We start from the raw sequence: 57,671 nt of genomic DNA on the forward strand, positions 1-57,671 counted from the left end.
GTTGGTACAGCTACAGGCAATGTGATGGAGGTTGGCGCTTTTGGAGTTGGAAAGTCAATTCGATTAGGTAGTCAAAAATTATCAACATTGAGGGGAAATGGTAATGCCTTTTATTGGCAAAATAATGGTGATAATGTTTCAAGTGCTGGAGACTATCCTGACAATAGTTCTCAGGCAATTATTAATTTAGATCTTAACGACTCAACTGATGCTTGTGCGCAATTAAGCATAACGCATAACTCCGATTTTTATGTCAGGTCTGTAAACTGGAATGTAAATACGTTTCAGCCGTGGCGTAAAATCTTGTCATCAAAAAATACAACTGTGGATGCAAATGGTTTCATTAAGTCAGCATCACCCGTTGTTAAATTGTTTGCAGATAAAATCGAACCTAACGATGAAGCAGCCGAACAACCACTTTCATTTGAGAAGTTGGGTATTGGTCATTATTTAGTTAAAGGTTCTTCTGGATTCGCTAAAGAAGGCTGGTGGATTGAAATTCCGACTGACACACATGGCAACAAGATTTGCGCTGTTGAATATCAAACTTTAGAGAATGGTGATCTTGAAATTAAAACTTTCAAGAAAAAGCTAAATGAAGATGGTGACATTGTTGCTAATCTTGATGCACCAATCGATATTCCAAACAATGCAAACGGTGAGCCGCGCTGGATCGATATCCGTTTAAACAGTATTAAAAAGACAATCGTCAGAAAAATTCCACGCACTGAAAAACAACCGCGTTTGGTCCAGCAAATCAAATATTCAATGCAGCCTACCTTCATGACCCGTTTAACTGAACTTATTGATGATGACGGTAAGGTTGTAATGGTGGATGGTAAACCATTCCAGAAAAAAGAAACTTATCTAGTCACCGACTCTTCAGGAATGGCAACTCTCACAAAACAGCCTGTAATTAATGAAAATGGTGAACCAGTATTCGAATGGGTGCAAGCAGTAGATAGCGAGGGAAATCCTGTTTTTGACGATGTTCAAGTTATGGACAAAGACGGAAATCCTATTTATGACGAGGTAATTCATGAGTCTGAATAGTGATTTCCAGAAGCTGTATGTAGATGGGTTAATCCATTTGTATGAACTAGATGCCAGCAGCTTAGGTGCTGGCATTTTACGTTTCCACGGGCATATAGCTTTTCAAGATTGGGAAAAAATCTACACATCAATAGGTTCCGAAGGGTTGATGGGTGCAGATTCAGGAAGCATTGGAAAGATTTTTGACACTGGTGATCAGAAAGTATGGAACCGAAATATTATCTGGCAAGGTCAAGTTTTTGAGCCAATGGCTTTGGAAGTTTCGGGACTTGAACTTAGTTCAACTGGTAAAGCTTCAGCGCCAACTTTAACAATGGCAAACAACATTAACGGCATTCAACATGCTGTTTCTGCTTATTGTCTGCAATTTAAAGATTTTGCAGGTGCAAAGCTGAAAGTTATTACTACTTTGGCTAAATATCTAGATGCTGAAAACTTCACTTCTGGTAACCCAACGGCATCGAACGAGTCTAAAGAACAAACTTGGTTTATAGAGCAAAAGACATCGGAAAATGCCCAGCAGGTTACTTTTGAGCTTTCAAACCCGATTGATTTTGAAGGTTTGAAAATTCCAGTCCGCCAAATTACTTCTTATTGTAGTTGGGAATATCGCGGGGAAGAGTGTGGTTACACCGGAGCTGCAATGTTTACTGAGAAAGATGAGCCAACCGACAACCCTGCTTTAGATCGTTGCTCGTACAGATTGTCTGGTTGTGAATGTCGATTTAGTAAAAACAAGCCTTTACCTTTTGGCGGATTCCCAGCTTCAAGCATGTTGTGAGGTCTTATGAAACTGACAGCAAAAATTAAAAAAGCAATCATGGCCCATGCTGATGCACGTTACCCGCATGAATGCTGTGGTGTGATTGTCGAAAAGCAATATATTCCTTGTCGTAATATCGCTGAACAATCTGATCAGTTTGAAATTCATCCCGAAGACTTGGCAAGTGCTGAAGATCAAGGCGAAATCTTAGCTTATGTGCACTCTCATCCAGATGGAACTACAAAAGCATCTGAGCTTGATTTGATACAAATTGAACTGCACAAAAAACCGTGGGTGATTTGTTCATATCCAGATCTTGATTTTCAAGTCTACGAGCCTTTCGGTTATCGCGCCCCTTTAGTGGGGCGTAATTATTTTCATGGCTGGCAAGATTGCTATGCGCTTGTACGTGATTTTTATAGTCGTGAATTAGGTATAGAGCTTATGGATTTTAAGCGGGAGGATGCATGGTGGGAAGATAAAGACCATCCATCACTTTACCTTGAGAATTATGAAAAAGCGGGCTTCTATGAAGTTGATACACCGCAGTATGGCGATATGCTTGTTTGTCGTGTTGGGCGTACCGAGCATCCTAATCATGCGGTTGTTTGGCTGGGTGATAATGGACAGTTTAAATCGGAGCAAACTGAGCAATGCATAGGTTCAAGCTTAATTCTGCATCATCCGTATAACAGAAAGTCAGTACGCGAAATTTATGGCCAACAGTGGAAAGATCGCACGGTAAAAATCTTGAGGCATAGAGATGTTAAAAACAATTAAGTTGTACGGCATCTTGGGCCAAAAGTTTGGTCGTGAATTTAAGCTCGATGTCGCAAATACGCGTGAAGCCATGCGTGCTTTATCAGTTCAAATCGCTGGCTTTGAACACTTCATGACACATGCCCATGAGCAAGGGTTGGCTTTTGCAATTTTTCTTAAAGGCAAAGGTTCAGGCAATAAGCGTGGCAAGAAGCGCCCAGCAATTTACGATCATGAAACAAAGCGCTTAATCACTGGTGACAATATCGGTGAAGAGCAGCTTGATATGTCTACTGAAGCCGACATTATTCACATTGTCCCGCGTGTAATGGGAGCTGGTGGTAATAGTGGAGTCTTACAATTAGTTCTTGGAGTAGTTCTGATTGTTGCAGGTGTGATGACTGGCGGTACGTCTTCAGCTTACGGTGTTGCATTAATTGGCGCTGGTGCAGGCATGGCTATGGGAGGTGTTGCATCAATGCTCATGCCGAAAGCCCAAACTAATCAAAATCAAAACCAAGACGGGAACCGGGCAAACTTTGGTTTTGGCAGTGCAGTTACTACTGCAGCTCAAGGTTATCCGGTACCCATTCTTTATGGCCGCCGCGAAGTTGGCGGATTTGTTTTAAGTGCTGGTCAATATCCAGAAGATCAGATGTAAATTTTATTAGATTTTAGGCGCTTTTAAGCGCCTTTTTTATTGCGTGGGATTTGATATGACAGCGATGGTAAAAGGCGCAAAAAAGGGAAGCCAGCAACCAAGACAACCAGTAGTTGCACCAGACTCCGCACAATCTAAAACTTATATAAAAGAGTTGATTGGTCTGGCTGAGGGCGAAGTTGAGGGATTAGCAAATGGCTACCAATCAATTTTGCTTGCAGATACTCCGTTGCAAGATGAAAACGGCAACAAAAACTTTGAAAACGTTATTGTTAATTTTAGATCCGGAACAAACGATCAAGAATATATTGAAGGCTTCCCGGCAGTTGAAAATGAAATCCCGATTGACGTGGAGCTTAAATCATCTACACCGTGGGTACGTTCTTTTAATAACCTTGATCTTGATGCGGTTAGATTACGATTACGTTGGGGGCCACTACGCAACCAAGACCCAACAACGGGTGATGTTACTGGCTATACAATTGAGTACGCTGTGGATTTGCAAACTGATGGCGGTGCATGGTCAGAAGTATTAAGAGCAAAAATTTCAGATAAAACATCTGATAACTATGAGCGTCCGCACCGTATTGACCTTCCAAAAGCTGATATTGGCTGGCTCGTTCGTGTTCGCCGAATTACGCCAAATTCAACTTCTGAATATATCAGCGACAAAATGTATGTTAAGGCTGTTACTGAAGTAATAGACGCGAAATTACGCTATCCAAATACAGCATTAGTTTCATTGCAATATGATGCAGAAACCTTTGGTGGGTCAGTCGCAAAACTAGCGGTTGATTTGAAAGGCGTAAAAATTAAGGTACCGACAAATTACAACCCCGAGACTCGCGAATATGTTGGCATGTGGGATGGTACTTTTAAACGAGCTTATTCGAATAACCCAGCTTGGATTTATTACGATCTTTGCACATCTAAGCGCTATGGAATTGGTGAGCGAATTACAGATGGAATGCTTGATAAATGGTCTTTATACCGTTTAGCCCAATATTGTGATGAGTTGGTACCAGACGGGTTGGGCGGTCAAGAACCACGTTTCACATGTAACATTTATCTTCAGAGCGCTGAAGATGCTTATAGCATTCTTACAAAATTAGCTGGTGTTTTTCGAGCTATTACTTATTGGGATGGGGATAGCATTGTTTGTGATGCTGATATTCCACAAGATACCTATTTCACTTATACGCGTGCCAATATTATCGGGGAGCCGGATCATAATGGTACACGCGCCCGTGATAGACATAATGCAGTAAAAGTAGCTTGGGATAACCCAGCCAATCACTATAAGACTGAATATGAATTTGTGCGTGATGAAAAAGCTATTTCTGAAATGAAACAGGTGCGCTTACTCGAGCTTGATGCTTGGGGCTGTACATCGCGTGGGCAAGCACAACGAGCAGGCCTGTGGGCTTTAAAGTCTGAACAACTTGAAACACGTACTGTGACTTTTAAAGTTGGATTAGACGGCCATATTCCTTTGCCAGGTAAAGTGATTGAATTTGCGGATCCTATTTTTGCTGGAAGAGCAAACGGTGGTCGCATTTCTGCAATTTCAGCAGACAGAAAAAGCATCACACTTGATCGTGATGATGTGGTCGCAGTAGCGGGTGATAGACTCATCATTAATGGAGAAAACGGGAAAGCTCAAACTCGTATTGTCCAAGCAATTACAGGCCGCGTCATAACTGTTTCTGTAGCTTTTGATGAAATTGCACCTCAAAACGTATGGGTTATTGATGCTCAAGATTTGGCAACGCTTAAATTTAGGGTTTTGTCAGTAGTTCAAAGTGATTCACATCAATTTACTATTACAGCGCTTGAATACAATCCGAAAAAGTTTGATGCAATCGATCATGGCGCTCATTACATCGATGTACCAATTTCAATTGTTAATCCCAATATTCAAGAACCAGTTTCAAATATTGTTATTACAAGCGAGGATCGGGTAGATCAAGGTATTAATGTTGCCACTATGGTTGTGTCTTGGACACAAGCCAAAGGTGCGGTTAAGTATCAGGTTGAATGGCGGAAAGATGATGGCAGCTGGATTAAGCTGCCAGCTACCGGCAATAATTCAATTGAGGTGCCGGGTATTTATGCTGGTAACTATCAAGCAAAAGTTACAGCGGTTAATGCTTCGGATATTTCATCTTTACCGACTTATTCAGTTGTCACTAAGCTTAATGGTAAGCAAGGATTACCACCTGCTTTAGCGTTCATCCAAGCAACAGGTATTTTGTTTGGTATGCGCTTAAATTGGGGCTTTCCTGCAACTGGTGCACTTGATACGGCTTATACCGAGATTCAAGTATCGCCAGATGGCACAAGTAACATTGCTCAATTGGGCTTATTCGCTTACCCAACGACAACACATACTTTGCAAGGTTTACAACCTAACTTAACTCAATTCTATCGTGGCCGTTTGATTGATAGAATCGGAAATATTGGGCCGTGGTCAAACTGGACTAGTGCAACAACATCGGCTGATGCCTCAGATATTTTAGACATTCTGGAAGGTAAAATTTCTGAAACAGAGTTAAGTCAGGATTTACAAACTAAGATCGATCATATTGAGACTATTGACGCTGAAATTGGCCCAATTAAGCAAGATATTCAAAATACGAAAGATCAAATAGCGCAGGAGGTCGTTGATCGCCAAAATGCAATTCAACAAGCCAAAGATGGTTTATCACAGCAAATTATTGATGGTGATGAAAGTGTTCTTGAGGTTGTAAATACGGTTAAACAGTCAAGCGAAGAGGGTATTGCAGCTGCTCAAGAAAGTATTCGGGTTGTTGCTAATGACCTTTCGCTTGTTGCTGAAAAAACGGACGGTGTGTATGCACAGCTTAACCCTCCGTTAATTGGCTCTGAGTCTGATTTAATCGGAAATGATCAGGGCTTTGCTGGTACATGGTCTGTTCAATCAGCGATGATCGAAGGTGATCTTGCACTAAGCAAACGTATTGATACAACGGCAGTTGAGTTAAATAACTTACAGGCTTATGCACAGCAAGAAGTTCAAGCACGAATTGAGGGTGATAAAGTAACTGTTCAAAAAATAGATAACTATATCGCAAGTAATGATAGCGCTCTTGCAACTGTACGCCAATCTGCACAGGTAGCAGTTGATCAGTCAGCTGCAAATGCTGAAGCAATTGATTTAATTAATCTTGAGCTTGACGATAAAGTTTCAACGGGACAATTGACGCAAGTTAAGGCGGATATTAAGGATGTTGATGACAAAGTTAATGCCCAAACGATCAGACTTGATGGTGTCTATGCTCAAATTAACCCGCCTTTAATCGGCTCGGAATCTGAGTTAATTGGTAATGAGGGAGGCTATGCGGGTGTCTGGTCTGAACAGTCAGCGCGTATTGAAAGTGATTTAGCACAAGCAATTCGTACAGATACAATTCAAACTGATTTGAATGGTAATAAAGCTGCTGTTCAAGAGGTCACTAAATCAGTCAATGGGCTATATGCACAAAAGTTCATTAAGCTTGATGTGAATGACAAAATTGCAGGCTGGGGTGGTGCCAATGATGGCGTAGAGTCACAGTTCATTTTTAACTTTGATTCTATTGCTATCGGTAATGGCAGTAATGGAGCCGTATCTTATCCATTTATTTTCCGTACCACATCATTTACCGATCCATTAACTGGAACGGTTTTTCCACCTGCTGCTTATCTGAAAGCTGCATTTATGGATTATCAATCCGTTGATACGTCTCATATTAAAGACTTGGCGGTGGAGCGCGGTAAGATTGCAGATTTAGCAGTTGGAAGTGCTCAAATTGATAATCTTGCAGTGACAAGAGGTAAAATTGCTGATCTTGCAGTTGATACTTTGAAGATTGCTGATAATGCCGTAACTGTTCCAGTTTCTGCATTTGCTGAAATTTCAGTGGGTGTTGATACTGAATATGTGACTATTCAGACGTTAAATGTACCGTCAGATATGGGGCATACAGTTTTAACTTTTGGCGCCGTCTTTAGTTTTACTGGCTACAGTCCGAAACAGCAAGTTTATTGTCGTGTTCTCAAAAATGATCAGGTTGTTTTTGAGGATCTGGAAGTTCACTTCATTGAACACACTTCAGTGGCATCTATTACCGATGCAAATGGCATGCACAATCATAATGGTTCTGCTGTTAGTGTTTCGGGTAATACCGGGCAAGATGGTTCGCATAGTCATAGCTACAATGTGAATGGTACGACTGGCTCGACAAATGCAGGAGGTACATTTCACAGTCACTCATTCAGCGCAAATGGAAACACAAACAGTGGTGGGTCACACAGCCATACTGTTAGTTTAAGTGGCAACGTGACTATGTCTGATGGTGGTGAACATAGACATAACATTTTAGTGACTGGTAACTCGCGTAGTGCTGGAACAATTAATATTTCAAGACACGATTCAACAGGAATAGCGGGGACATTCAAATTGCAATTGAGAGTTGTTGCTGGTGGTTCCATGAATGTGTCTCAACGCTATATTCATGCAATGACGATGAGGAAGTAATGGCATATTTTGCAGTTTATGAGGTTGAAACTGGTGAAATACAAAATTTAATTGAATGCCCTCAGTTTCTAGCTGAAACAATTCATCTTGAAGAGGGGCAACAGTTTTTAGAAGTGGATCATCAAGTATCAGCAAATAAGTATTTAGTTAAAAATGATGAGTTAGTTTTAAGAGATTAACTCATCCAATAGTTATGAAGCACCCTAAATTGGGTGCTTTTTTATTGCCGAAATTAGGGGGCTGCATGGCAGACAATCAGCAAATTATAGATACATCGACCGCTTTGGCGGCCAGTAAGGGTGCAACATACGGGGGAAGTGTGGCAGGAGCAGTTTCGGCGTGGATCGGGTCAATCGATTTAGCATTTTGGGTCAGTATCATCATTGGTTTAGCTGGTTTTTTAATGAACTGGTACTACGCCAGAAAGAAAAATAAGCGCGATGAAATTGCACTTAAAGCCTATTTAGAAAGCTTGGAAAATAAAGGTGACTGTAATGTCAAACAAGACTAAATATATTGCAGCAGTCTTAGCAGCTTCGGCTGCTTTTTTTGTGGGCGTAAAAAACGATGAAGGGTTTACATCAAAGCCAGTAATTCCCGTTAAAGGGGATCGGCCAACACAGGGCCATGGTTCTACATTTAAACCCGATGGCTCACCAGTAAAAATGACAGATCCACCAATTACACGCGCGACTGCAGATAAATGGTTGCGTAATGATGTCGCAAAACGTGAAGTAGCATTTAAAGATTCATTGAAGGGCGTGAAATTATCACAAACTGAATATGACCTTTACTTGGATTTTTCATATCAGTACGGGGTACCAACATTCGCAAAATCATCAATGCTTAAACACTTGAAAGCTGGTCAATATAAAGCGGCTTGCGACTCATTACTTAAATATAAGTACGTTGCAAAGCGCGATTGCTCTATTCGTAAAAATGGATGCTATGGCGTCTGGACTAGACAGCTTGAACGACACGCAAAATGTATAGGAGCGCAGTGATGTGGATTGTATTTGCTGCTAAATATTGGCGAGAAATCATTATTGTGTTTCTCGCTTTTTTATTGGCCATATCTTTGGCCGTACTCAATTACAAAACGGGTCAGCTAAAAGAAGCTGAACAAAAGTGTCAATCGCAGATCCAAGAGATTGAGCGCAAGAATTTGAAAGCTCTTGCCGAAAAGCAAAATCAGATCAATAAAGTGAGCGCAGACTATGAAAAAGTCAAAGCAGAGCAAAGCACTAAAGTCGAAACAGTTACACGTGAAGTGCAAAAGATCGTGGAGCGTCCTATTTATAAGTCTAGCTGTATTGACGATGCTGGGGTGCAGCAACTCAATGAACTCATTAAAGCCGGTAATACCAGCTAATCTCATCCAGCCGTGCCCTAATTTAAATGAAATTGAGGGTACAACTGGCAAAGATTTAATGATCTGGTCAATTGATACGGTTGCAAAATATAATGACTGCAAAGCAAGACACGGTGCGCTTGTGAAGACTCTTGAGTAATGACTTTTTAGTGTGCAATTATTTGCTCAATAATCTGGATAATTGCACATTTTGAGCAAAATTATTCTCAACTGTATTCTCTCGAGGTTTTTCATGCAGCAATTAATGATTATGGTCACAGAAGTTGGAAAGCTTGAGCATTCGTGTAATTTGCTTGCTGAGGTAAACAAAGGCGGTAAAGTTTTAAAGGTTTTCGACTACAACGGCAATCAATTACTAATAAACATTGATGGAACCGTGACATTTAATAGACGCCGTTGGGAGCTTCCTGTCAAGATTGACCTTTAAAACGGCAAAACCTGTCAAAAACCTGTCAAAAGAACAATTAAAAATATAAAGTTATTGATTTAATTATGGTTTCTATGTGCGCCCTGCGGGACTCGAACCCACGTCGGTCGCTTAGGAGGCAACTGCTCTATCCAGTTAAGCTAAGGGCGCATAATTTTATGATTATAAACAAAAAAGCTATTGCGAAGGCAATGGCTTTTTTACATTTTAAGTATTAAAACCTCTGCCATAGTGGCTAATAAAAATAAAGCTTTACGTTTCAACAGTTGCATACTCGGTTATGCTTTATAAAAAAATAGAGTTTATAAAGCTAAAAAATCACAAAAAATTCATGTTGATCTTTCTATGATCTGAAGTAAAACACGAAAAGATTCAAGGCAAGCAATTGAGTAGACGAAACTATTTCCGAAAAGTTGTTTGTTAAAAAACAGATTTAGCTACCTATAATTCAAAAGGGCAGAGCATGAAAAAAATTGATGAACAGGACTTATCTAGAATTATTGAAATGGCATGGGAAGATCGCACTCCATTTGAAGCGATTGAGCGAGAGTATGGCTTAAGCGAAAGCGAAGTTATTCGTTTAATGAGATACAACCTAAAAACCAATAGTTTTAAACTTTGGCGTAAACGTATGGCAGGGCGTAAAACTAAGCATCAGCAATTACGTTCACCAGAGGTTGAACGAGCTTACTGTTCTCGTCAGTATAAATATGCATAACTTCTAATTTTATTGTCGATGAAATTTTAATACTTACAACGCGTAATTTTCTAATGATGAATAAAAAAAGCCATTGTCTAGACAATGGCTTTTTAGATTTATTTATTCTTCAGGATTCTCAATGGAATCTAGTTTTTTAGGATTTAAATAGTCAAAAAGTACAAGCATTGCCGTAATCCAAATAGGGATCATCATTACTGACTCTTTGAAGCCTTGAGTCCACATAATATAGAGAACCACAGCAATAAAGGCTAAAACTAAGTAATTACTAAAAGGTGACCATAGTGCTGGAAAAGATGTCTTAATATTCGCGTGCTTAACAAAGCGTCTATACTTCAAATGTGTAATTGATATCATTGCCCAGTTTAGAACAAGTGCACCAACTACAACATACATGAGATGTCCAAGGGCATCTTCAGGTACAAAGTAATTTAAAAGAACGCAACCAAAGATTAATAAAGCAGAAAGCAGAACAGCGGGAATAGGAACACCCTGTTTATTGGTTTTTGCAAAAACTTTTGGTGCATTACCTTGTTGAGCGAGGCTGTATAGCATACGACTATTTGCAAACATCCCACTGTTATAAACAGATAAAGCAGCAGTTAAAATAATAAAGTTCAGTAAGTGTGCAGCCCAACCAATTCCCATTTGGCTAAAAATCATAACAAATGGACTTTTGTCGAGACCGCCAAGATCTAATTGGTTCCATGGCACTAATGAAAGTAAAATTGCCAATGAACCGATATAGAAAATCAAGATACGGAAAACGACTTGGTTAATTGCTTTTGGAATCGTTTTTTTCGGATCTTTTGCTTCTGCTGCGGCCATACCAATCAGTTCAATGCCACCAAAGGCGAACATCAAGAAAGCCAACATATAGAAGAGGCCGCTAAAGCCATTTGGAAAAAATCCACCATGAGACCAAAGGTTACTAAATGAAATATTTGAGCCTACATCTGCTGTAAATAGTAAATAAAGCCCAAAAACAATCATAGAGATGACCGCAGCAACTTTAATAATAGCGAGCCAGAATTCGGACTCACCATAAAATTTGACGTTTGTTAGGTTAATTGCCGTAATCACGACAAAGAAAAATAAGACAGACGTCCACGCTGGAATATGAGGCCACCAATAATTAATATATTTGGCCACTGCGGTGAGTTCGCTCATCGCAACCAGAACGTAGAGTATCCAATAATTCCATCCAGTTAAAAATCCGGGAAATTTCCCCCAGTATTTATACGCAAAATGGCTGAACGATCCTGCAACAGGTTCTTCAACAATCATTTCTCCCAGGTGGCGCATAATTAAAAAAGCAATTAAGCCACCAATGGCATATCCTAAAATAATGGATGGTCCCGCAGATTGAATCACTTGTGCCGAGCCTAAAAATAATCCGGTACCAATTGCTCCACCCATAGCAATTAATTGGATATGTCGATTTTTTAGTCCTCGTTGAAGTGTAGAAGATTCGTTGGTCAAAGGTCTTCACTCACTATGAATAAGTAAATTATTCTAATAGATGGAGTTATTTTAGCCTAGACTACAAATTAATAAGCAGTGACTGAAAAGTAATTATAAAAACTATTTAAAATCATAATCTTGCTTTTAATATTTCTATTTCGAGTGAAAAGTACTCTAAAAAATATAATTTCAGATAGACTTTTTTTCTTAGATTTTGCTTAGATTAAGTCATTGCAAGAGCATTGTTAAATTCACAAAATATGCTCGCGTCAATACGATTGATGTATAAAGCAGATCGCTATCTCTTGGCCTTAAAACAATTTAAGATGCAGAGAAGGGTAAACAAGAATGCTTGTTTTGATATAGAAGAACATAATAGTAAGGATAACAGTTGATATGAGCTCAGTACCGCAAATTAAAATTCCAGCAACTTATATGCGTGGTGGAACGAGTAAAGGTGTCTTTTTTAAACTTGATGATTTGCCGGAAAGAGCTCAAGTTGCAGGTCAAGCAAGAGATCAGCTGTTACTACGTGTAATTGGTAGTCCAGATCCTTATGGAAAACAAATTGATGGGATGGGCGGAGCTACTTCGAGTACCAGCAAAACAGTTATTCTCGCTAAAAGTACGCAACCAGATCATGATGTTGATTATTTGTTTGGTCAGGTTTCAATTGATCAAGCTTTTGTAGATTGGAGTGGTAACTGCGGTAATTTGACTGCTGCTGTTGGTTCTTTTGCGATTTCAAACGGTTTGGTTGATGCAGATCGTATTCCAGAAAATGGCCTATGCACGGTTCGAATCTGGCAAAAAAATATTCAAAAAACGATTATTGCGCATGTGCCTATTACTAATGGACAGGTTCAAGAAACTGGAGACTTTGAACTGGATGGGGTGACGTTTCCTGCCGCTGAAGTTCAAATTGAGTTCTTAGACCCAGCCGATGATGGAGAAGAAGGCGGTGATATGTTCCCGACAGGAAATATCGTTGATGAGTTAGATGTTCCTGATATTGGTCGTTTCCAAGCGACTTTTATTAATGCCGGAATTCCAACCATTTTCTTAAATGCAGAAGATTTGGGTTACCAAGGTACAGAATTACAAGATCATATTAATAGTGATGCAACTGCACTAGCACGTTTTGAAAAAATTCGTGCCTATGGTGCGGTACAAATGGGTTTGATTAAAGATATTTCAGAAGCGGCTGCGCGTCAGCACACACCAAAAATTGCTTTTGTCTCTAAACCAAAAAATTACACAGCTTCAAGCGGTAAAAACGTTTCAGAGAACGATGTCGACTTACTCGTTCGAGCTTTGTCGATGGGCAAACTTCACCATGCAATGATGGGAACAGCAGCGGTGGCGATTGGCACGGCTGCTGCCATTCCGGGCACATTGGTAAATTTAGCAGCTGGCGGTGGTGAGCGTGAAGCAGTACGCTTTGGTCATCCATCTGGGACATTACGTGTTGGTGCTCAAGCAGAACTTACTAATGGCCAGTGGGTTGTTAAAAAGGCGATTATGAGTCGTAGTGCGCGTGTGTTAATGGAAGGTTGGGTACGCGTTCCGGGTGACAGTTTCTAAAAGTCACTTAAGAATGTAAAAGCCTCTCCATTTTGTAGAGGCTTTTTACATAGGCCTTCGAAAACTCATCACGCACTTTTCACAGTGAATCGTGTATGATGTAGCGCATGAATGCTTCAAGACATTCAATAAAATTTCTCTACTGATTTTATCGAGGCGACTGTGTCATCACTCTCTCAAGTTAATGCGGATGTTTTAAAACAAGCTCAACAACGTATTCAACAAGATTTATTGACGACACTGGCCGCATTTTCAATTCCAGAACCTTTAAAAAGTGCAGTACACCATGCAGTCATGCTTGGTGGAAAACGTGTGCGTCCAGCTTTATGTTATGCCACTGCCTCTTTACAGCCAAATCCGAATTTTGCTGCGGCTCGTCGTGCGGCGGTTGCTGTAGAGTTAATTCATTGCTACTCACTAGCGCACGATGACTTGCCCTGTATGGACAATGATTTACTGCGTCGTGGTCAGCCGACTTGTCATGTTGCGTTTGGTGAAGATACTGCTTTGCTTGCTGGTGACATTTTACAATCAATGGCTTTTGAGGTTTTAGGTAGCCGTTTGTTTGATGAACAAGGGCAGGGTACTGATGCTGCGATTGTATTAAAACAAATGCAGATTTTAGCAACTGCTAGCTCCAAAATGGTTTCTGGACAGGTTTTAGATTTGCAAGCTGAAGGCAAGCAAATTACTCAAGACGAACTTGAAAATATCCATCGTAATAAAACGGGTGCGCTCATTCAGGCAGCCATTATGATGGGTGCAGTGACAATCTTCTCTGGAACAGATCAAGCAATTCCAAAGTTACGTCAATATGGACAAACAATTGGACTAGCTTTTCAAGTGTTAGATGATATTCTCGATATTACTTCGAGTACCGAAACCTTGGGTAAAACCGCAGGTAAGGATGAACAAGTACAAAAATCGACATATCCAGCCTTAATGGGGCTCGAACAAGCAAAGGTCTATGCTAAAGAATTGCATGATCAAGCTTTTGAAGCCTTAGCGCATTTTGGTGACGATGCGAAAGAATTAGTAGATATTTCACAATTCCTTTTAGCACGTACCAATTAATAATATTAAATCAATATTCATAACTTCTATTCATATTTAATGAATAAGGGAGAAAAGAATGAATGGTGAACAACTCCATCAAAAAGCAATTGAAATCGCGCGTAATCTTCCCTTTAGTCAACAGACCCATCCATTTGGGCCAGACTATGAAGTTTTTAAAATTTTAGAGAAAATGTTCATGTTGACCGCAGAAGTAGCTGGCGTCAAAATGGTTAATGTTAAATGTGATCCCTATAAAAGTCAGGAATATCAGGAGCTCTATTCATTTATTATTCCTGGATATCACATGAATAAAAAGCACTGGATTTCGATTACACCGCATAAGAACTTAACAAGAGATTTACTTCAAGATTTAATTCGCGACTCTTATGATTTGGTTGTAAAAAAACTCCCTTTGAAAGATCAGAAAAGATTAAAAAATCAATAATATAAAACATAAAAAACGGCGACATAGTAGTCGCCGTTTTGATTTCAATTACGTATTTAAAGTAACTAAATTAATTATGTTTTCCCATAATTCCGCGAATTGTATTTAAAACATCGGCTGGTAAAACCACAGTTTTAGCATTGCTTGATTTCGCCATATCTTGCATTGCTTTGACATACTGTTCACCTAATAGGTAGGCAACTGGCGTTTCTTTATCACCCACTGCACTTGTCACCATCTCAATGGCTTTTTGCGAAGCTTCAGCCAAAACAACTTGTGCTTCTGCATCACGGCGAGATGCTTCTAAGCGACCATCAGCTTCTAAAATTGCAGCTTGTTTTTCACCATCAGCTCTCGTTACTGTAGCACGGCGTTGACGTTCTGCCGCAGCTTGAGCTTCCATGGCAGCTTGCATGGTAGAAGAGGGTTGAATATCTTGAATTTCAACAGTTTTTAAAGTGATCCCCCAATCTGAAATATCATCGGAAATCGCAGCTTTGAGCTTCGCTTTAATATGATCTCGTGAAGACAAAGCATCATCTAGATCCATTTCACCGACAATAGAACGTAACGAAGTTTGTACAAGGTTTTGAATAGCCCATGTATAGTTTTCAATACCATAAACCGCTTTTTCTGGTGTGGTTAAATTAATATATGCCACAGCATTCATGAGTAATACAGCATTGTCACGCGTAATCACTTCTTGAGATGGGATATCTAACACAATATCTTTAGTGGTAACTTTATAAGCCACTTCATCAACATAGGGAATCACGAAATTAAGCCCGGGATTAAGGGTAGAATGATATTTCCCTAAACGTTGAACAATCCACTTATAACCCTGAGGAACAATACGAACCCCTTTAAAAATGGTGACAGCCACAAAAGCCAAAAAGGCTAAAACAATAATAGTACCGACTGGCATGAAAATACCCTCTCTTTATCTTTAATGTTTATGAAGTACCATGGGACTGGACAATTAAGTCATTACCCGAAATATCAATAACTCTCACACGATCACCGACTTTGACTGGTGTGGTGCTTCGGCAGTTCCACTCATCCGCCCCTAAAATGGGCATTGGAAAACGAACGATAATTTGGTCATGGTCAAGACCAGTTTGAATCACCATACCAATTTGACCAATAGTCGCTTCACGGGGTAATCCCGCTTTAGTTTTATCAATTGATAATGGTTTAATAAATTTGAACCAAAGAATGGTGCATAGCACTGACAGAACTATCCACAATACAATTTGCGTTGTGAGGCTAATATCTGGAAATAACCAGTAGAGAAAGCACACCATAATGGCGGCAATACCAAACCAAAGCGCGGCAAAGGCGGGTAGAATCAGTTCAGAAAGAATAAGTAAGATACCCAATACAAACCAGTGCCAAGGTTGTATAACAAACTCCATAGATCTGCTCTTTTATATATCTTTATGATGGGTAAAAGTGACTCAATATCACTTTTACCACTGTAGCAGATGATAGGGAGTGTGGATAGAAAAAAACCACCTCAATTAGAATTTAGGGCGTGGTGCAGGCTTAAACGCAGCTGGAGATTTTTTGAAGTTTGCAATTGCAGTTTCAACTTGGCGTATTTGCGCTTGAGCTGCTTTTTCGCCTTCCAAAATTGCTTGATTACTTGATTTGAGATCAAGAGTACCTAGATGACCAACTTTAGGTTGAATGACAACATTGGCCTGCTTGAGCTCTTCATTAATACTTTGTTGACCCATGATATTAATGGTTTGATCCAGTAGTCCCCACATATTGGCTGGGCGATTTCCTGCTGGACGCGCGGAAATATCAACAGCAATCACAATATCTGCACCCATGTCACGAGCTGTTTTAACAGGAATTGGGCTAACCAATCCACCATCGACATATTTCTGCTTGCCAATTGTCGCTGGTACAAACACATTTGGAATACTACAAGATGCACGTACTGCTTGGCCTGCATTACCTTTAATGAAGTCAGCTTTTTGACCATTATCAAGGCGTGTTGCCACGGCAGCAAAACGGATTGGAAACTTCTCAATCGGTTTATTGCCTACATTACGGTTAACGTAGTCCTGTAACTTTTGTCCAAGAATAATACCCTGACGATTAAGTGTTAAATCGCGGATATCTGACTCTTGTAACTTTAGAGCCAGACTTTGCAATTGATAAGGCGTTTGTCCACTTGCGTAGATACTTCCAACAAAGCTACCGGCACTGGTACCCGTGACAATTTTAGGTTTAATTCCGTGAGACTCTAAAACCTTAATTACACCAATATGTGAAAATCCTTTTGCTCCACCGCCACCTAAAGCAAGTGCAATCACAGGTTCACGGGCTTTCATTGAGGTTGTCGGTGTTGGTGTTTTGCTAAATTTATCACAGCCAAATAGTGCTAGAGAGATAAATCCAATACTGGCAAATTGAGCAATTTTCATCTTTAAAAATAATCTACGTCGAGATAAATTAAGAGGGCTCATGAGACCAGATTTGCTCAATTTTTGCTAGGTTTTTTTCACTAGATTTTGTAAAGGTTCAGCAAGCCAATTACGATTTTTAGGTGATATTTTTCCTTCATAACGCTCAAAAATCTTGGTGAGATCTTCATCGTAGTTGCCACTTGGATTTAGGTGACCTAAGCAGTGAATAGCCTTATGATCATAATCAAAAGAAAACATGACAATGGGAATATGAGCTTTTGCAGCGATATGGTAAAAACCACTTTTCATTTTTTTTGCTTTTTTACGGGTGCCTTCGGGCGCCATACCAATCCAGATCTTGTCATATTTTTGAATGGTTGCAACGACTTGCTCAGTAAGTCCATTGGCTGTATCACGTTTAACTGGAATAACTCCAGCCCAATCTAAAGCTCGTTTAAATGGTGGTTTAAAAAGAGCATCTTTACCTAACACCGTAATTTGGATACCTAATCCGAAAATCGCAAGAAATCCATACCATCCATCAATATTGGAAGTATGGGGGGAAATAATCGCCACTGCTTTTGGCAAATTAGGAACTTCACCTTCAATTGTCCAACCTTGCGCTAAAAAAAGTTTTTTAAATAGCGCTCGGCTTAAAGCAGTACCGCGTTGAGGTACTAAATCAGGTAAATTAGGGAAATGTTGAACCATATTTTTTAAATTTTAACTTGTCCTAGTTTTATCTTAATCTTTTGAAATATATGCTTCATTGGCAAAATGTAAGAACAACATGACATTTGATGTTATTCCTCATTAAACAAATAAAAAGTAGGTTTCTATGTTGCGGCAGCAAAATCTTTATCTTCTGCTATTTTCTCTATATTGGGCACAAGGACTGCCTGTTGGGTTTATGACCCACGCTTTACCCGTGATTTTAAGAGCAGAAGGAGTTTCACTCGCCCATATTGGTGGCTTTGGCTTATTAATGTTACCGTGGTCAATCAAGATTTTTTGGGCGCCATGGGTCGACCGACACGCACTTTCCCGTTTAGGACATTATCGTAGTTGGATTCTACCTACTCAGTTTTTGACTGTGGGTGTACTGTGTATTTTGTCTTTTTTCCCTGTTCAAGCTTTAGATCAACCTATTTATTTATTCGCATTTTTTATTTCCCTTCTTTTTATGAACTTAACTGGAGCAACACAAGACATTGCTACCGATGCTTTAGCAGTCAACTTGTTAAAACATGATCAGCAGCATTGGGGCAATACATTTCAGGTCATTGGTTCGCGGTTAGGTTTTATTGTTGGGGGAGGCGCCGTACTTTGGTGCTTAGACTGGTTAACATGGCAACCCACTTTTTTGCTATTAGCGACCATAGTATTTTTAAACACTCTACCAGTTTGGTTATTTAAAGAGCCTCAACATTCTTCTCATGCGAGTCGCGAACTCAAACTTGATCAGCAAAATTTAGTCCTAAAAATTAAAGCTTACCTAAGATATTTCTCTCAAAATAAAGAGCTCCGCTCTTGGTTAATGGTACTGATCACTTTTAAAGTAGCAGACGGCTTAGCAGGGCCATTACTTAAACCTTTAATGGTGGATATAGGATTAAGTTTTACTCAAATTGGTGTTTACATCACGATGCTCGGTGCAGTAGCAGCACTTGCTGGGGCGGCAATAGCAGGAGGAGTGCTTAAATACTTTTCAAGACCAACAGCATTAATTGGCTTTTCAGTTTTTAAAATTATGAGTCTAGGAGCCTATGCTTATTTAGCCTATGCCTATGAACAAAAAATTCAGCTGAATGTCTGGGTTATATATACAGTCAATGCTTTAGAAGATGCATTCTCGGCAATGCTATTGGTGGTTATGTTGACTCTAGTCATGCATTACAGTCGAAAAGAATATGCGGGGACAGATTTTACCTTTCAGGTTTCAGTCATGGCGACTGTTAGCGGTCTTCTTTATAGTTTTAGCGGTGTGATTGGAGATGTACTCGGTTATTTCCATTATTTGATAGCTATTGTCATTATTGCAGTGATCAGTTTACTGCCTATTTTCCTCTGGAAACATGAGAAACTACAGGAAAAATAATGTTAACTAAATGAAATAAAGAACTTTAATATTGCTCAAGCAGTGATCTAAGCTTTATCTAATACCTTTGTCTATGTTTTTAAAAATGTATATTTTTAGCTATTTAAATGCTCAATTAATTGTGCCATCTTGTGTGGGTAGCAAATGGAAGCTAACTGGAGAAAAAATGGATTTGGATAACAAGAAAAATCATGTGAATCAATCAAAATGGACAGAAAAATGTTCAATTAGATTGGTTATTAGCCTAAAGTCTAAAAAAGAATAATGAAATAACGATTTAATCATTCTATAAGATAAGAGAGTTGTGTAGGATTCGTTACAACATGAAGTTAAGGTAAAAATCTGTAAATCAAAGTATGTTTTTTATGTCTTTGTTTATAGGTTTTAGTCTTGCACAACGTTGAAATTGGTTTTGGTTGCGGTAATAAAATTAATGTAACCAATGTGGAGGAGAGTTGATTTTTTAGCCCCTAATTTAATGGCGTAAATCAACTTGGCATGGATAGGCAACATAAAATATATTTTTAGGAGTTTTTGATGGATCTATTCCTTAATCGTAAATCTTTCGTTATTAAAAGTTTAGCTCTTACAGTTACAGCTTTAATGATGAGTGGGGCACATGCTGCGACTTTCGACAAAGCGGAAATTCAACAGCTTCGTAAAGAAGTTGAAGCGTTAAAAGCTTTAATTCAAGAACAACGTCAAGTTCAGCAACAACAACAGCAAGTACAGCAACAACAGCAAGTGCAGTTAGCAGAAGTTAAGGCACAACCCCAAGCTGCTGCGCCAGTTTCACCTTTAGCATCATTAAAATCTAAAACTGGTGCTGATGTGAATCTATATGGTTTTGTTCGTGGCGATGCTAACTATATTATCGAAGGTGCGGATGGTGACTTCGCTGATGTAAGTAAGTCTAATGGTGAAGCAAAAGATAAATTGCGTGCTACTGCTAAAACGACTCGTCTAGGTTTAGATTTTACTGCTCCTGTAAGCAATGCCAAAGTTGGTGGTAAAATTGAGTTGGACTTTGCAAGTGGTGACAATAACAAATCTGAAAACGTACGTATTCGTCATGCTTATTTAACTTATAACAACTGGCTATTTGGTCAAACAACGTCTAACTTCTTGGCGAGCCACGCACCAGAAATGATCGACTTTTCGACGAACATTGGTGGTGGTACAACACGTATTCCACAAGTACGTTATAACTATAAATTAGCTCCTGCGACTCAATTATTTGTTTCAGCTGAGGAAGGTAATAGTTCAGCAACAGGTGACTCAGTTAAATATAGATTACCTGTATTAACAGCTAAAATTACTCAAGGTTATGCTGGTGGTAATGGTAATGCTTCTGCTCGAGCTTTTGTTGAAAACTACAAATCAGGAAAGGGCGATGACCAGACTGGGTGGGGCGTTGCTGCAGGTACTGACTTTAAAGTAGCAGATCCTTTAAAACTCTTTGCTGATGCTTCTTATGTTGTAGGTAACAGTAACTACTTATATGGTAGTAATTCTGCTTATACTTTAGTTAATGATAATATTGAGCAAAATGAATTTGTAGCTGTACAAGTGGGTGGAACTTATAAGATTTTACCTAACCTACGTGCTACTTTAGCATACGGTGCTCAATTCGCTGATGATGGCACAGACTATGCTAAAGCATATACTGCGGGTAATGAAAAAGTTCAGCAAGCATGGCTCAACGTCATTTATACACCAGTTAAACCAATTGACTTAGGTATTGAATATGTTAATGGTAAACGCGAAACCTTTGCTGGTGATGATTACAAAGACAACCGTGTTGGTTTAATGGCTAAATATAGTTTCTAAAAACAATATTTAGTTAAAAGCTCAAAAGACGAGGTTAAATCTAATCTCGTCTTTTTTTATATAAATTAAAAGAATTAGATTGCTTTAAAGCTTCAGAATTAGATCATTTTTTATTTAAGTCATTTTTAAGTTTCAATTTCTACATTAGAGCATCATAAAAAGATTGTAGTCACCCAAGATGCTGAATTTTTTTTCTACTTTAAAACATAAACAGATTTCACTGTTTATGTTTAATTTGATTATAGCCATTTGGTTAGGGGCAATTCTAAATATTGGTTTTTATCACCAAGTCCATATTTTAACTCCATATTTTGGAATAAAGGCTATTCTATTTTTAGCTGCTACTGTAGTTATTGTGGTTGCTGCTTATTATGCGATTTTACAGATTTTAAACTGGAAATGGACTGCTAAAATTTTTGCAATTTTACTGATCGTAATTGGTGGTTTTAGCTCTTATTTCGTCAATACATTAGGTGTAATTATCTCACCTGATCAGATTCAAAATATGATACAAACTGATGTATCTGAAGTTTCTGATTTAATTTCATTACGTTTCGGGCTTTGGACAGTTTTCTTTGTTGTTTTGCCGATTATTTTAATTACTCAGGTAAAGCTTAAAAAAGAAAAAGTATCTTATTTGTTGATGAAAAAGCTTGGTTCGATTGTAGCCTCATGTGCAATCGTGGGTATTTTACTATTTGTTTACTATGTTGATTTTGCATCTATTTTTCGTGAGCATCGTGATTTAAAAGGTATGATCTCACCACAAAATAGCATTTCATCTTTAATGTCTTATTACGACAAAATGGCGCCTAAGAAGAACTTGCCACTTATACATTATGGAGAAGATGCTCATCAAGTTCAGCAAGTACAAAGCAACTTGCCTAAATTAATGGTTCTCGTTGTTGGTGAGACTGCCCGTGCAGAAAGTTTTGCATTAAATGGTTATTCGAAAAATACGAATCCGGAACTTTCTAAACAAGATATTTTGAATTTTTCCCAAGTCAGCTCATGTGGTACAGCAACTGCTGTGTCGGTTCCATGTATGTTCTCTGGAATGCCTCGCGTTGACTACGATGAACAACTAGCAAGTCACCGTGAAGGTCTATTGGACATTGCTAAACGTGCGGGTTACCAAGTAACTTGGATTGATAATAACTCTGGCTGCAAGGGCACTTGTGATCGTGTTGAACAGTACAAAATACCAGAAAAGTTAAAGCAAAAATGGTGTAAAGATGGCGAATGCTATGACGATATTTTAATCGATAGCTTAAATGAGTATTTAGCGACTATTCCTAAAGAAGACACTCGTCCGCGACTCATTGTTTTACACCAAGTCGGAAGTCATGGTCCAGCCTATTACAAGCGTGCACCTGCCCAATATCAACCGTTTAAACCGACTTGTGATACTAATGCGATACAGGGTTGTTCTCAAACAGAGTTATTAAATAGTTATGATGACACAATTGTATATACAGACCATGTGTTAAGTCAGATCATTAATAACCTAAAAGAATTATCGAAATATCAAACAGGTTTATGGTATTTATCTGATCATGGTGAATCGACGGGTGAACATGGTTTATATTTACATGGTTCACCGTATGCAATTGCACCGACCCAACAAACGCATGTACCAATGATGATGTGGTTTTCTGATAGCTGGAAACAACACAACCTTGCACAAGTGAGTTGTTTAGGCCAACAAACTAAAGAAAAGTTAAGTCAGGATAATTTATTCCCAAGCTTACTGAGTTTGTTAGGTGTAAAAACTCAGGTCATCAACCCTCAACTGGATATGCTGCACTCTTGTGCCCATGTGAATTAAAGCGAGCCTAGAACATGACAAAAATCTTGATGATTGAAGATGATTTTATGATTGCAGAGTCAACAATAACGTTGCTGCAATATCATCAATTTGAAGTGGAGTGGGTCAATAATGGCTTAGACGGTCTGGCTCAGTTGGCTAAAAATAAATTCGATTTAATTCTTTTGGACTTAGGGCTACCTATGATGGATGGCATGCAGGTCTTAAAGCAAATTCGCCAAAGAGCAGCAACTCCCGTCTTAATTATTTCAGCGCGAGATCAGTTACAAAACCGTGTTGATGGTTTAAACCATGGTGCAGATGATTACTTGATCAAACCATACGAGTTTGATGAATTACTTGCCCGTATTCATGCGCTATTGCGCCGTAGTGGCGTAGAGGCTCAGCTTGCGAATCATGAGCAACTATTACAAAGTGGTGATCTGGTTTTAAATGTTGAGCAACATATTGCAACGTTTAAAGGACAGCGTATTGATTTGTCTAATCGTGAATGGGCAATTCTGATTCCTTTAATGAGTCACCCAAATAAAATCTTTTCTAAAGCAAATCTTGAAGATAAGTTATATGATTTCGATAGTGATGTGACCAGTAATACGATTGAAGTATATGTACATCACCTGAGAGCTAAACTCGGGAAAGACTTTATCCGAACGATTCGAGGATTGGGTTACCGTTTAGGGCAATCGTAACTTAATTTTGGAACTTCATAACAGTGCATTATTCATTAAAAAAACGACTGATTTGGGGCACCTCAATTTTCAGTGTCATCTTAGGTTGTATATTAATTTTTAGTGCGTATAAAGTTGCACTGCAAGAAGTTGATGAAATTTTAGATACCCAAATGCGTTATTTAGCTGAGCGAACAGCTGAATATCCATTAAAAACGGTAAGCAGTGAATTTGATTTTCATAGAACTTATCATGAAGAAGATCTATTTGTAGATATTTGGGCTTATAAAGATCAAGCCCATTTATCACACCATCTCCATTTATTGGTTCCACCTGTTGCACAAGCTGGCTTTTACTCACATAAAACCAGTAACGGCTTAATCCGTACCTATGTTTTACCGTTAAAGGATTACCAGATTCAGATTAGCCAGCAAGAAAAGGTTCGTGAGGCTTTTGCTTGGGAACTTGCAGGTAGCATGTTCATTCCATATTTGATTATCTTACCATTTGCGATTTTTGCTTTAGCTGCAATTATTCGTCGTGGGTTGAAGCCGATTGATGACTTTAAAAATGAACTGACTCATCGTGATTCAGAAGAACTGACACCTATTGAAGTTGTAGATTATCCTCAAGAATTGTTACCCACAATTGATGAAATGAACCGTCTTTTTGAGCGCATTTCTAAGGCACAAAACGAGCAAAAACAGTTTATTGCAGATGCAGCCCATGAACTCAGAACCCCTGTGACTGCTCTGAATTTACAAACTAAAATTTTAATCAGTCAGTTTCCTGAACAGGAATCGCTGCAAAATTTGAGTAAAGGATTAGCGCGTATTCAGCACTTGGTGACACAGCTTTTAGCGCTGGCTAAGCAGGATGTATCTTTAAGTGTGATTGAACCGACGAGGGCTTTTCAGCTTAATGATGTCGCTTTGAATTGTGTTGAACAGCTTGTTAATCTCGCTATGCAAAAAGAAATCGACTTGGGATTTGTTCGTAACGAACCAATCGAAATGCATAGTGTTGAGCCAACTGTTCATTCAATTATTTTTAACTTAATTGATAACGCGATCAAATATACGCCCCATGAAGGGATGATTAATATTTCTGTTTTCACTGCTACAGATGGCGATGCGTGTATACAAATTGAAGATAGCGGCGCGGGGATCGACCCAGAACATTATGATAAAGTTCTAAAACGTTTTTACCGTGTACATCACCATCTTGAAGTAGGGAGTGGTTTAGGTCTATCCATTGTTGACCGAGCAACTCAACGTTTAGGTGGGACTTTGACACTAGACAGAAGTTTAGAGCTTGGTGGACTTTCAGTTTTGGTTAAACTTCCAAAGATTTTACATGTTCACGAAACAAGGACTTGAGTTAGACAAGTTCTTGTTTGATTCGTTTTTCAAACTCAAAGCGGCGAATACAAACGGCATAAAATAAGATATTTACTGCCCAAATGACCCAACCTGTCCATAAATTATGACTCAAGAAATGTGCTCCACGCATCATTTGTGCCCATCCCATCATAAAGCCTAATAAAATGCCTGAAATGAGATAAAAATAGGCACGTTTGGGTTGTTCGAGACGATAAACAAAATAACCTGTCATTAAAATAAAACCGGCGCTTGCATGTCCACCCGGAAAGCAATGCCCATGTTTCGCAGTAAAGTCCCAAATATAGCCACCTAAGCTGTTAGGGTGAATCATATTCCAAGGACAGGCATGAGCAGATTGTGATTTTAAGAGACCAACCAGTGTGCTACCAATCATGCTCACAAAAAACATATAACCATATTGCCAGCGATAAAGCTTTAATTTCTCGACTTTAAATGACGCAAGCCATAGACCGAAAAAGATGACATAAATGCCAGTAATGATCTGTTTTACAATTTCATGACTAAGTCTTTCCAGATACCAATTGTCTCGATTGAAAAAATGACCCGTTGAATCGATCCAAGGCTGGATGAGGTACATATCAATTTTCCCACCCACTGGAAAAACGATTAAAAGCAGAAAAAAACTGAAAAACAGAAGAATGATATTAATCTGGAAAAATTGTTTTTGTTGATTCATGCCATGCAACATCAATTAGATTGTGGGTAAAGGCATTACATAAAATAAAACTTAAATTGCTCTTAAACTATACTGAAGAAAGAAGTTCAATTTTCCTTAAAAATAAAAAAGCGACGAGAAGTATCGTCGCCCTGAGCACTTTAGAAAGTATTAAAACATACCCTCTTCAGAGTTTGCTGAAATTTTATGAATAGACAAATCTGCACCACGAAACTCATCTTCTTGAGATAAGCGAACGCCAATGGTCGCTTTAAGTAAACCGTAAACAATAAAGCCGCCAGCAAGCGCAATAGCGATCGCGAGCGCTGTCCCGATGAGTTGAGAGATGAATGAGACACCTCCTAAGCCACCAAGCCATTGTTGACCAAATAAACCTACTGCAATACCACCAAATGCGCCACATACGCCGTGTAAAGGCCATACACCTAACACATCGTCAACTTTAAGTTTGTTTTGAGTATAAGTGAATAGATACACAAACATAGCCCCAGCTGCACCACCAATCACAAGTGCACTGATTGGATGAACAATGTCAGAGCCTGCACAGATTGCGACTAAACCAGCAAGTGGGCCGTTGTGTAAGAAACCAGGGTCATTTTTCCCAATCGCATTTGCTGTAATCGTACCGCCAACCATTGCCATAAGTGAGTTAATGGCAACTAAGCCAGAAATAGCATCAACACGCTGAGCACTCATCACGTTAAAGCCAAACCAGCCGACAATTAAAATCCATGAGCCAAGTGCCAAAAATGGAATAGAAGAAGGTGGATGAGCACTTACACGACCATCTTTCTTATAACGACCAGAACGTGCACCCAATAGAATGACAGCAGCAAGTGCAATCCAACCGCCCATGGCATGAACTACGACTGAACCCGCAAAGTCGTGAAAAGCTGCGCCAAAGGTTGTTTCTAACCACTTTTGCAGACCGTAGTTGCCATTCCAGACTATACCTTCGAAAAATGGATATACCAGCGCAACTAAAGCGAGTGTTGCAATTGCTTGTGAACGCATTTTTGCACGTTCAGCAATACCACCCGAAATAATGGCAGGAATTGCCGCAGCAAAAGTAAGTAAAAAGAAGCAACGCATGAGGTTGTAGCCATGATCACTTGATAAAACCGTACCATCATGGAAGAAGTGCTGGCCATAAGAGATGTAGTAGCCAACAAAGAAATATGCGATTGCGGAAAGGGCAAAGTCAGTCAGAATTTTACTAAGTGCGTTCACCTGATTTTTATGGCGAACCGTACCAAGTTCCAAGAATGCAAAACCTGCGTGCATGGCAAGAACCAAAACTGCACCAAGTAATAAGAAAAATAGATCTACATTTTGCATAGCATGCTCGAAAAAAGTGCTAAATTCCATTTTGGAACAAATCTGGGTTTGTAAATTGCACCAAAATAGATTTAAGGAATCTAAAAACCTAAGTTTGTCGAAACAAACTCAATTGCATAAAAGTGAATATGCAATAAGCGCACCAATTTGGATTAAATAAGTGGTTTTTGGCGATAAATGGTGCGTTGATTTGGTTAAAGAGGGGTAGTTTTGGCGCTTTTTATGTTACAAGTCATCTAATGCGCTTATAAAATGACCTGAAAGAGTTCGTTATCAAATTCTTAAAAATTATCTGTAATCATTTAATGATCTGACCAAACCGATTGTGCGACTTCAATAAAAGCTTTTGCAGCGGGACTCATGTGCTTTTTATTCTTGACTGCGAGACCAATAGAACGTTTAAGGTTTGGTTTAAAAGGGCGTTTAACTACATTTGGATAGAGTGACAGTAACTCTTTGGTGAGCACCATATCAGAGACAATCGAAATCCCTAACTGGTTGTGGACCATACTGACGATACTTAGAATTTGGGAAACATAAAATTTAATGTCTGGCTTCACATTAAAGTTTTTTAAAATTAATTCGACCTGATGTCGACTACCCGCCATTGTCATAATAAAAGGGCAGTTTTCTAGCTGTACTGGATCAATATAGAGTTGCTGTGCAAGCGAGTAACCATTCGGAATTAGGGCAACAAAACGGTCTTCAATTAAAGGGAATGTATCAAAACGCTCATCTGGCATAATTAGAAAACTAACCTCTATGCGCCGTTCCAATAACCACTGAGCAACTTCTTTATCTTCGCCTTCATCGATATAAATTTCGATTTTGGGGTAACGCTGCCGAAAGGTTTCTAAAATTTCAGGCAGTAAATAAATAGAGGATGACGCCCCAAACGAACCAATACGTAATGTGCCTTCATTTAAACCGTGGATAGCAGCCACTTCTTTTTCTAATGTATCGGAAATACTCAATAGCTCTTTTACATGAGTCAATAACTGCTGACCTGTCGTAGTCAGCTCAATATCGCTTTGAGTTCGTGAAATGAGGTTAATGCCCCATTGTTGTTCTAATGATTTAAGCGCATGAGAAACTGCTGACTGAGAAATTCCCAATTTTTCTGCGGTAGCTGTAAAGCTTTTCAGTTCGGCAATGAGTGCGAAAATTTCAAGTTGGGTAAAGGTCATGTTGTATTTATTATGAGTAAAAACTCATTTTATCATGAGTTTTCATTATCTTTAATATATGACTAAACCAAGCTAATTGCCAAAACAGCAAGCCCTAATAAAACTCGAGTAAAGAAATGAATAGCATTGTTTTATCTCTATTTCCCTTAGTTGCATTAATTGCATCGGGATACTTATTTAAAAAATATCGTTTTTTTAGCGATGAGTTTTGGGCTGGGGCAGAGAAGCTAAATTACTATATTTTATTTCCAGCTTTGCTTTTTAGTACGCTATCGACCACAAAAATTGACTTACAAAGCTTAAGTACAGCCATTATTGCGATGTTGATTGTGGTTTTAACAGTGACCGCCTTTTTATACATACTTCGAATGTTTTGGCACATACCGCCTGCACGTTTCGGTGTGCACGTACAAAGTATGGTTCGCTTTAATACCTATATTGGTTTGGCTCTAGTCACTTCACTTTTTAAAACTGAAGGAATGGCAATTCTGGCAATTTTATTGGCGCTTTGCATTCCGCTTGTAAATGTTATTTCGGTGCTTGCTCTAACCTCTAAAGAACACATGGCAATTAAACCTGTTTTGATTGCACTCATTAAAAACCCGTTGATTGCATCATGTGTGGTCGGAGCCGCAGTCAATGCACTTCACATTCCTATTTGGGAAGGCTTTACTCAGTTTATTAAGCTTTTTTCAGTGTCGAGTTTGCCACTAGGGTTGTTATGTGTTGGCGCAGCTTTACAGTTTATGCAAATTAAAAAAGACATTGTGGTATTGGTAGCAGACACGTTTGCACGACTTTTAGCAGTGCCTGCATTGGCTTACGCGGTCTGTACGTGGTTTGGTTTACCAAGTTTGCAAACACAGATTTTAGTCATTTTCTTTGCGCTACCGACTGCTTCTGCTTCATACATTTTAACCAAAGTTTTAGGCGGAGATAGTCAGCTTATGGCGGCGGTAATTAGCTTTCAAACTCTATGTGCTGCCGTGACTTTGCCACTGGTCATTTGGTGGATTTCTTAAGATATAAATTTTAGGCTTTTTAACACTTAAAGAATGCTTGGCTACCTTCCTCATCTGATTATTGCTACACTTTTTTCTTTTTCAGGTGGATGAGTATGTCCTTTGATCTTAAAGTGAGCTTGCAGCAAAGGTCTGAGCCATCTGCACAGCAGAAAAAACTGAATCACCTGATTGATAAAATAGAGCAGCAAAAAGTTAGCCTGAGCACATGGCAAAATGCACAAGCTGAGATTCAACAGCACATTCGGCAAAAACTGTTGCCTGTGTATGGCGATTTGCATGAAGTGTTATTCCAACAGTTAAAGCAACTTTGGAATATGTTGCATAGTCATGAGTTTTCCAAAGCAGACATGCAACAACTAGATGAAAAAAATGCCCAGCTTGCACAAATGTTGAAGCACTCCAAAACGCTATCTGCTGAACAGTTGGAGTTGGTGAAGCAAATCGATACCTTTTATCAGCAACATGCACAAGAGTCGGTAAAAAAGAATAAAAAAGCTCATTCAATAAAATCTGAATACAAAGAAAGCGTTGATGAAAGTCCAGAACTTGAAGAAGACTTTGAACAGTATGCTGCCGAGCAGCAACACGCACGTGAACAAGCCAAACAGCAAAGACAGCAACAGAAACGTGAACACGCCGAGCAAATGGCAGCGCAGTCGCTCAAAACAGTTTATTTAAAAATTGCCGCGATGATTCACCCAGACCGTGAGCAAGATGAAACTAAAAAAGAAGAAAAAACTGAGTTGTTTCAACAAGCAAGTCAGGCCTACGAAAAGCAGGATTTGTTTTATTTACTCAAACTCCAGTTACAGCTTGAACAGAATAAAGGGCTAGGCGCTAAAGAGTTATCTGCTGAGCAGTTGCGGTTTTATAAACTGGCATTGGATACACAAAGTCAGCAGCTTGAAAGTCAAATAGCTGAGATTTTAGATTCTTTTCAGTTAGCCAAGAATGTTAAAGCAGAGCATGTACATATTAGTGACGTTTATAAAGCTATAGATGCTGATTGTGCTGAGTTAAAGGAGCAGGTGAAATGGGAAAAGGAACGTTTAAAGCACATGAAAAAGGTGAGTGGGCTAAAGATGTTGTTGGGGCACGGGGTTTTATAAACCTTGATCTGATCTTCACTTAAAAGAAGAGAAAATATTCAAATCATATGAGGAAGTAGTTAAATATTTTTTCCTATTATGATAAAAATGAAGAGTTAAAGTTAAATTTCTAAAAAGTAATTTTTATAAGAGAATTATTTAAAAGAGTTTGGATAAATAGATTATGGGATTATTATGAATTCAAAAGTCGATGTTAAAAATAAAGAAGATCATGGGCTTTGGTATGATAATAATATTGATCCTTACAAAGGATTAGCAGAAATTATTGCGGTAACACTTAAAAATTCTTTAGTTTCTCAAAAAATCAGTTTTGTCGATGTACCTTATAGACACAAAACTAAGAAAAGTTTTCTAAAAAAGATTAATGATAAACTTGCCGAAAAAGATTACAGCCCAGAATTAATGACTGATTTAGCTGGTATTCGTGTAATTACTTTAATTGAAGCTGATGTGCAAAAAGTTTGCGAACTAATTCAGACTATGTTTAATGTTCATCCTGCTGATAGTGTAAATAAATCTGAAAAATTAGGTGAAGAAAAGGTTGGTTATCGCTCTGTTCATTTTGTATGTGATGTGGGGAAAGTAAGAGGTAATTTACCAGAGTTTACTGCTTACAAAGGATTATGTTTTGAAATTCAAGTTAGAACGGCTTTAGAACATGCATGGGCGGAAATTGAGCATGATCGTGGATATAAATTAGGAGGGAAATTACCTTCACATTTGAACCGTCGTTTTAAATTACTTTCAGGTTTATTAGAGTCTGCTGATTTAGAGTTTAATCGTTTAACAGTAGAAATTGAAGATTACGCGAATCAGCTTAAGAAAAATTTAGATAAGCAAGAATATGAGTTAAGTACAATTGGCATAAAAACTCTTATTTATGAAAAATACCCTGAATACACAAAGAAAATAAATGATTTGGATAAGGAAGTTAATTTAAAAGTTTTAAAAGAGTTGAATTTGTTTGGTATAAAAAATTTAGGTGAACTTGATAAAATTATTAAATCAATAAAAGAACAATATGAATTTCCATATTCAAAAACCACTTTAGGCTTTGTGCGTGAATTAATGATGCTTACAGATATTGATCATTATTTTAATGAAGTTTATTCAAAATATGATAAGGATGATAGATGGTCCCATGTTGGTAAGGGAGGTATGGATTTTCTTATGCAGAAATATAAAAAAGATGAAATCGAGTCTATATTTGCAAAGTTTAATATTTTTCTTAAATAAAAAATCCCCTCAAGCGAGGGAATTTTTGAACTCAACTACTGTGTTACAGCATAGCAATTTGTTCCATATCTGCTTTAACTTTCTTTAACTGAGCAGCAAATTCAACAAGCTCGCTTTTTCACTTTTGCAAGTTGGCCCGTGATTTAGTCGGTAGCTTCTAAAAATAAGAAATCATTGTGGTTATATTCTTTATAAAATATAGTGTGAAAATTATAAAAATTAAAAGATCGGTTTTATGAATGAAAAATTTATTCAATTATCAAGAGAACTTAAACATAGACCTATTTTAGAAAAGGCTTTAGGTTATTTTCCTAACTTGCCTTTAGTTGCTATCGATTGTGGCTGTGGCGCTGGCAATGAATCTGCTTATCTACTCTCAAAGGGATTTAATGTTCATGCTTTTGATATTTCAATTGATGCACAAAAAGTCTGTGCTGAGCGATTCAAAGATGACTCTAAATTTACTTTCTATCATGAATCTTTTGAAGACTTTAATTTCCCATCTGCAAGCTTAATTATTGCTTCATCAAGTCTGTTCTTTTGTAACCCAAGTTATTTTTATAGCGTAATTAAACGAATGATAAATGCTCTTTCTGAAGGTGGAATTCTTGTAGTTGATTTATTGGGAATTTATGATGAGTGGGTTATTAGAGAACCTACAAAATTTATAGGATTTACTTATCAAGATATAGCTGATTTATTCTTATGTGATTTTAATCTGCTGTTTCATAAAGAAATTAATGAAAATTTACCTTTATTGGAAGGTTATATAAAAACATGGCATCTTCATATGCTGATTCTACAGAAAAGTGATTTTTAAATATAGAAAACCCAGAACCTGCTTGCACAGATTCTGGGTTTATTCGACTAAAAAGCTTAAAGCGCAGCAATTTGCTCCATATTCGCTTTCACTTTCTCTAACTGGGCAGCAAATTCAGCAAGCTTCGCTTTTTCACCTTCAACAACAGCCGCTGGTGCCTTAGATACAAAGCCTTCATTTGCAAGTTTGCCCGCGATTTGGTCGTGTTGCTTTTGGATTTTATCCAAATCTTTTTGCAAACGAGCAAGCTCAGCTTTAGGGTCGATTAAGCCTTTCATTGGTACAAATACCGATGCATGGCTTACAACGCTAGAGCAAGATAATGGCAGTTCTTGATCTTTATTCAAAAATTCAATGCTTTCAACTTTAGCCAAGGCTTTGAACAATGCTTCAATACGAATAATTTGTTCACGTTCAGCGTCAGAAGTGTTTTGAAGTAATACTGGCAACAAGCGTGCATTACCTAAGCCCAACTCACCACGAATGTTACGTACTGCACCAATCAAACCTTGAAGCCATTGCATGTCTGCTTCAGCTTGTTCATTGATTTTTGCTTGCTCAGGAATAGGGTATTGAGCAGTCATAATCGTTGGGCCGCCTTGACCAAGCATTGGTGCAAGCGTCTGCCAGATTTCTTCTGTCAAATACGGCATTAATGGATGAGCCAAACGTAATGATGCTTCCATGACTGCAAGCAATACACGACGTACTTCAGCTTTACGCTCTTCTGAAACTTCTGCATCGTTAAGAACTGGTTTCGTTAACTCAACGTACCAGTCACAGTATTCATTCCAAATAAAGTCGTAAATCGCTTGAGCAGCAAGGTCTAAACGATACGTTGCAAACGCTTGATGTACAGCGGCTTCTGCTTTTTGCAGACGGCTGATAATCCATTGTTCTGGAAGTTCCCATAGATCAGGGCGAGCGTCAGTACCAACAGTTTGACCTTCAACATTCATCAGAACGAAACGAGTCGCGTTCCAGATTTTGTTACAGAAGTTACGGTAGCCTTCAACACGTTTTAAGTCGAACTTGATGTCACGACCAGTGTTTGCAAGTGCACAGAACGTGAAACGAACTGCGTCAGTACCATAAGCATTAATACCTTCTGGGAACTCTTTGCGCGTTGATTTTTCAATCTTCGCAGCATCTTTCGGGTTCATGAGGCCAGTTGTACGTTTTGCAACTAAGCTTTCTAAATCAATACCGTCAATCAAGTCTAATGGGTCAAGTACGTTACCTTTAGACTTCGACATTTTTTGACCTTCACCATCACGCACCAAGCCGTGAACGTAAACAGTCTTAAATGGAACTTGAGATGAACCATCTTCATTTTTCATGAAGTGCAGGGTCATCATGATCATGCGGGCAACCCAGAAGAAAATGATGTCAAAACCAGTCACCAACACATCTGTAGGGTGGAAAGTTTTTAAGAAATCATTTGCTGCATCTTTTTGTGCGTCGCCAGTCCAACCTAAAGTTGAGAATGTCCAAAGTGCAGATGAGAACCATGTATCAAGAACGTCTTCGTCTTGTTTAAGTTCAACGTCAGCCGCGATGTTGTTTTTCGCGCGTACTTCTTCTTCGTTACGGCCAACATAGATGTTGCCATTTGCATCGTACCAAGCTGGAATACGGTGACCCCACCAAAGCTGACGTGAAATACACCAGTCTTGAATATCACGCATCCACGCCATGTACATGTTGCTGTACTGTTCTGGAACAAACTTAATACGGCCATCTTGAACTGCTTCAATTGCAGGTTCAGCAAGCGGAGCAATTTTTACGTACCATTGGTCAGTTAATAATGGCTCAATGATCACACCTGAACGGTCGCCACGTGGCGCTTTTAAGTCATACGGTTGGATTTGATCTAACCAGCCTTCAGCTTCAGCTTGAGCAACTAATTTTTTACGTGCTTCAAAACGCTCTAAACCAGCATAGTCCGCAGGTGCAGTAATCGTTTTAGAAATTTGTTCGCCAGCTTTTGCAATATATTCAAATTCACCTAAAACTTCGGCGTTTTTGTTGAAGATATTAATGATAGGCAAGCTATTGCGTTTACCTAGGTCATAGTCATTGAAGTCATGAGCAGGCGTGATTTTTACACAGCCAGTACCGAAGTCTTTTTCAACGTAGTCATCTGCAACGATCGGAATTAAACGACCAGTAATTGGTAATACAATATTTTTACCAACAAGGTGTGCATAACGCTCATCTTCAGGATGAACAGCAACCGCAGTATCACCGAGTAAAGTTTCAGGACGAGTTGTTGCAACAACTAAATAGTCTTTGCCGTCTTGAGTTTTGACTGATTTGTCTTCAAAGAAATATTTAAAGTGCCAAAGTGAGCCTTTTTCTTCTTTGCTTTCTACTTCAAGGTCAGAAAGTGCTGTTTGAAGTTTAGGGTCCCAGTTTACTAGGCGCTTACCGCGGTAAATTAAACCGTCTTCGTGCAAACGAACGAATACTTCTTTAACTGCGTTTGATAAACCTTCGTCCATCGTGAAGCGTTCACGTGACCAGTCTACCGAAGAACCTAAACGACGGATTTGTTTCGTAATTGTGCCGCCAGATTGTTCTTTCCATTCCCAAACTTTTTCGATGAACTTATCACGACCCAAGTCATGACGAGTTACACCTTGTAAGCCAAGTTGACGCTCAACAACCATTTGAGTTGCAATACCAGCATGGTCTGTACCTGGTTGCCACAAAGTGTTTTTACCCATCATGCGGTTATAACGGGTGAGGGCATCCATAATGGCATTGTTAAAACCATGGCCCATGTGCAAACTACCAGTGACGTTTGGTGGCGGAATCATGATACAGAATGATTCACCGTGACCAGAAGGTTTAAAGTAACCTTGTTCTTCCCACGTTTTGTACCACTTCTTTTCGATCTCGGTTGGATCGTATGTGGTTGCAATATTTTGAGCGGTTTGAGCGTCAGTCATAGTAGCTTAGATCGAATATGCATAAAAAATTGCATCTATTGTAGCAAAAAAATGCCTCGAAATTAATGTGCTGAAAACAGATAAACGGTTTTGTATTTTTTTCAAAAAACGGTAGATTTATGAAAGATGGATCACAATTTAATCGTGTGGCGACACGGCACAAAAATTACAAAAGAATTGAAAAAGGATGCTGCTGATGAGTTATGAAGTTTTTTTGAAAATTTCCGATTCGACTTATACCCAATTCGAGGCCATTCGGCAAAAACTACATGATGGAGTAAGTCAAAGTCAGGCAAAAGTTTTAGGGGATGTATTGTCTGATCTTTCTTGTGAAATTATTGAGCAGGTCTTTTCAGTGCTTTTACAGTCAGGAAATGCAAGCATGTCTCCAAAACAACAAGCTGAGTCTGAAAAAGTTATTCAGCAAGTTTTAGAGACTTTTCGAAAATACATGCCTTGGTCGGTTTCATTCTTTGGAAATGAACGTCTTTTACCCTTAGTTGACTACATGACATCACTCATGAAAGAGCAAGGGCAGCAAGTTTATATTACCTATCCAGTTACACTTCAACTGGTGCAACAAGCTGAAACCCTTACACAGCAAATTCGTGACGGTAATATGCAAAGTATTACGGCTGCATTTGAAACGCTCATACAAATTGTGGATTTAGGCGTAACAAGCCTAGTACGTGAGCCTAAAAAGCGTTTAAAATTTAATTTGGTTGTCGATAAAACTCTTAACGGAGTCATCAACATGACGACGCATTTGGGCTATAAACGTTTGGAAAAGTTAGGGACACAGGTCGATCAGACCACAGCAACTCATTATATCAACCACTTTTTGGCCTTCATGCATCAAGCAGCATAATTTAAAAAGATAATAGGAACATCACATGGCCAAACTTGATACTTTGCAAAATAAAGTGGTATGGATTACGGGCGCATCTTCTGGTTTGGGTAAGGCTTTAGCAGGAGAGTTGGCTTTACAAGGGGCAAAGTTGATTTTGACCTCACGTCGTTTTGAAGAATTAGAAGAAGTTCGGGTTGGTTTATTAAATCCCGATCATCATTTGTCTGTCGTTGCAGATATTACTGATGAAAAGCAGGTTCAAGAGGCTTACAAGCAGATTTTAAAGGCGAAAGGCCGTATTGACTGGCTCATCAATAATGCAGGTTTAAGCCAACGCGCTTTAATTAAAGATACGACAATGGCAACCGAACGCGCCATTATGGAAGTCGATTATTTTTCACAAGTCGCGTTAACTAAAACAGTATTACCGACCATGCTAAAACAAAAGTCTGGCCGAGTTGTATTTGTGTCGAGTGTAGCGGGTTTATTAGGAACACAGTACCGTGCAAGCTACTCGGCTGCTAAAGCGGCAATTCATATGTGGGCAAATAGTTTACGTGCTGAGGTCTCAGATCAAGGTGTCGAAGTTTCAGTTATTTTCCCGGGTTTTGTAAAAACTAATGTTTCTTTTAATGCACTCAATGGTGCAGGGGAACCTCAAGGCCATCAAGACGAAGCAATTGAAAATGGTTTAGAGGCAGATGTTTTTGCAGAGCAGGCTGTAAAAGCTTTAGTACAGGGTCAAGAATATATTGTTGTGGGTGGGGCTAAAGAAAAACTAGGTGTAATGGTTTCTCGGATGTCACCAAAACTTCTTTATAAAATGATTCGGAAAACAAAAGTAAAATAAAAAAGTGATTTTGCCGTGCTAAATTGGTGAAAAACCCGCATAGAAGGTTCACCATGGATCAGGATTATCACCGTATATTAGAAGTCGTCACGCGTTTTCAATTGGTCTTTGACCAGAAAAATTGGGACGCTTTTGATGAGTTATTGGCAGATCAACTTGAGGTGGACTATTTCCAATTTAGAGGAGAACCTTTATGTGTCGTGTCTTGTCATGAATATAAAGGCTCTCGGCAGCAAGCCTTGTCCCATTTACGACTACAACACAATTTGAGCAATCCTCTAATTCGGATTGAACAAGATCAAGCATGGCTAGAATGTAATTATCAAATTTATCGTTTTTCAGAAAATGATTATTTTCATTCTTTTGGTCGTTATTATTTTACTTTGGCGAAACAACAAGACCGTTGGAAAATTACCCGAATTTGCCAACATTTAACTAAAAATATTGGCAATCCACGTATTCATTTTTCTGAGGTTGGGCAGTATTAATCTTTAACTGCTGTTCCATAAGCAAAAACTTCGACCATTCCGCCTTGCATTCCGAGTTCGGTTGTACTCAGCCGAACTCCCATAATATGAGTAGCTCCTGCGGTATGGGCTTGTTGTTTTAAACGTACAATTGCCTCTCGGCGAGCACGTTCAACAATACTTTCATAACTGGTCAGTCTTCCGCCCAAAACATTTTTTATAGATGCCAATACATATTTAAAGTAATCATGAGAAATCACAACATTACTGCTAATAAAGTGGCCTAGCTGATCGCTTGTTGCAAAGCGATTGGTATCAATTCTGATATGGGCAAATTGTTGCTCTTTTTCTAGAAGTTCATTCAAATGTTTTCGTTCAATATGGCGGCCAAAAGCCCAACCAATGCTGAAAAGAATGAGAAAAATAACAAGCTGAAAAATAAGATTGTCCATTTTCTACCTATGCATTAAATGGATCGGGTAGATGAGGTGCTTGAGGCTGCACAACCACTGCTGTGCCATACACAAATAACTCAGAAGCACCTTGGGCAATATTTGAAGTTGAAAAACGAATACCCACAATTGCATTCGCACCAAGTTGCTGAGCTTTTACAATCATACGCTGCATGGCTTCTTGGCGAGATTCTTCTAATAATTCGGTATAACCCGTAAGTTCACCACCCACGATATTTTTTAAGCTTGCCATCAAGTCACGGCCAACATGTTTACTACGAACGGTACTTCCGTAAACAACATCCAGCTGCTTTAAAATTTGGTGGCCTGGAACACTTTCTAAATTACTCAATAACATTGTTTTTTATCAATCTAAATTCTTAAGGTTTCAAGATAAAAAATATTCAGATGAGTTGCAATAAAAAAGCCCACCGAAGTGAGCTTTTGTGAATAAGTTATTTAAAACTTATTGCTTTTTAAGTTCAGCACTAGATGGTTGATTAACCACTGTATCTGAAGTATTTGCTTTTAAACCACCACCTAGAGTTTTGTATAACTCGATTTGGTTGTTTAAGTTTGCTTGTTGAAGCAATAACAAACCTTGTTCTGCTGAATAAGATGAACGCTGTGCATCAAGAACTGTCAAGTAACTATCAATACCAGCACGGAAGCGGGCATTTGAAAGTGTGTAGTTGCGGTTAGTTGCTTCTACTAGACGTTGTTGAGCTGTTAAACGCTCACCAATGTTGGCACGAGTTGCAAGCGCGTCATTAACTTCGCGGAACGCAGACTGAACTGATTTTTCATAATCAGACAATGCAATTTTCTGATCAGTTTCAGAAATTTTCACATTGGCACGACGAGTGCCCCAGTCAAAGATTGGTAAGTCTAAGCTTGGACCAATTGACCATACAAAACCACCAGACTTAAATAGATCACTTAAGTCAGTTGATGCATAACCTGCAGAACCCGTTAAGCTAATGGTTGGGAATAAACGTGCTTTTGCAGCACCGATATTCGCACCAGCAGCGCTTAAGTTATATTCAGCAGCTTTTACATCTGGACGGTTGTTAAGTAAGTCGCTTGGTAAACCCGCTGTAAATACATTTTGTTGCGTAATGCGTTTTACAGGTTGGGTTGGTAACAAGTTTTGTGGAACTGATTGGCCAACTAACAAGTTCAACAAGTTTTGCGCTTGAGCAATCTGTGTTTTGTAGTTCGCTACATCATTACGTGCAGTTTCTACAGAAATCTGTGCCTGACGTAGTGGAACTTCACTATCGATGCCCACATCAAAACGTTTTTTGTTGAGATTGTAAGAATCTTGCTGTGCTTTAAGCGTTTGCTCTGCAAGTCGTAAGTTGGCAGTTGCAAAAGAATAGTTCAACCACGCTTGAGCCACTTGACTGATTAGACTGATTTGAGTCGAATCACGTGCGCTTTGCGTTGAAAGATAACTATCTAACGCAGCATCTTTTAAGCTACGTACGCGGCCCCAAAAATCAAGCTCATAGGCAGTTACACCCAGACCTACTTGATAAGTAGAGTAGGGGTTATTCGGATCACGGCTTTGAGAAACCTGACGAATTGCACTACCACTTGCTCCGATTGTTGGAAGCTGATTGTTCTGTGTAATTCGATATTGCTGTTGAGCACGTTCGATATTGAGCGTTGCTGTACGTAAGTCGCGGTTGTTGGCAAGTGCCAAATCAATCACTCCGAGCAAACGAGGGTCAGCAAAGAACTGTTTGTAACCCTGTTCAGCAATAGACGTACCAGAAGCGCTATATGCATAGCTTTGTGGAATATCGGTTTTCACGACTGGTTCTGGGCCGCGCATGCTTTGACAAGCTGCCAAAGCAAGCGCAAGTGCAGATACCGCAATGCTACGACCTGAAATAGACCATACGTTTTGCATCACGATTTATGCTCCTGAGTGTTTATGGTTTTTGGTTTGTACTTAAAGATACTACGAATCCACACATAGAATACAGGGATAAAGAAGATACCTAAGAACGTTGCACTGAGTACGCCACCGAGTACACCGTAACCAACAGAGTGCTGACTTCCTGCACCTGCGCCTGTTGAAAGGGCAAGCGGAAGTACACCGAAACCGAAGGCAAGGGTAGTCATGATGATTGGACGTAAACGCATTTTTGCAGCATGTAAAGTTGCTTCAATCAGGTCTTCACCTTTTTCCTGCAGCTCTTTTGCGAACTCAACAATCAAGATCGCATTTTTTGCAGAAAGACCGATTACCGCGATCATCGCTACCTGGAAGTAAATGTTATTTGAGAGATTTGGATCTCCTTTAATAATCATACCCAAGTAAGTTAATACGATTGCACCAATAATACCGAGTGGTACTACAAGTAAAACCGAGAACGGAATAGACCAGCTTTCATACAATGCAGCCAAGCAAAGGAAAACGATTAACAATGAAAGCGCATATAAGAATGGAGCTTGAGCACCAGACTCACGTTCTTCAAGTGATAAACCTGTCCATTCATAGTCGAAACCTTGTAAGCCCATAGATGGTAACTTAGCAATAATTTCTTCCATCGCTTTCATTGAGTCACCAGAGCTCACGCCAGGTGCAGGTGTACCTTGAATGTTAACCGATGACACGCCGTTATAACGTTCAAGACGTGGAGAACCATATGTCCATTCGCCAGTAGCAAATGCAGAGAACGGTACCATTTCGCCTTTGTTATTACGTACATACCACTTGTTTAAGTCTTCAGGCATCATACGACTACCCGCATCACCTTGAACATAAACTTTTTTCACACGGCCACGGTCAACGAAGTCGTTAATGTATGAGCCACCCCATGCAATACGCATTGTATTGTTAATTTCGGCAATACTCACACCCATCGCTCCAGCTTGAGCTTGGTCTACATTAATTTGATACTGAGGTGTATCTTCTTGACCATTAGGGCGAACACCCACAAGACGTTTATCTTGTGCAGCCAAACCTAAGATCGTATTACGTGCAGCAATAAGTTTCTCATGACCTTGACCACTTGAATCTTTAAGTTGCAAGTTGAATCCGGCTGTTACACCGAGTTCAGGCATTGCTGGAAGCTGTAAAGGCATGATGTAAGATGCGTCTTTAACGATCATGTTCAATGCCATACCACGCTGAATCAATGCACCAATTTGAGTTTCTGGTGAAGTACGTTCACTCCAGTCTTTCAATTTAACGAAGCCGATACCAGCATTTTGACCCACACCTGTGAATGAGAAGCCCGAAACGGTGAAAATAGATTCCACAGTATCTTTTTCATTCATGAAGAAGTTTGTCATGGTGTCAATCACTTTACCTGTACGGTCAAGCGTTGCATTTGGCGGTAATTGAACAAGTGTCATTACCACACCCTGATCTTCTTCTGGTAAGAATGAAGATGGGAGTTTTTGGAACAAGAACACTAATAAAGCAATAACTACAGCGTAAAGCACGCCAGAGAAGATTTTGCCCTTAAGCATGCGGTTAACACCATTTTGGTAGCTATGCGACATGCGGTCAAAACCATTGTTAAAGCCTCTAAAGAAACGAGCAAAAATATTATTGCTTGGTGCTTTGTTAGGATCATGCTGTTTTAAAATGGTTGCACAAAGTGCCGGTGTAAATGTTAACGCTACAATTAACGATAGAACCATTGCTGTTACAAGGGTAATCGAGAACTGACGGTAAATTACACCAGTTGTACCACCAAAGAATGCCATTGGTACGAATACGGCTGTTAATACGCTTGTAATACCAATTAACGCGCCAGAAATCTGTTGCATTGATCGTGACGTCGCCGTGACCGGATCGGTATGCTCTTCACTCATAACACGTTCGACGTTTTCGACCACAACGATGGCGTCATCGACCAGAAGACCAATTGCCAATACCATGGCGAACATGGTTAAGGTGTTAATTGAGAAGCCAAAGATATTAATAACAGCAAATGTACCTAACACAACAACAGGTACAGCAAGTGTTGGAATAATCGTTGCGCGCCAGTTCTGTAAGAACAAGAACATCACAATGAATACTAAAACTACCGCTTCAATTAATGTGTGTACAACACTTTCAATTGAAAGACGAATAAATGGAGTCGTGTCATAAGCTAGTTTATCTGCAAGACCTGTTGGATAGTTCTTACGTAATTCAGATAAACGATGTTCGACAGCTTCTGCGGTATCAAGTGCGTTGGCACCAGTTGCAATTTTAATTGCAAGACCACCAGCAGGTTTACCGTTAAACTTCGAGTCAAACTGATAGTTATCAGAACCTAACTCTACACGCGCAACATCTTTTAAACGAACCTCAGCACCAGATGCTGTGTTCTTTAAGAAGATATTTTTAAACTGTTCAGGTGTTTGCAGCAAACTTTGTGCATTCACTGTTGCATTAAGCACTTGACCTTGTACAGCTGGTGCACCACCTAATTGACCTACTGCTACTTGTGAGTTTTGCGCTTGTAAAGCTGTCGCAATATCACTAGGAGTAAGTTGATAACTGGTTAACTTAGCTGGATCAAGCCAGATACGCATTGCGTATGAACCACCAAAGACCTGTACCTCACCCACACCAGCAACACGGCTAAGTGGTTCTTTAATTGATGAGTTTACGTAGTCTTTAATGTCCGAGTCAGAAAGGCTGTTATCTGGTGAGTAGAATGCAATAACTTGCAAGAAGCTTGCACCAGATTTAGTTACTGTTACACCTTGACGCTGTACATCTTCAGGTAAAAGCGCAGTTGCAGATTGCAATTTGTTTTGAACCTGAACCTGTGCAATATCTGGATCAATACCTTGTTCAAAGTTTAATTGAATAGAGGCCTGACCGTTACCAGCACTGTTAGATGAAATGTAGCGTAAACCATCTAGACCATTCATTTGTTGTTCAATGATCTGGGTTACGGTGTTTTCAACAGTCTCAGCAGATGCACCAGGATAAGTTGCAGCAATTGTAACTGTCGGTGGTGCAATCGTCGGATACTGTGCAATAGGCATTTTTGTTAGCGTGAGAATACCCGCCAACATAATGACTAATGCAATCACCCACGCAAAAATGGGGCGATGAATAAAAAATTGTGCCATTCAATCTACCCCTTATGCATTAGATGCTTTCTGTTCTGCTTGAGGTTTACCTGATTGAGCCGGTTTTGTCGCATTTGGAGCTGCACCTTGTGGATTCGCTGGTTGAGCTTGGTAAGGTTTTGCTGAAACTTCTTGCCCTTCTTTAACTTTGGCAACACCGTCAACAATCACTTTATCACCAGCTTTAAGACCGTTAGTCACAATCCAGTTTTGTCCTTGAACACCAGAGGTTTCAACAGGACGACTCTCAACAGCACCTTTGGCATTAACAAGCATTGCTACAGCTTGACCTGTAGGTAAACGTGTAATTGCAGCTTGAGGAATCAGGTAAGCATTAGGAACTACACCTTGAACAATCTGTGCAGTGGTATACATGCCTGGAAGTAACAGATGATTCGGGTTTGAGAATACGGCACGTAAAGTAATCGTTCCTGTATCCTGATTTACAGAAGCATCAGAGAAAGCAAGTTGTCCTTCGATTGGGTAAGTTGAACCATCTTCGAGCTTCAATTTCACTTTCGTGTTGTTACTATTGTTTAAACTGCCTTTGCTAAGTTGTTGACGTAAACGTAATAACTCGGCACTAGACTGGTTAATGTCAACATAGATCGGATCTAACTGTTGAATCGTCACTAAAGGTTCAGTTTGGTTGGCAGTGACTAAAGCACCTGCTGTTACAGAAGAACGTCCAGACTGACCAGAAATTGGTGAGCGAATTGTAGAGTAGCCAAGATCAACGTTTGCATTCGTTACTTGAGCTTTTGCAGCAGAAACTTGTGCTTCGGCAACATTAACCTGACCAAGTAAGTCGTCATACTCTTGTTTAGATACAGCGTTACTTGAAACAAGTTGCTTATAACGGTTTAACTTAGTACGTAGTGAAGCTAGATTTGCCTGTTGTTGTAAAAGGGTAGCCTTTGCATTTTCAAGCGTTGCACGGTTAGTCCGAGAATCCAGTTCATATAGAGCCTGTCCTTCACGAACGTAACTTCCTTCAGCAAACAAGCGTTTTAAAATCACACCACTTGTTTGAGGGCGAACTTCAGAAATTTGATATGCTGAAGTACGGCCGGAGAGTTCAACGCTTTGTTCAACACTTTGTGGTTGAGCAACAATAACACCTACTTCTGCAGGCGGCATTTTCTGAGCAGCAGCAGCTTGCTGTTTCTCATCGGAGCCTTTGCTACAACCAACAAGTGCGATACTTGTTGCTAATGCGCAAGCAGTAAGGGCAGGAGCCCAAAGCTTAGCCGACATCATTGTTCCACCTCGTTTAGATAAAATCTAAAAATATATTTGTTTTCTACTTAACCTACTTTGTGTTTGTAATAACCAGAGCCAAAGCAGTGCAATCCAAATAAAACCTATGCCCCAACCGGCGAGTACATCTGTTGGAAAATGAACTCCAGCATATATTCTTGAAAGCCCCATGCAGATAAACCAAAGACAGGAAATCAAAATGATATAAGGAGAGTTAGTGTTGGGCTTATGGCATAACATTATCATTGCCATACAAGCCAGTGTTGATGCATAAACACTATGTGCACTTGGGAACGATGCACCATAACTTTCGACAATATGATATACCTGTGGAGGTCTTGGACGGTCAACACACCACTTGAGCAGCCAACCCGTGATGATACTGCCAAGAACACCCACGCTAATGAAAATAACAGTAATATATTTTTTATACCATGCTTGATATATACACACCAATAAGGATAAAAAACATACAAAAGGCATACCACCTACACGTGCTAGAAAGGTCGTAATAGAGTTAAGATAATCTGATCGATTTTCACTCAATATTTGAACGGTGAGAAGATCCAAAGATTGAAGTCTTGGTACAAAAAGACCAAGAACACCTAATCCTAAAAAAATACAACCAATAAAAAGCAATAAATAGGGCATGTATATACCTTTGCTTGTTCAAGCAGTGTCTACTACTGAAAGCCGTTAAAAGTGTACTTGCCAGTACACTTTTTTTCAAGCCTGATAGATCATCGAAAATTCATTTTGAAAATTTTTTAACATTTGGAAAAACAATCACAACAAAATTGACGAAAATCACATTTTGTGTACAAAGCAAAATTCTTAGTGGTCTGCTTTTTTTCCGTTATTTGTTGAAGTGTTTTCTTCAAGTTCTAATGGTTGTTTTGGTGGCCAGAAAAAATCGCTTGGACGAGTTAAAAAATGGGTCATGACCAATTTGGCTAAAGGTTTCCATTGTTCAAAGCGGACTCGACGCGCTCGTAATGCCACAATAATCGTTAAGGTGAAACTCACAAATAAGTTGGTGAGACCAATACATAACACACCAAGAAAGGATACGATAATCAGTCCGATATCTGGGCTGCCGTTAATAGTCATTAAACCTTGAATAAAGTTAGCAGATGCAAAGGCAATATGGCGGATATCTAAAGGTAGACCTAGGATAAAGCCTATGGTCCCCATACTTCCTAGCATAATACCGAATAAGAAGTTACCGGCTAACGCACCTAAATTACGTTCAATATATTCAGCAAAACGGTTAAGGCGATCTTGCCCAAACCAGCTAGCTAAACGGCGATGTGCTCTTAGACGCGGGCCGACTTTTCGGTAAACAGCCATGTTGTCAAAGTATCCTGCAATGAGACCTGACAAAAACAGACATACTCCAGCAATTGCCGCATGTGGAACTGCTAATGAAGTAAAGGGGTTTAAACTGTGTAGAAGATATGTTGCTTTAGTATGGGTTAATAACGGTTCATCAAGGTAAAACTGCCAAGCAAAAGTAATGAGTGCAGCAGTAGGAATCGCAATTGAAATATTGCCTAAAATAGCAATAAATTGCGTTCGGATAATATTAATAATAAGCGCCGCTAACTCTGCAATTTGAGCCGTTTTAGAGCCTTTACGTTGCTGCACTGTTGCAGCAAGAGCCGCCGCCGTCATAGCGGGTTGCTTGGTCGCAACTGTAAAATGCAGAACATGAATCAGAATGAAACCTAGGGAATAATTCATACTGAAAGTAAAGGCTTGCATGAGCGGGGCCATTGTCATTCTTGCAGCAAGAATTTTTAAAGATGCCATAAAGGCAATAATGACACCTGCACCAGCGGCAGCTTTATACATTCCCCAGAAGCCTTTGGTATCTGTACTTACGTAATGTTCACCTGTTCGGCTAGCATTTTCTGTTACCTGAAAAGCAATGAGTTCACTGGTCGTACTGAGTAATGAGCGAACACTTTTTTCGCTGTAATGTGCTTTGGTTAAATCGGAAATCAGATGTCCTAAAGAAACATATTTTCCTTTAGTGTTATCTACGACCAGATAAAGTAATAACTCAATTCGATCAAGACATTGCTCAAGTAATGATAGTAAGTAAGTCAAACTTAAGCTGACACCAATTCTTTTGGTCGCACGGCGAATCTTTAAAACGACATCTCGGCACTGTTCTAGCATAACAAATGCTTGTGATGCATCGGGCGGGGAAATAACTGCAATTTCATGTTCAGAAATTTCTTGTTTTTTATACTTTTCAATAAACTCAATAATTTCACGGTTCTGAACTAAAAACGGCGACTCATATTCTGTTAATTCTGGCTGAGCGTTAATAAATTCGGGATAAAGACCAATTCCACTAATTCGATAAGATAGGACTGTAATGGCTTTAATCATTTCACTTTGAATGACTAACTTCTCATCGACATTACTTTGGCTTTGCCCAATAAGACTAAATAAATTTGCCCAATCTTCATCATCAATATTATTGAGCCAGATTTTGTCACTTTCTAAATAGAAAATTTTTCCAATTAATATTTTGAGTTGGCTTGCATCTTCTATTAAAGGTAAAAAATGTGCTCCGAGTCTTTGCCCAAGCTGGTTCCAGAAACCATCTAAAGACAAGATTCCGCTATCAGCATATAAACTAACTTGCTTATAGCGATTAATTAAACGTAATAAAAAAGTTTGTAGTAAGAAGGGCGCTGTAGGTGTGCGCAAAAGACTTTCAATAAAAGCCTGTATTTTTTTATTAATTTCATCCGTATCTTGTGGGTTGGATGGTCGGATGACATTGACGAGTTCAATCAGTAGATTTTCATCAATGACAGCTTGAGGATCCTCAAGCTGTTTCTCTATTTTTAAAAAAAGATCTGAAAAATTTATATGCATAGGCAAAATAATATCTATTGTATTCGATGTAAAGCAAGCTGAGTTAAGTTAATCAAAGCCTGACGATACGGTGTATCGGGTAGGTTTGATAAAGCTTGCAGTGCTGCTTCTGTTTCTTCTTGGGCACGTTGGTTGCAATAATCTAAAGCACCAGACTTCTGTACAATTTCGATGACCTGAGATAGTTGGTCTACTCCACCGGTTGCGATACTGCGACGAATAATCGCATGCTCTTCACCTGTTGAGCGTGCTAATGCAGAAATTAACGGTAAAGTTGGCTTACCTTCCATTAAATCATCACCAATATTTTTACCTAATGTTTCAGCATCAGAGGTGTAGTCTAAAATATCATCAATAATTTGGAATGCATTACCAAAATGACCGGCAAACAATCTTAATGGCTCGCGGTACGCTTCTTGCCCTGCCAAAATAGCAGCGCCTTCTGTAGCCAGCTCAAACAGGCGAGACGTTTTACCATGAATAATTTTTAAATAAGTTTCTTCAGTTGTATCTGGTTGATGCTGCGATTGAAGTTGTAATACTTCACCTTCAGCAATTTCACATGTACCTGTTGAAAAGTCTTTCAATAAAGTCATGTTGTTTAAATCGACCAGTAAATCGAAAGCACGAGCAATCAGGAAGTCGCCAACTAAAACGGCTGTTTGATTGTTCCATGTTGCATTTGCTGTAGGGCGACCACGACGAAGCCCAGATTCATCTACCACATCATCATGGACTAGTGTCGCGGTATGTAACATTTCAATGATTGCAGCTAAACGCTGTGCATTTGCCATGTTATCTAAACCACAAGCACGTGCTGCAAGCAAACACATGATTGGGCGCATACGCTTTCCGCCAGCTTCAACGACGTGTTTACTGACAGACATGACTAAACCGACTTTTGAGCTAATTCCTTCATTAATCAAGTGATCCATCGCAGCGAAGTCTGAAGCAACAGGCGCAAGAATGTCTTGCTTGAAATCGATGACCATATGAAGAAAAACCCCGTATTGGTAGATAAGTGGCGTTAGTGTATCAATTAAAGATGTGTTGCATAGCTTAACAAGTGGCTGATATTAATCATTTCTATTGTTTTTAAGCGTTTTTTGTTCTTTATTTAAGCAAAATACGATGTTTTCGGCAAAACAATAAATTTAATGACATCAGCATTAATACAACTTGTTCTTGACGCAATTTGTGTTTGGAACTGTATTTTAATTTTCATTCAGAATCAATGAAAACTGCTAAATTCCAGTCCAAGCTGTTTGATTTTGTAAGAATAGGGGATCATGCTTTACTGATAGATAGAAAATACTTGTCGTTTGATCAAATTTCACTTAAAATCTGTCGCCTTGTATAACCCCAGTGGCGATCGTTTTAAGATCGATATATCCCTTTATCGACACGACGACACGGGCTGATTGGAGTACATTATGTACGCAGTAATCCAAAGCGGTGGTAAACAGCACCGTGTAGTTGAGGGCGAAACCCTTAAAGTTGAATTATTGAAAGCTGAATCTGGTGCGACTATTACATTTGATGATGTATTAATGGTTGTAAACGGTGACAACATTCAAATCGGTGCTCCAGTTGTAGCTGGCGCTAAAGTAACTGCAGAAGTGATTGGTCATGGTCGTCACGACAAAATCCGCATCATCAAAATGCGTCGTCGTAAACACTACCGTAAACAACAAGGTCACCGTCAATGGTTCACTGAGTTGAAAATTACTGGTATTTCAGGCTAATCACGAGGAGTAAGAGACATGGCAACTAAAAAAGCCGGTGGATCGACGAAGAACGGTCGTGATTCAAACCCAAAAATGTTAGGTGTTAAAGTTTACGGCGGTCAAGCTGTAACTGCTGGTAACATCATCGTTCGTCAACGTGGTACAGAGTTCCACGCTGGTGCAAATGTTGGTATGGGCCGTGACCATACTTTATTTGCTACTGCTGACGGCGTAGTAAAATTCGAAGTGAAAGGTCAATTTGGCCGTCGCTACGTAAAAGTTGAAACTGTATAAGTTTTAGCTCGAAAAAAGCCCACATTTTGTGGGCTTTTTTTATGGCATTTATTTTTATTCATCTTCATCATGATGAATGAAATTCTACAAACAACATGAATAACATAACAAAATATCTTATTTTCTCAATGATTAGCACAGAGTTTGTCGGTTAATATGAGTCTTGAATTAAGAGCTTACTCAGCTTCATAACTTTGAAAGAGAGTAAGTTGTCTTACAGCAACTAAAAAGGTGATGACATGAATATGCTTCGTAAAACTATGTGTGCTATTACACTTAGCGCGTCAGTGCTTGCTCCTGTAATGAGTACTACAGTGTTTGCTGCGCCTGTAGCAGCACCGGAGCAACAGGCAATTGGGAACCTGGTTAATCAGTTATCAGGTTTACAGCGTTTGACTGCCGACTTTGAACAAACAACTAAAGCCAATACAAAAACTGTGGCACAGAAAAAGAGTTTAAGTGCACAGCATATGAACCAGACATTTAAAGGCTCAATGAAAGTTGAGCGTCCGGGGAAATTTTATTGGGAAACAGTAAGTCCTGCTAAACAAACTATTGTAACGAGCGGAAAAACAGTTTGGATCTATGATCCGGATTTACAACAAGCTGTCCGCCAAAGCTTAGATGATCAGGTTGCAGATACACCAGCATTATTACTTTCTGGTAATACCAACCAAATTATGAAGTCTTATCGTGTAACACAACCCGATAAATCTAAACTTTATTTCACATTATTCCCTAAAAAAGAAGATGGGGCGTTCCAAAGCTTAACGATTAGCTTCGGAGCAAATAAAGCACCTACACTTATGGTATTACAAGACTCATTAGGTCAAACCACCTATGTACGCTTTAAGAACGTTAAAGTAAATGCTTCAATTCCGGCATCAGTCTTTAACTTTACGCCGCCAAAAGGTACAGATGTTATTGACCAATAATTAAAGCCTCTTCAAAAAAGCTACTTTAACGGTAGCTTTTTTTATATAAGAGAAACAGATACATTTTTTAACCCCGTCTTATTCTTACGCTTTGTATAGTGTTAGAGGTAAATTCATGGGGATTATTATGCGACTTTACGATAAGAAAATTATTTGTATTCTTCCATTAATGGCTGCAATGGCAATTGTGACTGGTTGCCAACCAAAGTCAGCAGCCAAAGAAGAGCAGGCTGCTTCGACTGTAAAAGTTAAAGAAACGAAAGAGGCTGGTGTTCCTGTAATTCAAGCAAAAGTAATCCCGGTAAAATTGCCAAAATCAAAAGTTTGCTTAGAAGATGGTTGTACTGAGTATGATTTTCAAACAGTACAGACCAATCAAAAATGGATTAATGATTACTTCACCAATCGTATAAAGAAAGCAGATCCGAATGCTTTTGCAAATTTAGCCGATCAACCAGTTGAAGTACCTGAAGGTGAACCAAGTTCAAGTCAGAGTGCAATTTATGTTCGCTATTTGGGGCAAAACTATAACCTTGCCACTTTTGCATTACAGACTTATTCGTACTCAGCTGGTGCTGCACACGGCATGTCTCATCAAGAATTTGTAAATTTTGATTTATTAAATAAAAAGCACATTACTGTTGCTGAACTTATTCAGCCAGATGTTGAAAAACAGTTGGTTGATGCTCTTTTTGAAGCAAATACAAATTGGCTTCAAGCACACAATATTAGCCGTGAAAAACTTCAGCTAAGCGATAATTTCTACTATGGTGCTAATGGCATTGTATTTGTCTATCCAATTTATGAGCTGGCTTCATATGCAGAGGGAATGTCTGAATTAACGCTGCCATATTTTGAAGCGGGTAAGTTCATTAAACCTGAGTATTTGCCAAGTGTGCCAAACTATAACTTTTAAAATAAGTAATCTATTCTACGAATTGTGTGAAAGCTATTCGTTATGAAGATGATCACTATATTTTTTAGTGTTAAGGCCTTACACTATAGCCAGTTTTTTACCCATATTATGATTGATTATGATCGACCCTAAGTTACTCAGAAATAATATTGAAGCCGTTAATGCGGCTTTGGCAAAACGCGGTGTTCAATTAGATGTTCAAGAATGGGCTTCTTTAGAAACTCGCCGTAAAGATTTGCAATCAAAAACTGAAAAATTGCAGGCAGAACGTAATGCCGGTGCAAAACAAGTGGGTCAGATTAAAAAATCCGGTGGTGATTCTTCTGAAATCATGGCGCGTATGCAAGCCATTGGCGACGAAATCAAAGCTGCTGAAGTTGCTTTGTCAGAGTTACAAAACGAGATTGAACAAAAAGCGTTGAGTATTCCTAACTTACCAGATGAGTCTGTTCCTGCTGGTAAAGATGAAGATGATAACGTTGAAATCTCAAAATGGGGTACGCCTCGTCAGTTTGATTTTGAAATCAAAGATCATACTGATTTAGGTGAGTGGATGGGTGGTTTAGAGTTTGAAACCGCTACTAAATTGACTGGTTCACGTTTTAGCGTACTGAAAGGTTCTTTAGCACGCCTACAACGTGCATTAACACAGTTCATGCTTGATACCCATACTTTAAAGAATGGCTATACAGAAGCTTACGTGCCTTATTTGGTCAATGCTGATTCACTTCGTGGTACTGGTCAGTTGCCAAAATTTGAAGAAGATTTATTCAAACTTCAAGGTGAAAAAGAATATTACCTCATCCCTACAGCAGAAGTTCCAGTTACTAACTTCGTTCGCGATGAGATTATTGATACCGAACGTTTGCCTTTAAAATATGCAGCGCATACGCCATGTTTCCGTAGTGAAGCTGGTTCTTATGGTCGTGATACCCGTGGTTTAATTCGTCAGCATCAATTTGATAAAGTTGAGATGGTGCAAATCGTTAAACCTGAAACATCTATGCAAGCACTTGAAGAGCTTACTGCACATGCTGAGGGCATTTTGCAGGCACTAGGTTTGCCATACCGCAAAATTTTGCTTTGTGGTGGTGACATGGGCTTTGGTGCAACTAAGACTTACGACTTAGAAGTTTGGGTTCCAAGCCAAAATACTTATCGTGAAATCTCTAGCTGCTCTAATATGGGTGACTTTCAGGCACGCCGCATGAAAGCACGCTACAGAATGGATCAAAAGAAGACCGAATTGGTGCACACACTAAATGGTTCAGGTCTGGCAGTTGGACGTACTTTGCTTGCTGTAATGGAAAATTACCAACGTGAAGACGGTTCTATCGAGATTCCAGAAGTATTACGCCCATATATGGGTGGTGCAACGTTTATTGACTAAGCTTTGCATCTAAATTGTGCACGGTTTTTGCTTAACCCAAATCAGATGATTAATGTAGAGGTTTAAGGTGGATATTTTTCCAATCTCTTTAAAGTTGCAACAGCAACATTGTCTGATTGTAGGTGGTGGGCATATTGCATTGCGCAAAGCAAACCTTTTAGTCAAGGCGGGAGCAGTAATCGATATTATTGCTCCCGCAATTGAAGAGCAGCTTTTACAGTTAGTCAAAACGACAGGCGGAGAGTATTTTGCCGAGTCCTTTGCTGAAAAAATATTAAATACACCATATCGATTAGTGATTGCTGCAACTAATGATGCACAAGTGAATAAAGCTGTTTTTGAACAATGTGAAGCGCGTAATTTATTGGTCAATAGTGTTGATGATATTCCACATTGCCGCTTTATGGTTCCAGCTATTATTGATCGTTCTCCGTTAATTATTTCTGTCGCTTCAAATGGTGCATCACCAGTTTTATCAAGACAACTTCGTACTCAAATAGAAACAATTGTGCCGCATGGCATGGGTAAGTTGGCTGAGTTTTCTGGTCAGTGGCGTAAGCAGGTAAAAGAAAAAATTCCCAATCCAGATGAGCGTCGGATTTTTTGGGAAAACCTCTATGCTAGCCCATTGAAAGAACAAGTTTTCAATGACAATTTAGAAGTTGCAAATGGTTTGATTCAGCAAGCCTTAACAGAATGGACTGCACCTAAAGGTGAAGTTTATTTGGTAGGCGCTGGACCGGGTGATCCAGAGTTACTGACACTAAAAGCATTACGTCTTATGCAGCAAGCTGATGTTGTGATTTATGATCGTCTTGTTTCTGCACCCATTTTAGAGCTTTGCCGTCGTGATGCGACTAAAATTTATGTCGGTAAAGCCCGTTCAAATCACTCCGTTCCCCAAGATGGTATTAATGCTTTACTGGTTGAATATGCTCAAAAAGGAAAGCGTGTTTGTCGTTTAAAGGGTGGTGATCCATTTATCTTTGGACGTGGTGGTGAAGAGATTCAAGAGCTCGTTGAGGCGAATGTCACTTTCCAAGTTGTACCAGGTATAACAGCAGCATCAGGCTGTTCAGCTTATGCGGGCATTCCATTAACACATCGTGACTATGCACAAAGTGTTCGTTTCTTGACTGGGCATTTAAAGGAAGGTTCACCTGAACTTCCTTGGAATGAGCTGGTTTATGAAAATCAAACTTTGGTTTTATATATGGGGCTAGTTGGTTTAGAACGCATTTGTGAGCAACTTATTGCTCATGGCCAACGTGCTGATATGCCAGTAGCTTTAATCTCTAAAGGAACCACACCAGACCAGAAAGTTGTAGTTGGAACATTAGCTGATATCGCAACAAAAGTGTCTGAACATCATATCGTAGCACCGACTTTAACCATTATTGGTGAAGTGGTAAATTTACGTGAACAGTTAAAATGGCAATAAGTTCATTTGAGTTTATTGTTGGTCATTAAAGTCGAGAAAATTTGTGATTCATGTTGTCCTATACGAGCCTGAAATTCCTGCCAATACAGGCAATATCATTCGTTTATGTGCTAATACTGGTGCACAGTTACATTTGGTCAAGCCTTTAGGTTTTGAATTAGATGATAAAAAGCTCAAACGAGCAGGCCTTGATTATCATGAATGGGCACGTATGCAAATTTGGGACAACATAGAACTTTGCCTTGCCGACTTGAAAGCTAAAGGGGTTGAGCATGTTTTTCCACTCACCACTAAAGGTTCTGCAACTCCGCATACAGTTGATTTGAATCGACCTGTGGCTTTACTGATGGGGCCGGAAACACGCGGTTTGCCTGAGCATGTTCGCTTGATGTTTCCACAAGAACAGTGGATTCGTTTGCCAATGGCTGAAAACTCAAGAAGTTTAAATTTATCTAATGCAACGGCTGTGATTGTTTATGAAGCATGGCGTCAGCAGGGTTTTAAAGACTTAGGATAAGTTAATAGTTTTTAAATAAAAATAAGGCCACAGTTGTGGCCTTATTTTTATTAGATGTCTTATTTAGGGAAAACAACACCACTTGCTAAATCATAATTTGTTGGTGAGTTGGTATAGACCGATCCAAGTCGAACTGCAAAGAACCAGCCTAATGTACCTTGGTCTTGAATCCGATTTTCAAAGATATAAGGCTCATCTGTTTCGGATGCAGCATCTTCAATAAATACTTTATATTCAATAGGTCCTGTATTTTCACTGTCGCGCTCAAATAGATAACCATCAATATTAAAGAAGCCTAGGTTATTGTTCGCGTCGACTAACCTATAACCTTCAGCCGCTTGTTCTTTAAGAAGTTTTTCAAGCTTAATTGCATCATCCTTGTTGAAAGGAATATGTTGTGGAACTTCAAAATAACGATATGCATAGGTTCCGTTATGGGTACTGCTATTTACGCAAGTCGGTACATAGAAGGTTCCATTCGTTGTGCCATTATTAGTGAATTCTGAGTTTGCGTAAATTAGCTTACAACCTTGTGCACCAAGTTCATTGAAGGCATTTAGAATACTTGTGCGAGAAGTGTTGGTTAAGAAGCGATTAGAATACGAATAGGTTGCAGGTTTCTTATCATTTTTCACAAATAAATATTTATCTGTATCAGATGTAACCTCACCAAATGAAAGCTTATATATATAGCCTAAGCTACCTTGTTTATTTAACTCATTCACCCATAGTAAATAACGGTTTGCTACTGAATTAGTTTTAACATCAACTGTTTTATAGGTGTATGTGTCAGTGGATTTATTGTTTTTAACATATAAATTTTTATACAGCGCAAAGCTTCCATCCGGATTATCTAATCTTACAGATGGCGTGAGAAGAGCGTAGCCTTGGCGTCCTTGATCATTAAGTTGACTTAATACGTCTGCCCAAGATTCCTTATTATCTCCTAGTCTAAAACTTGCTGTTGCCAATACTTGAGTTGGCTTTTGCATGCTTGCTGGTGGAGTTGTTTTTGTGAAGCAGGTATTTGTGAGATCAAAGTTTGCTTGCTGCAAATAATTATGTATCGCATTTGGTTCATCTGTAGGAACTAGACAGAATTGGTTTGCATTTTTAAACCCTAGAATAGCTGGCTGTTTCTGCGTTAGCTTTCCTGCTACTACAAGCTGCCAATCTACTTTGTTATAGCTTGAGGTTTGTACTGTCTGAGGTGCTCCAATATTTGAAACCAGACTAAAATCTTCAGCTTGGCGGTAACTTGCAACAATGTTACCTGTACAGTTCGATTCATTCTCATAACGTACTGTTTCACTGGCAAATCGCACGCTGTTATCAGAAACCTTAATGACATTCATTTTTAGAGCAGAGCCGTTAATACAACCTCCTTTGCCTGCTAACCAACTTCCAACAAAGCGATCCGCTACACTTGTTGGTGTTGGTGTTGGTGTTGGTGTTGGTGTTGGTGTTGGTGTTGGTGTTGGTGTTGGTGTTGGTGTTGGTGTTGGTGTTGGTGTTGGTGTTGGTGTCGGTGTCGGTGTCGGTTCCGAATCGTTATCATCAGATCCGCAACCACTTAAAGCTATAAAAATCAAAGCAATGCTGCTTCCTTTTAGTATGTTATTCATCACATGAACCCTTTTTTTATTAAAAATGTGAAAATTTAACATTTTTAAAATAGATCAATTATAATGCAGTTGTAAAGATCAAATTTGAAAAAAGGTTCAACATGGCAGCTTATAATCAAATTGAAATATTCGAACAAAGCCAAAAATGGTTTGACCAGTTGCCATTAGAGTGGAAAAACTGGCTTGAAGAAAACTTAGAAAAAGGGTGTGGAGTTGAACAATTAGTCGATGTAATAAAAGCAAATGGATTTGAACCAAAGTTTGAAATGAATGATTTGAAATTTCAGACTTTATTGGATCATGATCAAGAGTGGATAATTGAACAAGTTTTAAATGAGGTAACGTCTTCGGAAATTATAAAAATATTAATAGAGCAGGGGCATGATGGTTTAAAAGTAAAAGAATATTTAAATAATTTAGAAAATAATAAGTTATATAAAATTTTGAAGAAAAAGCATCATCAGCTTAAAAAACGTGAATGGTTAATAGAAACCGTAGATCAATTGGCACAGCTAAACTCTGACTATAATAAAAAAATTCCTTCTATTACTGCTCCAAATTTTTCTGATTTTGTGAAGGGTTACTATAGTCAACATCGCCCTGTGATTTTAAAAAAAGGAATAGAACATTGGCCAGCTTTGCACAAATGGTCTCCGCAATATTTTGCTTCTAAATTTGGTCATCATTTAGTTGAAGTTCAGATGAATAGAAATTTAGATGAACAGTTTGAAAGACATTCTCCATCATTAAAGCAGAAAATGAAGATGTCAGAGTTTGTATCAAAAGTTATGTCAGTTGATGCTAGTAACGATTTTTATATGACTGCAAATAATGCATCAAATAGTCATCACATGCTTCAAGAATTATTTTCAGATATAGATGATTTTGCAGATGGTTACTGTGATTTGGCTTTAAAGGATGACCGTAGTTTTTTATGGTTTGGACCTAAAGGAACATTTACGCCCTTACATCATGATTTAACGAATAATATGTTAGTTCAAATTTATGGAAGCAAAAAAGTAACTTTAATTCCTGCATTGCAAGTTCCTCATCTATATAACGATCATTGGGTATTTAGTGAATTGAGTAATACAAATAAAATTGATTTAAAAAAATATCCTTTAGCAAAATCAATTACTCCTGTTGAATGTATTTTGAATGCTGGGGACGCTCTATTCATCCCGATTGGTTGGTGGCATAGCGTAGAAAGTTTGGATGTCTCAATTAGTATTTCTTTTACCCATTTTAATGCACCAAATCATTATATCGATCGGTTTCCCAAAGAGGTCTAAGAATGAAAATTGCATCTTAAACCGTTCAGTGTGACAATTGCTCGGCCCATACTGTTTTTCAAATATGAAGGAAAATTGTTACTCTATGACCACACTCCAAACGAACAATGCAGAACTTAATCAGAAGCAGGTATTAATGTTAATGGAATACCTGACGCAATGGTTAATTCGTTCGGGAGTTGGATATAACGACTTTGTAACTGCTTTAAAACCTGTTTTCTATCAACAAGCT

General features: G+C 39.0%; 54 protein-coding genes and 1 tRNA gene (1 of these 55 running past the window's edge). 36 read left to right on the forward strand and 19 right to left on the reverse strand.

Annotation, left to right across the window (positions count from 1 at the left end):
• The 10 genes from MKL33_RS05320 to MKL33_RS05365 all read left to right on the forward strand — a co-directional run.
• A partial coding sequence (locus MKL33_RS05320; protein WP_270906620.1) for a pyocin knob domain-containing protein occupies window positions 1-1,053 on the forward strand: 1,053 nt, incomplete at its 5' end.
• Window positions 1,040-1,834, forward strand: a complete 795-nt coding sequence (locus MKL33_RS05325) for a phage minor tail protein L (RefSeq protein WP_270906621.1) — start codon at window positions 1,040-1,042, stop codon at window positions 1,832-1,834. The genes MKL33_RS05320 and MKL33_RS05325, both read left to right, overlap by 14 nt.
• 6 nt (window positions 1,835-1,840) lie before the next feature.
• On the forward strand, window positions 1,841-2,596 hold the full coding sequence (locus tag MKL33_RS05330) for a C40 family peptidase (RefSeq protein WP_038808719.1): 756 nt from the start codon (window positions 1,841-1,843) through the stop codon (window positions 2,594-2,596).
• Window positions 2,580-3,236 (forward strand): tail assembly protein, encoded by a 657-nt coding sequence (locus MKL33_RS05335; RefSeq protein WP_034116990.1) that lies wholly within the window; start codon window positions 2,580-2,582, stop codon window positions 3,234-3,236. Before MKL33_RS05330 ends, MKL33_RS05335 begins: the two co-directional genes overlap by 17 nt.
• Before the next feature lie 55 nt (window positions 3,237-3,291).
• Window positions 3,292-7,776 (forward strand): TipJ family phage tail tip protein, encoded by a 4,485-nt coding sequence (gene gpJ / locus MKL33_RS05340; protein WP_270906622.1) that lies wholly within the window; start codon window positions 3,292-3,294, stop codon window positions 7,774-7,776.
• Entirely contained in the window at window positions 7,776-7,955 is a 180-nt protein-coding gene (locus MKL33_RS05345; RefSeq protein ID WP_049594711.1) for a hypothetical protein, read from the forward strand. The genes gpJ and MKL33_RS05345 overlap by 1 nt, the downstream gene beginning before the upstream one ends.
• Before the next feature lie 65 nt (window positions 7,956-8,020).
• The gene (locus tag MKL33_RS05350; RefSeq protein WP_000774828.1) at window positions 8,021-8,287 is read left to right on the forward strand and encodes a holin; all 267 of its coding nucleotides are present in this window, start codon (window positions 8,021-8,023) and stop codon (window positions 8,285-8,287) included.
• Window positions 8,271-8,780 (forward strand): lysozyme, encoded by a 510-nt coding sequence (locus MKL33_RS05355; RefSeq protein WP_000066823.1) that lies wholly within the window; start codon window positions 8,271-8,273, stop codon window positions 8,778-8,780. The genes MKL33_RS05350 and MKL33_RS05355 overlap by 17 nt, the downstream gene beginning before the upstream one ends.
• The gene (locus MKL33_RS05360; RefSeq protein ID WP_114204960.1) at window positions 8,780-9,148 is read left to right on the forward strand and encodes a hypothetical protein; all 369 of its coding nucleotides are present in this window, start codon (window positions 8,780-8,782) and stop codon (window positions 9,146-9,148) included. The genes MKL33_RS05355 and MKL33_RS05360 overlap by 1 nt, the downstream gene beginning before the upstream one ends.
• Before the next feature lie 232 nt (window positions 9,149-9,380).
• Complete coding sequence (locus MKL33_RS05365) at window positions 9,381-9,575, forward strand: hypothetical protein (protein WP_270906623.1); 195 nt, start codon at window positions 9,381-9,383, stop codon at window positions 9,573-9,575.
• Between the two features lie 77 nt (window positions 9,576-9,652).
• Here MKL33_RS05365 and MKL33_RS05370 read toward each other — a convergent pair.
• Window positions 9,653-9,725 (reverse strand) — tRNA-Arg (locus MKL33_RS05370).
• A gap of 313 nt (window positions 9,726-10,038) precedes the next feature.
• Here MKL33_RS05370 and MKL33_RS05375 point away from each other — a divergent pair.
• Window positions 10,039-10,293 carry a TIGR03643 family protein gene (locus MKL33_RS05375; protein ID WP_002116175.1) on the forward strand — a complete coding sequence of 85 codons (255 nt, stop codon included), beginning with the start codon at window positions 10,039-10,041 and terminating at the stop codon, window positions 10,291-10,293.
• A 102-nt stretch (window positions 10,294-10,395) separates the two neighbouring features.
• Here the strand turns inward: MKL33_RS05375 and MKL33_RS05380 are convergent, their stop codons facing one another.
• Window positions 10,396-11,775: an amino acid permease gene (locus MKL33_RS05380; protein WP_031946772.1), complete on the reverse strand. Its 1,380-nt coding sequence runs from the start codon at window positions 11,773-11,775 to the stop codon at window positions 10,396-10,398.
• Window positions 11,776-12,153: 378 nt separating this feature from the next.
• Between MKL33_RS05380 and prpF the strand changes: the two genes are divergently transcribed.
• From prpF to MKL33_RS05395, 3 genes are all read left to right on the forward strand, one after another.
• Window positions 12,154-13,341, forward strand: a complete 1,188-nt coding sequence (gene prpF / locus MKL33_RS05385; RefSeq protein ID WP_270906624.1) for a 2-methylaconitate cis-trans isomerase PrpF — start codon at window positions 12,154-12,156, stop codon at window positions 13,339-13,341.
• A 162-nt stretch (window positions 13,342-13,503) separates the two neighbouring features.
• On the forward strand, window positions 13,504-14,415 hold the full coding sequence (locus tag MKL33_RS05390) for a polyprenyl synthetase family protein (protein ID WP_032006512.1): 912 nt from the start codon (window positions 13,504-13,506) through the stop codon (window positions 14,413-14,415).
• Window positions 14,416-14,473: 58 nt separating this feature from the next.
• Window positions 14,474-14,842 (forward strand): MmcQ/YjbR family DNA-binding protein, encoded by a 369-nt coding sequence (locus tag MKL33_RS05395; protein ID WP_199992930.1) that lies wholly within the window; start codon window positions 14,474-14,476, stop codon window positions 14,840-14,842.
• Between the two features lie 70 nt (window positions 14,843-14,912).
• On the opposite strand, the gene MKL33_RS05400 is transcribed toward MKL33_RS05395, so the two are convergent.
• The 4 genes from MKL33_RS05400 to MKL33_RS05415 form a co-directional block, all read right to left on the reverse strand.
• Window positions 14,913-15,767, reverse strand: coding sequence for an SPFH domain-containing protein (locus tag MKL33_RS05400; protein ID WP_002116544.1), 855 nt, complete (start codon window positions 15,765-15,767; stop codon window positions 14,913-14,915).
• Window positions 15,768-15,795: 28 nt separating this feature from the next.
• Window positions 15,796-16,257, reverse strand: coding sequence for an NfeD family protein (locus MKL33_RS05405; protein ID WP_016143172.1), 462 nt, complete (start codon window positions 16,255-16,257; stop codon window positions 15,796-15,798).
• 105 nt (window positions 16,258-16,362) lie between these two features.
• Window positions 16,363-17,280: a patatin-like phospholipase family protein gene (locus MKL33_RS05410; protein ID WP_014207516.1), complete on the reverse strand. Its 918-nt coding sequence runs from the start codon at window positions 17,278-17,280 to the stop codon at window positions 16,363-16,365.
• Window positions 17,281-17,346: 66 nt separating this feature from the next.
• Complete coding sequence (locus MKL33_RS05415) at window positions 17,347-17,973, reverse strand: lysophospholipid acyltransferase family protein (RefSeq protein WP_270906625.1); 627 nt, start codon at window positions 17,971-17,973, stop codon at window positions 17,347-17,349.
• A 127-nt stretch (window positions 17,974-18,100) separates the two neighbouring features.
• Between MKL33_RS05415 and MKL33_RS05420 the strand changes: the two genes are divergently transcribed.
• The 6 genes from MKL33_RS05420 to MKL33_RS05445 all read left to right on the forward strand — a co-directional run bounded on the left by MKL33_RS05420 (window position 18,101) and on the right by MKL33_RS05445 (window position 25,065).
• Complete coding sequence (locus MKL33_RS05420) at window positions 18,101-19,360, forward strand: MFS transporter (RefSeq protein ID WP_270906626.1); 1,260 nt, start codon at window positions 18,101-18,103, stop codon at window positions 19,358-19,360.
• Between the two features lie 73 nt (window positions 19,361-19,433).
• Window positions 19,434-19,625, forward strand: coding sequence for a hypothetical protein (locus MKL33_RS05425; protein WP_025469749.1), 192 nt, complete (start codon window positions 19,434-19,436; stop codon window positions 19,623-19,625).
• A 272-nt stretch (window positions 19,626-19,897) separates the two neighbouring features.
• Window positions 19,898-21,190, forward strand: coding sequence for a DcaP family trimeric outer membrane transporter (locus tag MKL33_RS05430; protein ID WP_270906627.1), 1,293 nt, complete (start codon window positions 19,898-19,900; stop codon window positions 21,188-21,190).
• A gap of 178 nt (window positions 21,191-21,368) precedes the next feature.
• Window positions 21,369-23,018, forward strand: a complete 1,650-nt coding sequence (locus tag MKL33_RS05435) for a phosphoethanolamine transferase (RefSeq protein WP_270906628.1) — start codon at window positions 21,369-21,371, stop codon at window positions 23,016-23,018.
• A gap of 14 nt (window positions 23,019-23,032) precedes the next feature.
• Complete coding sequence (locus MKL33_RS05440) at window positions 23,033-23,707, forward strand: DNA-binding response regulator PmrA (protein WP_002116411.1); 675 nt, start codon at window positions 23,033-23,035, stop codon at window positions 23,705-23,707.
• Window positions 23,708-23,730: 23 nt separating this feature from the next.
• Entirely contained in the window at window positions 23,731-25,065 is a 1,335-nt protein-coding gene (locus tag MKL33_RS05445) for a sensor histidine kinase (RefSeq protein ID WP_270906629.1), read from the forward strand.
• Window position 25,066: 1 nt separating this feature from the next.
• Here MKL33_RS05445 and MKL33_RS05450 read toward each other — a convergent pair whose 3' ends face one another.
• The 3 genes from MKL33_RS05450 to MKL33_RS05460 all read right to left on the reverse strand — a co-directional run bounded on the left by MKL33_RS05450 (window position 25,067) and on the right by MKL33_RS05460 (window position 28,290).
• The gene (locus MKL33_RS05450; protein WP_270906630.1) at window positions 25,067-25,777 is read right to left on the reverse strand and encodes a phosphatase PAP2 family protein; all 711 of its coding nucleotides are present in this window, start codon (window positions 25,775-25,777) and stop codon (window positions 25,067-25,069) included.
• A gap of 138 nt (window positions 25,778-25,915) precedes the next feature.
• On the reverse strand, window positions 25,916-27,103 hold the full coding sequence (locus MKL33_RS05455) for an ammonium transporter (protein WP_270906631.1): 1,188 nt from the start codon (window positions 27,101-27,103) through the stop codon (window positions 25,916-25,918).
• A gap of 302 nt (window positions 27,104-27,405) precedes the next feature.
• Window positions 27,406-28,290, reverse strand: a complete 885-nt coding sequence (locus MKL33_RS05460; protein WP_270906632.1) for a LysR family transcriptional regulator — start codon at window positions 28,288-28,290, stop codon at window positions 27,406-27,408.
• A 116-nt stretch (window positions 28,291-28,406) separates the two neighbouring features.
• Here MKL33_RS05460 and MKL33_RS05465 point away from each other — a divergent pair, with 116 nt between their 5' ends.
• The 4 genes from MKL33_RS05465 (at window position 28,407) to MKL33_RS05480 (ending at window position 32,480) form a co-directional block, all read left to right on the forward strand.
• On the forward strand, window positions 28,407-29,312 hold the full coding sequence (locus MKL33_RS05465) for an AEC family transporter (protein WP_270906633.1): 906 nt from the start codon (window positions 28,407-28,409) through the stop codon (window positions 29,310-29,312).
• A 95-nt stretch (window positions 29,313-29,407) separates the two neighbouring features.
• Window positions 29,408-30,424, forward strand: coding sequence for a molecular chaperone DnaJ (locus MKL33_RS05470; protein WP_270906634.1), 1,017 nt, complete (start codon window positions 29,408-29,410; stop codon window positions 30,422-30,424).
• A gap of 174 nt (window positions 30,425-30,598) precedes the next feature.
• The gene (locus tag MKL33_RS05475) at window positions 30,599-31,660 is read left to right on the forward strand and encodes a GTP pyrophosphokinase (protein WP_270906635.1); all 1,062 of its coding nucleotides are present in this window, start codon (window positions 30,599-30,601) and stop codon (window positions 31,658-31,660) included.
• Window positions 31,661-31,895: 235 nt separating this feature from the next.
• A complete protein-coding gene (locus tag MKL33_RS05480) occupies window positions 31,896-32,480 on the forward strand; it encodes a methyltransferase domain-containing protein (protein WP_270906636.1) in 585 nt (194 codons plus the stop codon).
• A 56-nt stretch (window positions 32,481-32,536) separates the two neighbouring features.
• Here MKL33_RS05480 and MKL33_RS05485 read toward each other — a convergent pair whose 3' ends face one another.
• A complete protein-coding gene (locus MKL33_RS05485; protein WP_270906637.1) occupies window positions 32,537-35,434 on the reverse strand; it encodes a valine--tRNA ligase in 2,898 nt (965 codons plus the stop codon).
• 196 nt (window positions 35,435-35,630) lie between these two features.
• Here MKL33_RS05485 and MKL33_RS05490 point away from each other — a divergent pair, with 196 nt between their 5' ends.
• The 3 genes from MKL33_RS05490 to MKL33_RS05500 are packed head-to-tail and all read left to right on the forward strand — an operon-like array spanning window position 35,631 to window position 37,622.
• Window positions 35,631-36,302, forward strand: a complete 672-nt coding sequence (locus tag MKL33_RS05490; protein WP_002116504.1) for a hypothetical protein — start codon at window positions 35,631-35,633, stop codon at window positions 36,300-36,302.
• Window positions 36,303-36,327: 25 nt separating this feature from the next.
• Window positions 36,328-37,134 carry an SDR family NAD(P)-dependent oxidoreductase gene (locus tag MKL33_RS05495; RefSeq protein ID WP_005064503.1) on the forward strand — a complete coding sequence of 269 codons (807 nt, stop codon included), beginning with the start codon at window positions 36,328-36,330 and terminating at the stop codon, window positions 37,132-37,134.
• 53 nt (window positions 37,135-37,187) lie between these two features.
• On the forward strand, window positions 37,188-37,622 hold the full coding sequence (locus MKL33_RS05500; RefSeq protein ID WP_017402613.1) for a nuclear transport factor 2 family protein: 435 nt from the start codon (window positions 37,188-37,190) through the stop codon (window positions 37,620-37,622).
• Here the strand turns inward: MKL33_RS05500 and MKL33_RS05505 are convergent.
• The 8 genes from MKL33_RS05505 to sdsA all read right to left on the reverse strand — a co-directional run bounded on the left by MKL33_RS05505 (window position 37,619) and on the right by sdsA (window position 48,294).
• Window positions 37,619-38,053: a YbjQ family protein gene (locus MKL33_RS05505; protein WP_032037324.1), complete on the reverse strand. Its 435-nt coding sequence runs from the start codon at window positions 38,051-38,053 to the stop codon at window positions 37,619-37,621. The genes MKL33_RS05500 and MKL33_RS05505 overlap by 4 nt on opposite strands.
• A gap of 7 nt (window positions 38,054-38,060) precedes the next feature.
• Window positions 38,061-38,411 carry a YbjQ family protein gene (locus MKL33_RS05510; RefSeq protein ID WP_000927245.1) on the reverse strand — a complete coding sequence of 117 codons (351 nt, stop codon included), beginning with the start codon at window positions 38,409-38,411 and terminating at the stop codon, window positions 38,061-38,063.
• 108 nt (window positions 38,412-38,519) lie between these two features.
• Complete coding sequence (gene adeK / locus MKL33_RS05515) at window positions 38,520-39,971, reverse strand: multidrug efflux RND transporter outer membrane channel subunit AdeK (protein WP_002116015.1); 1,452 nt, start codon at window positions 39,969-39,971, stop codon at window positions 38,520-38,522.
• Window positions 39,971-43,147, reverse strand: a complete 3,177-nt coding sequence (gene adeJ / locus MKL33_RS05520) for a multidrug efflux RND transporter permease subunit AdeJ (RefSeq protein ID WP_002116419.1) — start codon at window positions 43,145-43,147, stop codon at window positions 39,971-39,973. Before adeJ ends, adeK begins: the two co-directional genes overlap by 1 nt.
• Window positions 43,148-43,159: 12 nt before the next feature.
• The gene (gene adeI, locus MKL33_RS05525) at window positions 43,160-44,407 is read right to left on the reverse strand and encodes a multidrug efflux RND transporter periplasmic adaptor subunit AdeI (RefSeq protein WP_005064514.1); all 1,248 of its coding nucleotides are present in this window, start codon (window positions 44,405-44,407) and stop codon (window positions 43,160-43,162) included.
• Window positions 44,408-44,431: 24 nt separating this feature from the next.
• Window positions 44,432-45,058 (reverse strand): phosphatase PAP2 family protein, encoded by a 627-nt coding sequence (locus tag MKL33_RS05530; RefSeq protein ID WP_005064516.1) that lies wholly within the window; start codon window positions 45,056-45,058, stop codon window positions 44,432-44,434.
• A 183-nt stretch (window positions 45,059-45,241) separates the two neighbouring features.
• Window positions 45,242-47,302, reverse strand: a complete 2,061-nt coding sequence (locus tag MKL33_RS05535; RefSeq protein WP_270906638.1) for a site-specific recombinase — start codon at window positions 47,300-47,302, stop codon at window positions 45,242-45,244.
• Window positions 47,303-47,316: 14 nt separating this feature from the next.
• Window positions 47,317-48,294, reverse strand: coding sequence for an All-trans-nonaprenyl-diphosphate synthase (gene sdsA / locus MKL33_RS05540; protein WP_002116233.1), 978 nt, complete (start codon window positions 48,292-48,294; stop codon window positions 47,317-47,319).
• A 441-nt stretch (window positions 48,295-48,735) separates the two neighbouring features.
• On the opposite strand from sdsA, the gene rplU reads away from it, so the two are divergent.
• The 7 genes from rplU (at window position 48,736) to MKL33_RS05575 (ending at window position 54,522) form a co-directional block, all read left to right on the forward strand.
• The gene (gene rplU, locus MKL33_RS05545) at window positions 48,736-49,047 is read left to right on the forward strand and encodes a 50S ribosomal protein L21 (protein WP_000271409.1); all 312 of its coding nucleotides are present in this window, start codon (window positions 48,736-48,738) and stop codon (window positions 49,045-49,047) included.
• Between the two features lie 18 nt (window positions 49,048-49,065).
• Window positions 49,066-49,323, forward strand: coding sequence for a 50S ribosomal protein L27 (gene rpmA, locus MKL33_RS05550; RefSeq protein WP_002116037.1), 258 nt, complete (start codon window positions 49,066-49,068; stop codon window positions 49,321-49,323).
• Window positions 49,324-49,562: 239 nt separating this feature from the next.
• Window positions 49,563-50,258 carry an outer membrane lipoprotein chaperone LolA gene (gene lolA, locus MKL33_RS05555; protein WP_004789378.1) on the forward strand — a complete coding sequence of 232 codons (696 nt, stop codon included), beginning with the start codon at window positions 49,563-49,565 and terminating at the stop codon, window positions 50,256-50,258.
• A 115-nt stretch (window positions 50,259-50,373) separates the two neighbouring features.
• On the forward strand, window positions 50,374-51,174 hold the full coding sequence (locus MKL33_RS05560) for an RsiV family protein (RefSeq protein ID WP_262728245.1): 801 nt from the start codon (window positions 50,374-50,376) through the stop codon (window positions 51,172-51,174).
• A gap of 118 nt (window positions 51,175-51,292) precedes the next feature.
• Window positions 51,293-52,564 (forward strand): serine--tRNA ligase, encoded by a 1,272-nt coding sequence (gene serS, locus MKL33_RS05565; RefSeq protein WP_270906639.1) that lies wholly within the window; start codon window positions 51,293-51,295, stop codon window positions 52,562-52,564.
• Window positions 52,565-52,631: 67 nt separating this feature from the next.
• The gene (cysG, locus tag MKL33_RS05570) at window positions 52,632-54,005 is read left to right on the forward strand and encodes a siroheme synthase CysG (protein WP_161282910.1); all 1,374 of its coding nucleotides are present in this window, start codon (window positions 52,632-52,634) and stop codon (window positions 54,003-54,005) included.
• A 43-nt stretch (window positions 54,006-54,048) separates the two neighbouring features.
• Window positions 54,049-54,522 carry a tRNA (cytidine(34)-2'-O)-methyltransferase gene (locus MKL33_RS05575; protein WP_005072891.1) on the forward strand — a complete coding sequence of 158 codons (474 nt, stop codon included), beginning with the start codon at window positions 54,049-54,051 and terminating at the stop codon, window positions 54,520-54,522.
• A 59-nt stretch (window positions 54,523-54,581) separates the two neighbouring features.
• Here MKL33_RS05575 and MKL33_RS05580 read toward each other — a convergent pair whose 3' ends face one another.
• The gene (locus MKL33_RS05580) at window positions 54,582-56,147 is read right to left on the reverse strand and encodes a PT dipeptide repeat lipoprotein (RefSeq protein ID WP_126645348.1); all 1,566 of its coding nucleotides are present in this window, start codon (window positions 56,145-56,147) and stop codon (window positions 54,582-54,584) included.
• Window positions 56,148-56,248: 101 nt separating this feature from the next.
• Between MKL33_RS05580 and MKL33_RS05585 the strand changes: the two genes are divergently transcribed.
• Together MKL33_RS05585 and MKL33_RS05590 are read left to right on the forward strand one after the other, a co-directional pair.
• Window positions 56,249-57,439: a cupin-like domain-containing protein gene (locus MKL33_RS05585; RefSeq protein ID WP_270906640.1), complete on the forward strand. Its 1,191-nt coding sequence runs from the start codon at window positions 56,249-56,251 to the stop codon at window positions 57,437-57,439.
• A gap of 85 nt (window positions 57,440-57,524) precedes the next feature.
• A protein-coding gene (locus MKL33_RS05590; RefSeq protein ID WP_161282907.1) for a DUF6502 family protein crosses the window boundary here: on the forward strand, window positions 57,525-57,671 show its start. Its footprint extends 663 nt past the window's final position; 147 of the gene's 810 nt are visible here — the first part of the coding sequence; its start codon is at window positions 57,525-57,527; its stop codon lies off the right edge, out of view.

Source organism: Acinetobacter sp. AOR43_HL (assembly GCF_027854635.1).
GTDB classification, from domain to species: domain Bacteria; phylum Pseudomonadota; class Gammaproteobacteria; order Pseudomonadales; family Moraxellaceae; genus Acinetobacter; species Acinetobacter pittii.

What these genes read in the sequence shown, in the direction of transcription:
- MKL33_RS05440 (WP_002116411.1), top strand. Translation starts at nt 23,033, where the DNA reads ATGACAAAAATCTTGATGATTGAAGATGATTTTATGATTGCAGAGTCA.
- MKL33_RS05405 (WP_016143172.1), bottom strand. Translation starts at nt 16,257, where the DNA reads ATGGAGTTTGTTATACAACCTTGGCACTGGTTTGTATTGGGTATCTTA.
- adeJ (WP_002116419.1), bottom strand. Translation starts at nt 43,147, where the DNA reads ATGGCACAATTTTTTATTCATCGCCCCATTTTTGCGTGGGTGATTGCA.
- MKL33_RS05420 (WP_270906626.1), top strand. Translation starts at nt 18,101, where the DNA reads ATGTTGCGGCAGCAAAATCTTTATCTTCTGCTATTTTCTCTATATTGG.
- MKL33_RS05560 (WP_262728245.1), top strand. Translation starts at nt 50,374, where the DNA reads ATGGGGATTATTATGCGACTTTACGATAAGAAAATTATTTGTATTCTT.
- MKL33_RS05345 (WP_049594711.1), top strand. Translation starts at nt 7,776, where the DNA reads ATGGCATATTTTGCAGTTTATGAGGTTGAAACTGGTGAAATACAAAAT.
- MKL33_RS05470 (WP_270906634.1), top strand. Translation starts at nt 29,408, where the DNA reads ATGTCCTTTGATCTTAAAGTGAGCTTGCAGCAAAGGTCTGAGCCATCT.
- MKL33_RS05460 (WP_270906632.1), bottom strand. Translation starts at nt 28,290, where the DNA reads ATGACCTTTACCCAACTTGAAATTTTCGCACTCATTGCCGAACTGAAA.
- gpJ (WP_270906622.1), top strand. Translation starts at nt 3,292, where the DNA reads ATGACAGCGATGGTAAAAGGCGCAAAAAAGGGAAGCCAGCAACCAAGA.
- MKL33_RS05465 (WP_270906633.1), top strand. Translation starts at nt 28,407, where the DNA reads ATGAATAGCATTGTTTTATCTCTATTTCCCTTAGTTGCATTAATTGCA.
- MKL33_RS05410 (WP_014207516.1), bottom strand. Translation starts at nt 17,280, where the DNA reads ATGAAAATTGCTCAATTTGCCAGTATTGGATTTATCTCTCTAGCACTA.
- lolA (WP_004789378.1), top strand. Translation starts at nt 49,563, where the DNA reads ATGAATATGCTTCGTAAAACTATGTGTGCTATTACACTTAGCGCGTCA.
- MKL33_RS05580 (WP_126645348.1), bottom strand. Translation starts at nt 56,147, where the DNA reads ATGAATAACATACTAAAAGGAAGCAGCATTGCTTTGATTTTTATAGCT.
- MKL33_RS05415 (WP_270906625.1), bottom strand. Translation starts at nt 17,973, where the DNA reads ATGGTTCAACATTTCCCTAATTTACCTGATTTAGTACCTCAACGCGGT.
- MKL33_RS05450 (WP_270906630.1), bottom strand. Translation starts at nt 25,777, where the DNA reads ATGTTGCATGGCATGAATCAACAAAAACAATTTTTCCAGATTAATATC.
- MKL33_RS05395 (WP_199992930.1), top strand. Translation starts at nt 14,474, where the DNA reads ATGAATGGTGAACAACTCCATCAAAAAGCAATTGAAATCGCGCGTAAT.
- MKL33_RS05375 (WP_002116175.1), top strand. Translation starts at nt 10,039, where the DNA reads ATGAAAAAAATTGATGAACAGGACTTATCTAGAATTATTGAAATGGCA.
- MKL33_RS05435 (WP_270906628.1), top strand. Translation starts at nt 21,369, where the DNA reads ATGCTGAATTTTTTTTCTACTTTAAAACATAAACAGATTTCACTGTTT.
- MKL33_RS05360 (WP_114204960.1), top strand. Translation starts at nt 8,780, where the DNA reads ATGTGGATTGTATTTGCTGCTAAATATTGGCGAGAAATCATTATTGTG.
- MKL33_RS05485 (WP_270906637.1), bottom strand. Translation starts at nt 35,434, where the DNA reads ATGACTGACGCTCAAACCGCTCAAAATATTGCAACCACATACGATCCA.
- MKL33_RS05505 (WP_032037324.1), bottom strand. Translation starts at nt 38,053, where the DNA reads ATGGACAATCTTATTTTTCAGCTTGTTATTTTTCTCATTCTTTTCAGC.
- MKL33_RS05480 (WP_270906636.1), top strand. Translation starts at nt 31,896, where the DNA reads ATGAATGAAAAATTTATTCAATTATCAAGAGAACTTAAACATAGACCT.
- MKL33_RS05365 (WP_270906623.1), top strand. Translation starts at nt 9,381, where the DNA reads ATGCAGCAATTAATGATTATGGTCACAGAAGTTGGAAAGCTTGAGCAT.
- rpmA (WP_002116037.1), top strand. Translation starts at nt 49,066, where the DNA reads ATGGCAACTAAAAAAGCCGGTGGATCGACGAAGAACGGTCGTGATTCA.
- MKL33_RS05475 (WP_270906635.1), top strand. Translation starts at nt 30,599, where the DNA reads ATGAATTCAAAAGTCGATGTTAAAAATAAAGAAGATCATGGGCTTTGG.
- adeK (WP_002116015.1), bottom strand. Translation starts at nt 39,971, where the DNA reads ATGCAAAACGTATGGTCTATTTCAGGTCGTAGCATTGCGGTATCTGCA.
- sdsA (WP_002116233.1), bottom strand. Translation starts at nt 48,294, where the DNA reads ATGGTCATCGATTTCAAGCAAGACATTCTTGCGCCTGTTGCTTCAGAC.
- adeI (WP_005064514.1), bottom strand. Translation starts at nt 44,407, where the DNA reads ATGATGTCGGCTAAGCTTTGGGCTCCTGCCCTTACTGCTTGCGCATTA.
- MKL33_RS05430 (WP_270906627.1), top strand. Translation starts at nt 19,898, where the DNA reads ATGGATCTATTCCTTAATCGTAAATCTTTCGTTATTAAAAGTTTAGCT.
- MKL33_RS05350 (WP_000774828.1), top strand. Translation starts at nt 8,021, where the DNA reads ATGGCAGACAATCAGCAAATTATAGATACATCGACCGCTTTGGCGGCC.
- MKL33_RS05330 (WP_038808719.1), top strand. Translation starts at nt 1,841, where the DNA reads ATGAAACTGACAGCAAAAATTAAAAAAGCAATCATGGCCCATGCTGAT.
- prpF (WP_270906624.1), top strand. Translation starts at nt 12,154, where the DNA reads ATGAGCTCAGTACCGCAAATTAAAATTCCAGCAACTTATATGCGTGGT.
- MKL33_RS05355 (WP_000066823.1), top strand. Translation starts at nt 8,271, where the DNA reads ATGTCAAACAAGACTAAATATATTGCAGCAGTCTTAGCAGCTTCGGCT.
- MKL33_RS05325 (WP_270906621.1), top strand. Translation starts at nt 1,040, where the DNA reads ATGAGTCTGAATAGTGATTTCCAGAAGCTGTATGTAGATGGGTTAATC.
- MKL33_RS05455 (WP_270906631.1), bottom strand. Translation starts at nt 27,103, where the DNA reads ATGCAAAATGTAGATCTATTTTTCTTATTACTTGGTGCAGTTTTGGTT.
- rplU (WP_000271409.1), top strand. Translation starts at nt 48,736, where the DNA reads ATGTACGCAGTAATCCAAAGCGGTGGTAAACAGCACCGTGTAGTTGAG.
- MKL33_RS05490 (WP_002116504.1), top strand. Translation starts at nt 35,631, where the DNA reads ATGAGTTATGAAGTTTTTTTGAAAATTTCCGATTCGACTTATACCCAA.
- MKL33_RS05510 (WP_000927245.1), bottom strand. Translation starts at nt 38,411, where the DNA reads ATGTTATTGAGTAATTTAGAAAGTGTTCCAGGCCACCAAATTTTAAAG.
- MKL33_RS05425 (WP_025469749.1), top strand. Translation starts at nt 19,434, where the DNA reads ATGTTTTTAAAAATGTATATTTTTAGCTATTTAAATGCTCAATTAATT.
- MKL33_RS05495 (WP_005064503.1), top strand. Translation starts at nt 36,328, where the DNA reads ATGGCCAAACTTGATACTTTGCAAAATAAAGTGGTATGGATTACGGGC.
- MKL33_RS05500 (WP_017402613.1), top strand. Translation starts at nt 37,188, where the DNA reads ATGGATCAGGATTATCACCGTATATTAGAAGTCGTCACGCGTTTTCAA.
- MKL33_RS05585 (WP_270906640.1), top strand. Translation starts at nt 56,249, where the DNA reads ATGGCAGCTTATAATCAAATTGAAATATTCGAACAAAGCCAAAAATGG.
- MKL33_RS05400 (WP_002116544.1), bottom strand. Translation starts at nt 15,767, where the DNA reads ATGCCAGTCGGTACTATTATTGTTTTAGCCTTTTTGGCTTTTGTGGCT.
- MKL33_RS05535 (WP_270906638.1), bottom strand. Translation starts at nt 47,302, where the DNA reads ATGCATATAAATTTTTCAGATCTTTTTTTAAAAATAGAGAAACAGCTT.
- serS (WP_270906639.1), top strand. Translation starts at nt 51,293, where the DNA reads ATGATCGACCCTAAGTTACTCAGAAATAATATTGAAGCCGTTAATGCG.
- MKL33_RS05530 (WP_005064516.1), bottom strand. Translation starts at nt 45,058, where the DNA reads ATGCCCTATTTATTGCTTTTTATTGGTTGTATTTTTTTAGGATTAGGT.
- MKL33_RS05335 (WP_034116990.1), top strand. Translation starts at nt 2,580, where the DNA reads ATGTTAAAAACAATTAAGTTGTACGGCATCTTGGGCCAAAAGTTTGGT.